54 protein-coding genes (2 of these 54 running past the window's edge) are annotated in these 55,823 nt (G+C 66.8%); 17 read left to right on the top strand and 37 right to left on the bottom strand.

The features are described 5' to 3' along the window. The 6 genes in view from pilB to AC3WOE_RS09540 are tightly spaced (at most 23 nt apart) and all read left to right on the top strand, a layout consistent with a single transcriptional unit that may run on beyond the window. Window positions 1-1,222 carry the 3' portion of a type IV-A pilus assembly ATPase PilB gene (gene pilB / locus AC3WOE_RS09515; protein WP_492689996.1) on the top strand. 446 nt of this gene lie to the left of the window's left edge, so only the last 1,222 of its 1,668 coding nucleotides appear in the window; its start codon lies beyond the left edge, outside the window; the stop codon is at window positions 1,220-1,222. Window positions 1,223-1,241: 19 nt separating this feature from the next. After that, a complete protein-coding gene (locus AC3WOE_RS09520) occupies window positions 1,242-2,468 on the top strand; it encodes a type II secretion system F family protein (RefSeq protein ID WP_492689998.1) in 1,227 nt (408 codons plus the stop codon). After that, entirely contained in the window at window positions 2,468-3,397 is a 930-nt protein-coding gene (locus AC3WOE_RS09525) for a prepilin peptidase (protein WP_492690000.1), read from the top strand. The genes AC3WOE_RS09520 and AC3WOE_RS09525 overlap by 1 nt, the downstream gene beginning before the upstream one ends. Window positions 3,398-3,407: 10 nt before the next feature. Further along, a complete protein-coding gene (gene coaE / locus AC3WOE_RS09530) occupies window positions 3,408-4,013 on the top strand; it encodes a dephospho-CoA kinase (protein WP_492690001.1) in 606 nt (201 codons plus the stop codon). Between the two features lie 23 nt (window positions 4,014-4,036). Next, window positions 4,037-4,792, top strand: a complete 756-nt coding sequence (zapD, locus tag AC3WOE_RS09535) for a cell division protein ZapD (RefSeq protein ID WP_492690003.1) — start codon at window positions 4,037-4,039, stop codon at window positions 4,790-4,792. Between the two features lie 18 nt (window positions 4,793-4,810). Continuing rightward, window positions 4,811-5,026 carry a DNA gyrase inhibitor YacG gene (locus AC3WOE_RS09540; protein WP_492690004.1) on the top strand — a complete coding sequence of 72 codons (216 nt, stop codon included), beginning with the start codon at window positions 4,811-4,813 and terminating at the stop codon, window positions 5,024-5,026. Here the strand turns inward: AC3WOE_RS09540 and AC3WOE_RS09545 are convergent, their stop codons facing one another. The 3 genes from AC3WOE_RS09545 to tal are packed head-to-tail and all read right to left on the bottom strand — an operon-like array spanning window position 5,027 to window position 8,210. Then, window positions 5,027-5,647: an HAD family hydrolase gene (locus AC3WOE_RS09545; RefSeq protein WP_492690006.1), complete on the bottom strand. Its 621-nt coding sequence runs from the start codon at window positions 5,645-5,647 to the stop codon at window positions 5,027-5,029. Then, window positions 5,644-7,266, bottom strand: coding sequence for a glucose-6-phosphate isomerase (gene pgi / locus AC3WOE_RS09550; protein WP_492690007.1), 1,623 nt, complete (start codon window positions 7,264-7,266; stop codon window positions 5,644-5,646). Before pgi ends, AC3WOE_RS09545 begins: the two co-directional genes overlap by 4 nt. 2 nt (window positions 7,267-7,268) lie before the next feature. Further along, complete coding sequence (gene tal / locus AC3WOE_RS09555; RefSeq protein ID WP_492690008.1) at window positions 7,269-8,210, bottom strand: transaldolase; 942 nt, start codon at window positions 8,208-8,210, stop codon at window positions 7,269-7,271. A gap of 110 nt (window positions 8,211-8,320) precedes the next feature. Between tal and zwf the strand changes: the two genes are divergently transcribed. Together zwf and AC3WOE_RS09565 are read left to right on the top strand one after the other, a co-directional pair. Then, the gene (gene zwf, locus AC3WOE_RS09560) at window positions 8,321-9,766 is read left to right on the top strand and encodes a glucose-6-phosphate dehydrogenase (RefSeq protein ID WP_492690010.1); all 1,446 of its coding nucleotides are present in this window, start codon (window positions 8,321-8,323) and stop codon (window positions 9,764-9,766) included. 2 nt (window positions 9,767-9,768) lie between these two features. Further along, window positions 9,769-10,629, top strand: coding sequence for a MurR/RpiR family transcriptional regulator (locus tag AC3WOE_RS09565; RefSeq protein ID WP_492690318.1), 861 nt, complete (start codon window positions 9,769-9,771; stop codon window positions 10,627-10,629). Between the two features lie 67 nt (window positions 10,630-10,696). Here AC3WOE_RS09565 and AC3WOE_RS09570 read toward each other — a convergent pair whose 3' ends face one another. From AC3WOE_RS09570 to AC3WOE_RS09690, 25 genes are all read right to left on the bottom strand, one after another. Further along, window positions 10,697-11,011: an STAS domain-containing protein gene (locus AC3WOE_RS09570; protein ID WP_492690012.1), complete on the bottom strand. Its 315-nt coding sequence runs from the start codon at window positions 11,009-11,011 to the stop codon at window positions 10,697-10,699. Between the two features lie 2 nt (window positions 11,012-11,013). Further along, on the bottom strand, window positions 11,014-11,652 hold the full coding sequence (locus AC3WOE_RS09575) for an MlaC/ttg2D family ABC transporter substrate-binding protein (protein ID WP_492690014.1): 639 nt from the start codon (window positions 11,650-11,652) through the stop codon (window positions 11,014-11,016). Window positions 11,653-11,738: 86 nt separating this feature from the next. After that, window positions 11,739-12,608 carry an MlaA family lipoprotein gene (locus AC3WOE_RS09580; RefSeq protein WP_492690016.1) on the bottom strand — a complete coding sequence of 290 codons (870 nt, stop codon included), beginning with the start codon at window positions 12,606-12,608 and terminating at the stop codon, window positions 11,739-11,741. Then, window positions 12,608-13,108, bottom strand: coding sequence for an outer membrane lipid asymmetry maintenance protein MlaD (mlaD, locus tag AC3WOE_RS09585; protein ID WP_492690018.1), 501 nt, complete (start codon window positions 13,106-13,108; stop codon window positions 12,608-12,610). Before mlaD ends, AC3WOE_RS09580 begins: the two co-directional genes overlap by 1 nt. A gap of 12 nt (window positions 13,109-13,120) precedes the next feature. Further along, window positions 13,121-13,900: a lipid asymmetry maintenance ABC transporter permease subunit MlaE gene (gene mlaE / locus AC3WOE_RS09590; RefSeq protein ID WP_492690020.1), complete on the bottom strand. Its 780-nt coding sequence runs from the start codon at window positions 13,898-13,900 to the stop codon at window positions 13,121-13,123. Then, window positions 13,897-14,682 (bottom strand): ABC transporter ATP-binding protein, encoded by a 786-nt coding sequence (locus AC3WOE_RS09595; protein WP_492690320.1) that lies wholly within the window; start codon window positions 14,680-14,682, stop codon window positions 13,897-13,899. Before AC3WOE_RS09595 ends, mlaE begins: the two co-directional genes overlap by 4 nt. A gap of 103 nt (window positions 14,683-14,785) precedes the next feature. Then, window positions 14,786-15,406: an energy transducer TonB gene (locus AC3WOE_RS09600; RefSeq protein WP_492690022.1), complete on the bottom strand. Its 621-nt coding sequence runs from the start codon at window positions 15,404-15,406 to the stop codon at window positions 14,786-14,788. An 11-nt stretch (window positions 15,407-15,417) separates the two neighbouring features. Continuing rightward, window positions 15,418-18,927: a pilus assembly protein gene (locus tag AC3WOE_RS09605; protein ID WP_492690024.1), complete on the bottom strand. Its 3,510-nt coding sequence runs from the start codon at window positions 18,925-18,927 to the stop codon at window positions 15,418-15,420. A gap of 19 nt (window positions 18,928-18,946) precedes the next feature. After that, window positions 18,947-19,609 (bottom strand): pilus assembly PilX family protein, encoded by a 663-nt coding sequence (locus AC3WOE_RS09610; protein ID WP_492690026.1) that lies wholly within the window; start codon window positions 19,607-19,609, stop codon window positions 18,947-18,949. A gap of 1 nt (window position 19,610) precedes the next feature. Then, window positions 19,611-20,717 carry a PilW family protein gene (locus AC3WOE_RS09615; protein ID WP_492690027.1) on the bottom strand — a complete coding sequence of 369 codons (1,107 nt, stop codon included), beginning with the start codon at window positions 20,715-20,717 and terminating at the stop codon, window positions 19,611-19,613. A 14-nt stretch (window positions 20,718-20,731) separates the two neighbouring features. Continuing rightward, on the bottom strand, window positions 20,732-21,139 hold the full coding sequence (pilV, locus tag AC3WOE_RS09620; protein WP_492690029.1) for a type IV pilus modification protein PilV: 408 nt from the start codon (window positions 21,137-21,139) through the stop codon (window positions 20,732-20,734). A 25-nt stretch (window positions 21,140-21,164) separates the two neighbouring features. Further along, window positions 21,165-21,782: a GspH/FimT family pseudopilin gene (locus AC3WOE_RS09625; RefSeq protein WP_492690030.1), complete on the bottom strand. Its 618-nt coding sequence runs from the start codon at window positions 21,780-21,782 to the stop codon at window positions 21,165-21,167. 7 nt (window positions 21,783-21,789) lie between these two features. After that, window positions 21,790-22,251, bottom strand: coding sequence for a type IV pilin protein (locus AC3WOE_RS09630; protein WP_492690032.1), 462 nt, complete (start codon window positions 22,249-22,251; stop codon window positions 21,790-21,792). A 240-nt stretch (window positions 22,252-22,491) separates the two neighbouring features. Further along, a complete protein-coding gene (locus AC3WOE_RS09635) occupies window positions 22,492-23,967 on the bottom strand; it encodes a glutamate synthase subunit beta (protein WP_492690034.1) in 1,476 nt (491 codons plus the stop codon). Between the two features lie 11 nt (window positions 23,968-23,978). Then, window positions 23,979-28,742, bottom strand: coding sequence for a glutamate synthase-related protein (locus AC3WOE_RS09640; protein WP_492690035.1), 4,764 nt, complete (start codon window positions 28,740-28,742; stop codon window positions 23,979-23,981). Window positions 28,743-28,880: 138 nt separating this feature from the next. Further along, a complete protein-coding gene (locus AC3WOE_RS09645) occupies window positions 28,881-29,597 on the bottom strand; it encodes an REP-associated tyrosine transposase (RefSeq protein WP_492690037.1) in 717 nt (238 codons plus the stop codon). 69 nt (window positions 29,598-29,666) lie between these two features. Then, the gene (locus tag AC3WOE_RS09650; RefSeq protein WP_492690038.1) at window positions 29,667-30,803 is read right to left on the bottom strand and encodes a deoxyguanosinetriphosphate triphosphohydrolase; all 1,137 of its coding nucleotides are present in this window, start codon (window positions 30,801-30,803) and stop codon (window positions 29,667-29,669) included. 1 nt (window position 30,804) lies between these two features. Beyond that, window positions 30,805-31,899 (bottom strand): 3-dehydroquinate synthase, encoded by a 1,095-nt coding sequence (gene aroB / locus AC3WOE_RS09655; RefSeq protein WP_492690040.1) that lies wholly within the window; start codon window positions 31,897-31,899, stop codon window positions 30,805-30,807. A gap of 57 nt (window positions 31,900-31,956) precedes the next feature. Continuing rightward, entirely contained in the window at window positions 31,957-32,496 is a 540-nt protein-coding gene (locus tag AC3WOE_RS09660) for a shikimate kinase (protein ID WP_492690322.1), read from the bottom strand. A gap of 19 nt (window positions 32,497-32,515) precedes the next feature. After that, window positions 32,516-34,702, bottom strand: coding sequence for a hypothetical protein (locus tag AC3WOE_RS09665; protein ID WP_492690041.1), 2,187 nt, complete (start codon window positions 34,700-34,702; stop codon window positions 32,516-32,518). A 59-nt stretch (window positions 34,703-34,761) separates the two neighbouring features. After that, window positions 34,762-36,945: a type IV pilus secretin PilQ gene (locus AC3WOE_RS09670; RefSeq protein WP_492690042.1), complete on the bottom strand. Its 2,184-nt coding sequence runs from the start codon at window positions 36,943-36,945 to the stop codon at window positions 34,762-34,764. Further along, on the bottom strand, window positions 36,942-37,466 hold the full coding sequence (locus AC3WOE_RS09675; protein ID WP_492690043.1) for a pilus assembly protein PilP: 525 nt from the start codon (window positions 37,464-37,466) through the stop codon (window positions 36,942-36,944). The genes AC3WOE_RS09670 and AC3WOE_RS09675 overlap by 4 nt, the downstream gene beginning before the upstream one ends. Then, entirely contained in the window at window positions 37,463-38,152 is a 690-nt protein-coding gene (locus tag AC3WOE_RS09680; protein WP_492690044.1) for a type IV pilus inner membrane component PilO, read from the bottom strand. The genes AC3WOE_RS09675 and AC3WOE_RS09680 overlap by 4 nt, the downstream gene beginning before the upstream one ends. A 5-nt stretch (window positions 38,153-38,157) precedes the next feature. Further along, complete coding sequence (locus tag AC3WOE_RS09685; protein ID WP_492690045.1) at window positions 38,158-38,769, bottom strand: PilN domain-containing protein; 612 nt, start codon at window positions 38,767-38,769, stop codon at window positions 38,158-38,160. Then, window positions 38,766-39,845: a pilus assembly protein PilM gene (locus AC3WOE_RS09690; protein ID WP_492690046.1), complete on the bottom strand. Its 1,080-nt coding sequence runs from the start codon at window positions 39,843-39,845 to the stop codon at window positions 38,766-38,768. The genes AC3WOE_RS09685 and AC3WOE_RS09690 overlap by 4 nt, the downstream gene beginning before the upstream one ends. Window positions 39,846-40,141: 296 nt before the next feature. Here AC3WOE_RS09690 and AC3WOE_RS09695 point away from each other — a divergent pair, with 296 nt between their 5' ends. Beyond that, complete coding sequence (locus AC3WOE_RS09695) at window positions 40,142-42,535, top strand: penicillin-binding protein 1A (protein ID WP_492690047.1); 2,394 nt, start codon at window positions 40,142-40,144, stop codon at window positions 42,533-42,535. A 6-nt stretch (window positions 42,536-42,541) separates the two neighbouring features. Here the strand turns inward: AC3WOE_RS09695 and cyaY are convergent, their stop codons facing one another. Next, the gene (gene cyaY / locus AC3WOE_RS09700) at window positions 42,542-42,874 is read right to left on the bottom strand and encodes an iron donor protein CyaY (protein WP_492690048.1); all 333 of its coding nucleotides are present in this window, start codon (window positions 42,872-42,874) and stop codon (window positions 42,542-42,544) included. An 11-nt stretch (window positions 42,875-42,885) separates the two neighbouring features. Between cyaY and lptM the strand changes: the two genes are divergently transcribed. Continuing rightward, the gene (gene lptM, locus AC3WOE_RS09705) at window positions 42,886-43,035 is read left to right on the top strand and encodes an LPS translocon maturation chaperone LptM (protein WP_492690050.1); all 150 of its coding nucleotides are present in this window, start codon (window positions 42,886-42,888) and stop codon (window positions 43,033-43,035) included. On the opposite strand, the gene AC3WOE_RS09710 is transcribed toward lptM, so the two are convergent. From AC3WOE_RS09710 to AC3WOE_RS09735, 6 genes are all read right to left on the bottom strand, one after another. After that, the gene (locus AC3WOE_RS09710; RefSeq protein ID WP_492690052.1) at window positions 43,032-44,030 is read right to left on the bottom strand and encodes an ABC transporter ATP-binding protein; all 999 of its coding nucleotides are present in this window, start codon (window positions 44,028-44,030) and stop codon (window positions 43,032-43,034) included. The genes lptM and AC3WOE_RS09710 overlap by 4 nt on opposite strands. Then, complete coding sequence (locus AC3WOE_RS09715) at window positions 44,027-45,007, bottom strand: ABC transporter ATP-binding protein (protein ID WP_492690054.1); 981 nt, start codon at window positions 45,005-45,007, stop codon at window positions 44,027-44,029. The genes AC3WOE_RS09710 and AC3WOE_RS09715 overlap by 4 nt, the downstream gene beginning before the upstream one ends. Before the next feature lie 5 nt (window positions 45,008-45,012). Then, the gene (locus AC3WOE_RS09720; protein ID WP_492690056.1) at window positions 45,013-45,957 is read right to left on the bottom strand and encodes an ABC transporter permease; all 945 of its coding nucleotides are present in this window, start codon (window positions 45,955-45,957) and stop codon (window positions 45,013-45,015) included. Window positions 45,958-46,039: 82 nt separating this feature from the next. Beyond that, window positions 46,040-47,017, bottom strand: a complete 978-nt coding sequence (locus tag AC3WOE_RS09725) for an ABC transporter permease (protein ID WP_492690057.1) — start codon at window positions 47,015-47,017, stop codon at window positions 46,040-46,042. 176 nt (window positions 47,018-47,193) lie between these two features. Beyond that, window positions 47,194-48,399 (bottom strand): porin, encoded by a 1,206-nt coding sequence (locus AC3WOE_RS09730; RefSeq protein ID WP_492690059.1) that lies wholly within the window; start codon window positions 48,397-48,399, stop codon window positions 47,194-47,196. Window positions 48,400-48,587: 188 nt separating this feature from the next. Then, entirely contained in the window at window positions 48,588-49,610 is a 1,023-nt protein-coding gene (locus tag AC3WOE_RS09735; RefSeq protein ID WP_492690060.1) for a porin, read from the bottom strand. Between the two features lie 196 nt (window positions 49,611-49,806). Between AC3WOE_RS09735 and coq7 the strand changes: the two genes are divergently transcribed. Continuing rightward, window positions 49,807-50,469, top strand: coding sequence for a 2-polyprenyl-3-methyl-6-methoxy-1,4-benzoquinone monooxygenase (coq7, locus tag AC3WOE_RS09740; protein WP_492690062.1), 663 nt, complete (start codon window positions 49,807-49,809; stop codon window positions 50,467-50,469). An 11-nt stretch (window positions 50,470-50,480) separates the two neighbouring features. Here coq7 and AC3WOE_RS09745 read toward each other — a convergent pair whose 3' ends face one another. After that, window positions 50,481-50,912, bottom strand: coding sequence for an OsmC family protein (locus AC3WOE_RS09745; protein ID WP_492690324.1), 432 nt, complete (start codon window positions 50,910-50,912; stop codon window positions 50,481-50,483). Window positions 50,913-51,217: 305 nt separating this feature from the next. On the opposite strand from AC3WOE_RS09745, the gene ilvA reads away from it, so the two are divergent. Continuing rightward, window positions 51,218-52,738 (top strand): threonine ammonia-lyase, biosynthetic, encoded by a 1,521-nt coding sequence (gene ilvA, locus AC3WOE_RS09750; RefSeq protein ID WP_492690326.1) that lies wholly within the window; start codon window positions 51,218-51,220, stop codon window positions 52,736-52,738. Between the two features lie 32 nt (window positions 52,739-52,770). Then, window positions 52,771-53,847, top strand: a complete 1,077-nt coding sequence (locus AC3WOE_RS09755) for a nicotinate-nucleotide--dimethylbenzimidazole phosphoribosyltransferase (protein WP_492690063.1) — start codon at window positions 52,771-52,773, stop codon at window positions 53,845-53,847. A 19-nt stretch (window positions 53,848-53,866) separates the two neighbouring features. On the opposite strand, the gene AC3WOE_RS09760 is transcribed toward AC3WOE_RS09755, so the two are convergent. After that, window positions 53,867-54,463, bottom strand: a complete 597-nt coding sequence (locus AC3WOE_RS09760; protein ID WP_492690065.1) for a hypothetical protein — start codon at window positions 54,461-54,463, stop codon at window positions 53,867-53,869. Window positions 54,464-54,517: 54 nt separating this feature from the next. On the opposite strand from AC3WOE_RS09760, the gene gspG reads away from it, so the two are divergent. The 4 genes in view from gspG to AC3WOE_RS09780 are tightly spaced (each overlapping or abutting the next) and all read left to right on the top strand, a layout consistent with a single transcriptional unit that may run on beyond the window. Further along, window positions 54,518-54,940: a type II secretion system major pseudopilin GspG gene (gene gspG, locus AC3WOE_RS09765; RefSeq protein ID WP_492690067.1), complete on the top strand. Its 423-nt coding sequence runs from the start codon at window positions 54,518-54,520 to the stop codon at window positions 54,938-54,940. Beyond that, entirely contained in the window at window positions 54,912-55,391 is a 480-nt protein-coding gene (locus AC3WOE_RS09770) for a pilus assembly FimT family protein (RefSeq protein ID WP_492690069.1), read from the top strand. Before gspG ends, AC3WOE_RS09770 begins: the two co-directional genes overlap by 29 nt. Next, window positions 55,388-55,753 carry a type II secretion system minor pseudopilin GspI gene (gene gspI / locus AC3WOE_RS09775; RefSeq protein WP_492690071.1) on the top strand — a complete coding sequence of 122 codons (366 nt, stop codon included), beginning with the start codon at window positions 55,388-55,390 and terminating at the stop codon, window positions 55,751-55,753. Before AC3WOE_RS09770 ends, gspI begins: the two co-directional genes overlap by 4 nt. Further along, window positions 55,750-55,823: the beginning of a PulJ/GspJ family protein gene (locus tag AC3WOE_RS09780; RefSeq protein WP_492690073.1), read on the top strand. 553 nt of this gene lie beyond the right edge of the window; the window shows 74 of its 627 coding nt (coding positions 1-74); the start codon lies at window positions 55,750-55,752; the stop codon falls past the right edge of the window. The genes gspI and AC3WOE_RS09780 overlap by 4 nt, the downstream gene beginning before the upstream one ends.

The raw sequence follows: 55,823 nt of genomic DNA on the forward strand, positions 1-55,823 counted from the left end.
CGACATCGCCGAGGAAGACGCGACGCCGCAGCAGGAGGCGGCCGAGCTGGCCGACGTCGAGGACGCGCCCGTCGTGCGCTTCCTGCAGAAGATGCTGGTCGACGCCATCAATCTGCGCGCGTCCGACCTGCACTTCGAGCCCTACGAATATCACTACCGTGTGCGCTTCCGCGTCGACGGCGAATTGCGCGAGATCACGCAGCCGCCCATCGCCATCAAGGACAAGCTGGCCTCGCGCATCAAGGTGATCTCGCGGCTGGACATCGCCGAGAAGCGCATTCCGCAAGACGGGCGCATGAAGCTGAAGTTCGGTGCCAAGTCCATCGACTTCCGCGTCAGCACCCTGCCCACGCTGTTCGGCGAAAAGATCGTCATCCGTATCCTGGATTCGTCGTCGGCCAAGCTGGGCATCGATGCCCTGGGCTACGAGAAGATCGAGAAGGAACGCCTGCTCGCCTGCATCTATCGCCCTTACGGCATGGTGCTGGTGACCGGCCCGACGGGTTCCGGCAAGACGGTGTCGCTCTACACCTGCCTGAACATCCTGAACCAGCCGGGCGTCAACATCTCGACCGTCGAGGACCCGGCTGAAATCAACCTGCCCGGCATCAACCAGGTCAACGTCAACGACAAGGCGGGCCTGAACTTCTCGGCCGCACTGAAGTCCTTCCTGCGCCAGGATCCCGACATCATCATGGTCGGCGAGATCCGCGACCTGGAAACGGCCGACATCGCCATCAAGGCCGCGCAGACGGGCCATATGGTCATGTCGACGCTGCACACCAATGACGCCCCCAAGACGCTGACCCGCCTGCTCAACATGGGTGTGGCGCCGTTCAACATCGCGTCCAGCGTGCTGCTCATCACCGCCCAGCGCCTGGTGCGGCGCCTCTGCGAGAACTGCAAGGCGCCGGCCGACTACCCGCGCGACGCACTGCTGAAGGCGGGCTTCGCCGAAGACGACTTCGACGGCAGCTGGAAGCCCTACCGTGCCGTGGGCTGCAGCAGTTGCACAAATGGTTACCGCGGCCGTGTTGGCGTTTACCAAGTCATGCCGATCACCGAGGCAATCCAACGCATCATCCTGGCTGAGGGAACGGCGATGGACATCGCCGAGCAGGCCAAGAAGGACGGCGTGCGGGACCTGCGCCAGTTCGGTCTGGTGAAGGTGCGCATCGGCGTGACGACGCTGGAAGAAGTCCTGTCGGCCACCAACGAATAAACAGACTCGAGGGAAACGCATGGCCACTGCCACCGCTGCTGCAGCAAAAGGCGTCAAGGACTTCGTCTTTGAGTGGGAGGGCAAGGACCGCAACGGCAAGATCGTCCGGGGCGAGTTGCGCGCCGGCGGCGAGGCCATGGTCAGCGCGACCCTGCGCCGCCAGGGCATCCTGGTCAGCAAGGTCAAGAAGCGCCGCGCCAGCGGTGGCAGCGCGATCAAGCAGAAGGACATCGCCGTCTTCACGCGTCAATTGGCGACGATGATGCGCGCCGGCGTGCCGCTGCTGCAGGCCTTCGACATCGTCGCCCGCGGCGCCACCAATCCGCGTCTCACGCGACTGCTGAACGACATCCGCCAGGACGTGGAAACGGGTACCAGCCTGTCGTCGGCCTTCCGCAAGCACCCGATGTACTTCGACGCCCTGTATTGCAACCTCGTCGAGGCGGGCGAGGCCGGCGGTATCCTGGAAGCCCTGCTGGACCGTCTGGCGGTCTACCAGGAAAAAACGGTCGCCATCAAGAACAAGATCAAGTCGGCGCTGACCTACCCCATCGCCGTCATGGTGGTGGCCTTCGTCGTCGTCGCCGTCATCATGATCTTCGTCGTGCCGGCCTTCGAGGACGTCTTCAAGTCCTTCGGCGCCGACCTGCCCGCGCCGACGCTCTTCATCATCGCGATGTCGAAGTTCTTCGTCTCCTACTGGTGGCTTATCTTCGGCAGCATCGGCGGCGGCATCTATTTCTTCCTGCAGACCTGGAAGCGCTCCGTGCCCATGCAAAAGCGCATGGACCGGTTGCTGCTGAAGGTGCCGGTGTTCGGCGATCTCATGTACAAGTCCGCCATCGCACGCTGGACCCGCACGCTGTCGACCATGTTCGCGGCCGGCGTGCCGCTGGTCGAGGCCCTGGACTCCGTCGGCGGCGCCTCCGGCAATGCCGTGTTCCAGGAAGCGACCGAGCAGATCCAGCGCGACGTCTCCACCGGCTCGGCGCTGACCACGTCGATGCAGACGACGGCCATCTTCCCGACCATGGTGCTGCAGATGGCCGCCATCGGCGAGGAATCCGGTTCCCTGGACCATATGCTGGCCAAGGCGGCCGAGTTCTATGAAGACGAGGTGGACGAAGCGGTCAAGGCCCTGTCCAGCCTGATGGAGCCCTTCATCATCGTCATCCTGGGCACCATCATCGGTGGCATCGTCGTGTCCATGTACCTGCCGATCTTCAAGCTCGGCCAGGTGGTCTGATGACGGTGGACTACAGCCAGCTGCTGTCGCCCTGGGCCCTCGGCATCTTCGGTCTGTGCATCGGCAGCTTCCTGAACGTCGTCATCTATCGCCTGCCGGCGATGCTGGAGCGGCAGTGGCTGCATGAGTCGGCCGCGCAGCTGACCGATGCGCCGGTCATGGCGCGCGTCGCCGGCGTGCCCGCGGCCGAAGCGGAAAAGCTGGCCAAGGCGGTCGACGCCTACGGCACGAAAATCGAGGCCCTGCCGCCCTTCACCCTCGCGGCGCCGCGCTCGCGCTGCCCGCACTGCGGCCATCAATTGCGCTGGCACGAAAACCTGCCCGTCATCGGCTGGCTGCGCCTGGGCGGCAAATGCGCCAACTGCAAGGCGCCGATCTCCAAGCGCTATCCCCTCATCGAGCTGGTCACCGGCATCGCCTTCGCGGCCCTCTCCTGGCGCTTCGGTGCCCAACCGACGACGCTGCTGTGGTGCGGCTTCGTCGCGGCCCTGATCGCGCTGGCCATGATCGACTGGGACACCACCCTGCTGCCAGACGCCATCAACCAGCCCCTGCTGTGGGCCGGCCTCGCCGCCGCGCTGATGGGCTGGACGATTCCGCTGGACAAGGCCCTGGTCGGCGCGCTGGCCGGTTATCTGTCGCTGTGGTCGGTCTATTGGGTGTTCAAGCTCCTCACCAAGAAGGAGGGCATGGGCTACGGCGACTTCAAGCTGCTGGCCGCGCTGGGCGCCTGGCTGGGCTGGCAGATGATCCTGCCCATCGTGCTCGGCGCCTCGGCCATCGGCGCCGTCATCGGCATCATCATGAAGATGAACGCCGGCCTGCGCGAAGGCCGCTACGTGCCCTTCGGCCCCTTCCTGGCCGGCGGCGGCCTGGTCGTGCTGTTCGCAGGCCAGAGCACGGTGATGGGCTGGCTCGGCTGGGCCTGACGCAGGCGCGATGAGGGTCGGCCTGACCGGCGGCATCGGCAGCGGCAAGAGCACCGTCTCAGGCTTTCTGCGCGAGGCCGGTGCGGCCATCGTCGACACGGACGCCATCTCCCGCGCGCTGACCGCAGTCGGCGGCGCTGCCATGCCGGCTGTTCGCCAGCAGTTCGGCGCCGACTTCGTCAGCGCGGACGGCGCCCTGGACCGCGACCGCATGCGCGCCCTCGCCTTCTCCGACACGAGTGCCAAGCGCCGCCTCGAGGCCATCCTGCACCCGCTGATCACCGCCGAAGCCCTCGCCCAGGCCGACGCCGCCAAGGCAGCCCTCATCGTCTTCGACGTGCCCCTGCTCGTCGAGTCCGGGCGCTGGCGGCCGCGCCTGGCGCGCGTGATCGTCGTCGACTGCTCGACGGAGACCCAGATCGAGCGCGTGCTGCAACGCCCGGGCTGGACTCAGGAACGCGTCGCGGGCGCCCTCGCCGCCCAGGCCACGCGCGAGGCCCGACGCGCCGCCGCTGACGTGGTGCTGCTGAACGACGGCCTGCCCCTTGTTGCGCTCAGAAACGAGGTTGTCGACCTGGCCGCGCGCTGGGGCTGTGGAACAATCGCCCGGCCCTGATAGCAGTCCATCCCGAGGCCCCCTTGGTCCTGTACGAGTACCCGTTCAACGAAAGCATCCGCACGATGCTTCGCCTCGAACATCTGTTCGACCGTCTCGGTACGTTGATGTCGCGCGAACCCGCGCTGGACCATCACTTCGCCCTGGTCACGCTGTTCGAGATCATGGACGTCGCCTCGCGCGCCGACCTCAAGAGCGACCTGCTGAAGGAGCTCGAGAAGCACAAGGCCCAGTTCGTCAGCTACCGCGGCAGCCCCGGTGTCGACGAAGCGCGCCTGGACGAGGTGGTCGCCCGCATCGACGGCGCCTTCGGTCGCCTGAACGCACTGGCCGGCAAGGCCGGCGCGGCCCTCACCGGCAACGAGTGGCTGATGAGCATCCGCAGCCGCATCAGCATTCCCGGCGGCACGTGTGAATTCGACCTGCCGGCCTACTACAACTGGCAGCAACTGCTGCCGGTGCGCCGCCGAAAGGACCTGATGACCTGGGCCCAGACGCTGATGCCGCTGGCCGAGGCCCTGCAGGTGCTGCTTGGCCTGCTGCGCGACTCCGGCACGCCGCACAAGGTGGCGGCCACGGCCGGCCAGTTCCAGCAAAGCCTGCCCGCCGGCCGCGTCTACCAGCTGCTGCGCATGCGCATCGACCCCAGCCTGGGGCTGATTCCCGAGATCTCCGGCCACCGGCTGATGGTCTCCATTCGCCTGATGCGCCAGGACGAGGAGGGCCGGCTCAAGCTGGCCGCCGAAGACAGCGGCTTCGAGCTCGCCTTGTGCCAGTGACGAGCCAGTGAAGCACTCATGAAGACGAACGATCAGGGCGAGCGCCTGGTGCGCTGCCCGCAATGTGGGGGCGACAGCGTGTTCGCGCCCAGCAACAAATGGCGGCCCTTCTGCAGCGAACGCTGCCGGCAGATCGACCTCGGCGCCTGGGCCAGCGAGTCCTTCCGCGTGCCGGCCACGCCGCCCCAGGATCCCGATGAATTCGGGCCGGACGGCGAGCCGCTGATTCATTGATCAGGCGCTGAGCAGCCTTCGCGACACCAGCTCACGCCGCGCGCTGGCGGTGTCGGTGAACAAAAAGGCCTGCCAGTCGCGCGACAGCGCGGCGTCGACATTGGCCGGATGGTCGTCCAGGAACAGCAGCTCCTGAGGCGGCACGCCGAAGCGCCGCTCGGCGATGGCGAAGATCTCGGCGCTGGGCTTGATCTGCTTCACATGGCTGGAGAACACGCCCGACTCGAACCACTCGGCGAGCGGATGCGCCTTGGCCAGATGGGCCGCGTAGGGCTCGGGCATGTTGGACAGGAAGTGCAGGGTGTGCCCCGCGGCGCGCAGGTCGCGGATCAGCACCGCCGTGGCCGGGATCAGCATCAGCTCATCCGGCACGCCTCGCACGACCGCCGCGACGTCGCTGCGCGGCCAGCCGGTGCGCGCCGAGATGCGGCGCACCACCTCGTCGGCACCGATCAGTCCCTGGTCGAACAGGCCCCAGTCGCCGCCGTAGTTCTGGAAGAAGGTCGCCGCCGCGGCCGCGCCCTGCTCCAGCGTCTCGATGCGATGCGGCCACATGCGCGCGAGGAAGCTGGCCGGATGCCAGCGGAACACCACGCCGCCGAAGTCGAAGACGATCTTCATGCCGCCACCAGGCGCTTCAGCAGGCCAGCCGTCGAGCCGTCCAGGCCCGACGTGTCGCCGGAGTCCAGGCGCGGCAGCAGCTGGTTGCACAGGGCCTTGCCCAGCTCCACGCCCCATTGGTCGAAGCTGTTGATGCCCCACAGCGCGCCGGTCACGAAGACACGATGCTCGTAGAGGGCGATCAACGCGCCCAGCGAACGCGGCGTCAGTGCGTCCAGCACCAGCGTCGTGCTGGGCCGGTTGCCGGGGAAACTGCGATGGCGGGCCAGCACATCGCGGTCGAGCGTGGCCGAGGCGGTGGGCGCCTTCTCGGTCAGCGCCTCGGCGGCCGTCTTGCCCTGCATCAGGGCCTGGCTCTGCGCCAGGCAGTTGGCCAGCAGCTTGCGGTGCTGGTCGGCGAGCTTCTCGGCCAGTTCGCCCGAGGCGCCATGGTTGGGGCGCTTCACGGCGATGAACTCGACCGGGATGACGTCCGTGCCCTGGTGCAGCATCTGGAAGTAGGCGTGCTGGCCGTTGGTGCCGGCCTCGCCCCAGACGACGGGCGAGGTGCCCAGCGACAGCGCATTGCCGTCCAAGTCCACGCCCTTGCCATTGCTCTCCATCTCGAGCTGCTGCAGATAGGCCGGCAGGCGGCGCAGGCCCTGGTGGTAGGGCGCGACGCTGCGGCTCGTGAAGCCATGGAAGTTCCGATACCAGATGTCGATCAAACCGAGCAACACCGGCAAGTTGCGCTCCATCGACGCCGTCTCGAAGTGCCGGTCCATCGCGTGCGCACCGGCCAGCATCGCGCGGAGATTGTCGGCTCCCACGGCGATGGCGATCGGCAGCCCGATGACCGACCACAGCGAATAGCGGCCACCCACCCAGTCCCAGAAACCGAAGGCCGTGTCGATGCCGAAGGCTGCTGCGGCCGCGGTGTTGCTGCTGGTGGCGACGAAGTGGCGCGCCACATTCGTGCCGCCATTGGCGAGGAACCAGGCCTTCGCGGCCTGGGCGTTGGCCAGCGTTTCCTGCGTTGTGAACGTCTTGGACGCGATGACGAACAGCGTGTGTCGGGCGTCAAGGCCGCGCAGCACCGGCGCCAGGTCATGGCCGTCGACGTTGGAGACGAAATGCAGCTTGATGCCGGGCGCGCGGAAGGCCTCCAGCGCCTGCACGACCATGGCCGGGCCGAGGTCGCTGCCACCGATGCCGATGTGCACGACGTCGGTGATCTGGCCGCGCTCGCCTCGGCGTACGCTTTCGGCGAAAGCCAGCATCACATCCAGCGAGGCCTGCACTTCGGCGTTGAAGGGCGTATCGCTGCCAGCCGGCGCGCGCAGCGCCGTGTGCAGCACCGCGCGTCCCTCGGTGTGGTTGACCGGGTCGCCGCGCAGCAACGCGTCCCGACGCTCCTCCAGCCCGCAGTCGCGTGCCAGCTTGACCAGCAAGGCCAGCGTGGGCACATCGATGCGGTTCTTGGAGAGGTCGGCAAAGACCTCGGGCGCCTCGAAGGACAGCGCATCGAAGCGGCCCGCGTCGGCCTTGAAGGCATCGCGGATGTCGAAGCCGCGACCACTCGCGGCGTAATGGGCCTGCAGTTCGGCCCAGACGGGAGAGAGGTCGCAGCGTGTCGTCATGATCAGGCGGCCTGGATGAGCTTGTCGAGCTTGCCGGCGTCGACGGCGAACAGGCGAATGCCTTCGGCCAGCTTCTCGGTCGCCATCGCGTCCTCGTTCAGGGCGAAGCGGAAGGCGGCTTCGTCGAGATGGATGGCGGGAATGACCGCCGACTTGGCCGGATCGAGAGCCCGCTCCAGCTTGGCCTCGGTGGCCTGCAACTGGGCCAGCAGATCGGGACTGATGGTCAGCAGGTCGCAACCGGCCAGGGCCTGGATCTGGCCGATGTTGCGGAAGCTCGCGCCCATGACCTCGGTCTTGATGCCGTGCTGCTTGAAGTAGGCGTAGATCTGGCTCACCGACTTCACGCCCGGGTCATTGACGCCAGCCTGCGCGGCTTCATCCCAGCTCGCGCCGGCCGACTTCTTGTACCAGTCGTAGATGCGGCCCACGAAAGGCGAGATCAGCTGCACCTTGGCCTCGCCGCAGGCCACCGCTTGCGCGAACGCGAACAGCAGGGTCAGGTTGCAGTGGATGCCTTCGCGCTCCAGTTCGGCGGCGGCCTGGATGCCTTCCCACGTCGAGGCCAGCTTGATCAGCACGCGCTCGCGCTTGATGCCGGCGGCCTCGTACAGGCTGATGATGCGGCGCGCACGAGCCAGCGATGCAGCCTTGTCGAAGCTCAGGCGGGCATCGACTTCGGTCGACACGCGGCCCGGCACGACCTTCAGGATCTCGAGACCGAAGCGCACCAGCACGTGGTCGACGATCTCGTCCAGCGGCTGGCCACGGTGGGCCTCGACCGTTTCCTTCAGCAGCGGCGCGTAATCCGGCGACTGCACGGCCTTCAGGATCAGTGAAGGATTGGTCGTCGCGTCGCGCGGGGCGAACTGGGCGAGCTGCAGGAAGTTGCCGGTGTCGGCGACGACGGTGGTGAGGGCTTTGAGCTGGTCGAGCTGGTTCATGACTGGCATGCCGGATTGACCCGGCGAAGAAACTGCTGCATAGTATTTCACGAAACTTAGTTACACAACGGTTAGCGCCCCTGTGCGGCGCTGGCCTGGAGACCCCGCAGATGTCTTTCGATCTCGTGTTCTTTGGCGGTACCGGCGACCTGACGTGGCGCAAGCTGATGCCCGCGCTGTTCCAGGCCTTCCGCCATGGCAAATTGCCCGAAGGCGGTCGCATTCTCGCCGTCGCGCGTGACGACCAGACCGACGAGCGTTACAGGGAGTGGCTGAAGGAGCGCTTCCGCGAAGTGGACGGCGCCAAGCGCCCGACGGACGAAGAGTTCGAGAAGTTCGGCTCGCTGATCCACTACCGCCGCATGGACCTGTCACAGCCCGAGCACTACCAAGGGCTCAAGGACTGGCTGGACGCTCGCAATGCCGACACCGTCGTGCTGTATCTCGCCACCAGCCCGCACCTGTTCACCGGCATCTGCCAGCAGCTCGGCGCCGTCGGCCTGAACCACGGCAAGGTGCGCGTGGTGCTGGAAAAGCCGCTGGGCCACGACCTGGCCAGCGCGCAGGAGATCAACCGCGCGGTACGCGGCGTCTTCGCCGAAAGCCAGGCCTTCCGCATCGACCACTACCTCGGCAAGCCCTCGGTGCAGAACCTGATGGCCCTGCGCTTCGGCAACGCACTGTTCGAGCCGCTGTGGCGCCGCGAGAGCATCGCCAACATCCAGATCACGCTGGCCGAGCGCCTGGGCGTGGGCACGCGTGGCGCCTTCTACGACGGCACCGGCGCGCTGCGCGACATGATCCAGAACCATGCGCTGCAGCTGCTGACCATGATCGCCATGGAGCCGCCGAGCAGCAACGACGCCGATGCCATCCGCGACGAAAAGCTCAAGGTGCTGCGGTCGCTCAAGCCCTTCACGCCCGACAGCGTGGCCCGCGACGTCGTGCGCGGCCAGTACCGCGCCGGCAGCATCGAAGGCAAGGCGGTGCCGGGCTATCTGGAAGAGGTCAAGGTGCCGCCCGACAGCGCCTGCGAAACCTTCGTCGCCCTGCGCACCGAGATCAACAACTGGCGCTGGGCCGGCGTGCCCTTCTACCTGCGCACCGGCAAGCGTCTGGCCGAGCGCGACGCCCAGATCGTCGTCAACTTCCGGCCGGTACCGCACAAGATCTTCGCCGGCGGCAGCCAACCCAACCGACTCGTCATCAAGCTACAGCCCGAGGACGGCCTGGAGCTGCAACTGCTGGCCCAGAAGGGTGCAGGCGCCGGCGAGCAGCTGACGCCGGTGTCGCTGGACCTGGACTTCGACAAGGCCTTTGCGACGCAGCGCGTCGGCGCCTACGAGCGCCTGCTGCTGGACGCGATTGCTGGCCGCCTCAACCTGTTCGTGCGCAGCGACGAGCAGGAACAGGCCTGGCGCTGGGTCGAGCCCATCCTCGACGCCTGGACGGCCGACACCAGCGGTCCGCGCCCCTATTCCGCCGGTTCCTGGGGCCCGGCCGCCGCGAGCGCGCTGGTCGCCAGAGACGGCTTCTCATGGGCTGAAGAACAATGAGCATCCTCGAGCGCGTCAAGGCGGCCCTGCCCGCCCTCCCTCCGGCAGAACAGCGGGTCGCCAAGCTGTTGCTGGCCGACGCGCGCAGCTTTGCCAGCCTGCCGGTCAGCGAGCTGGCCGACCGGTCGCACGTGTCCAAGCCGACCGTGGTGCGTTTCTGCCGCAGCGTCGGCTATGACGGCCTGGCCGACTTCAAGCTGAAGCTGGCCGGCAGCGTCAACGAGGGTGTCCCCTTCGTGCACCGCGCGGTGGACGAGGACGACAAGCCGGGCGACATCATCGTCAAGGTCGTCGACAACGCCGTCGCCGCCCTGCTGCACTACCGCAACGACGCGGCCAGCCATGCCTTCGAACGCGCCATCGAGGCGCTCGCCGATTCGGCCCGCCACAACAAGCGCATCGAGTTCTATGGCGTCGGCAACTCCGGCATCGTCGCCCAGGACGCCCAGCACAAGTTCTTCCGCCTCGGCGTGAACACCGTCGCCACCAGCGACGGCCATGTGCAGCTGATGAGCGCCACCATGCTGCAGCCGGGCGACTGCGCCGTCATCATCAGCAATTCGGGCCGCAGCCGCGACCTGCTGGACGCGGCCGAGATCGCACGCAAGAAGGGCGCGACCATCATCATCATCACGGCCAGCGCCTCGCCTTTGGCGCAGCTGGCCCTGGGGCCGAGCCAGATCCTGCTGGCGGTGGACCACCCCGAGGACTTCGACCGCTACAGCCCCATGGTGTCGCGGCTGTTGCACTTGATCGCGGTGGACATCCTGACCACGGGCGTGGCGCTCAAGCTGGGCCAGCAGCTGCGGCCGATGCTGCAGGAGATCAAGAAGAACCTGCGCGCCAAGCGCTACGCAGGCTGACCCCCGCCCGCTGACGCCGCCGGAGGGAACAAAGCCCGCTGTTCAGGCGGGCTTTGTCTTTTCTGGATCAGGCCTGTGCGGCTGGACTTGGTCCCCAGAACAATTCGGACACGCCGTAAACGCGGGCCAGTTCGCGCAGCTTCTCCGGCGCGTCGTCGAGCTTGAGGGTGGCGCCCTGCTCGCTGCACTGGCGAGCCGCGGACAGCAGCAGGCTAAGTGCCGATGAATCGAAATCCGTCAGGCCGGCGGCGGACAGCCGCACCTCGCGGCCGGCGGCAGCGAGCACCTGCGCGGCTTCGGCGCGCAGGGCCGGCGACATCTGCGCCCAGGCGCCACGGGCACCCTCCATGCGCAGCCGCGGGGGCAGCTTCAACCCGCTCAAGATCAGCTCTTGGCGGCCGGCGCGCTGGCCTTGGCGTTCTTGTCGGCCAGGCTCTTGATCAGGCCGTCGATGCCATTGGCGCCGATCTCCTGGGCAAAGCTGTTGCGGTACTGGTCCGCCAGCCAGATGCCCAGCACATTGACGTCGTAGATCTTCCATTCGGCCCCGGCCTTCTCCAGGCGGTAGTCGAGCTGGATGGCGTCACCCTTGCCGCGGATCTCGGTCTTGACGACGACCTCGGTGTCGGTCGGCTGGGCGCGCAGCGGCTTCAGGCCGATGGTCTGGTCCTTCACCTGGGTCAGGGCGCCGGCATAGGTGCGCACCAGCAGGGTCTTGAACTCGGCCTGCAGCTTGCCTTGCTGCTCGGGCGTGGCCTGGCGCCAGAAGCGGCCGACCGCAGAGGCGGTCATGCGCTGGAAGTTGACATGGGGCATCACCTTGGCATCCACCAGGGCAATGACCTTGCTGACGTTGCCGCCCTGGATGTCCTTGTCGGCCTTGACGGCCTCGATGGTTTCCAGGGACAGCTGGCGGATCAGCTGGTCGGGTGCGCCGGCATCGGCCGCATGGGCGGCGTGCACGCCAACGAGGCCAAGGGTGGCCACGGCGAGCAGGCGGCGCAGGGAAGTCAGCAGGGTCATGGTGTCGCTTTCACAGAACGGGACGGGCGCTCAACGCGCCAGTCCGGGGTTTGGTTGGCTATCGGCTGGTAACCATTGGCACGCGCTCAGCGCGCCGCCGCCGAGGCCGGCTCGGCGGGCCGTTTCACGCTGGGCTCGGAGGCCGCGGCCTCGGGTGCCGAAGCCGCAGCAGCCGACACGGAAGGCGCCGGCGCCGAAGCGCCGCTGCCCGGCACCAGCACCTCGATCTCGTCGTCATCATCGAAGCTGCCGCGCCTTTGCAGATAGGCATCGCGGTAAAAGGTGTATTTGTCCAGCGCGATGCCTTCCAGCATCTCGCCGGCGCGCAGGAAGTTGGCCCGCGTGTTGACCAGGTTCAGCGCCGTGATGACCACCTTCTTGCGGCCGTCGTCGAAGACCACGGCCGGCGACGCCTGCCAGTCCACCGGCAGGGCCAGCGAATCGCGCACCGACGACGGGCCGAACAGCGGCCAGACGATGTAGGCGCCCGTGCCCATGCCCCATTTGCCCAGGGTCTTGCCGAAGTCCTGGCTGTTCTTCTCCAGGCCCGCTTCGGTCGCCACGTCCAGCACGCCCGCGAGGCCGAGGGTGGAGTTGACGGCAAAGCGCATGCCCTGCTCGACACCGGCCTTGAAACGACCTTGCAGGAAGAGGTTGACCGCCGACCAGGCGTCGCCGATGTTGCCGAAGAAGTTGTCGATGCCGGTACGGATGGGCGAAGGCACGAGCTCGGAATAGGCCGTGGCCACCGGCTTGAGGACGTTCTCGTCCAGCTTCTCGTTGAAGGCGAAGACCTTGCGGTTCCACGACTCCCACGGGTCGAGCTTCTGTCCCTTGGAACCCATGACCTTGTCGACGGCCCGCTCGATGCGCGAACCGACGCCCTTGACCGTCTGGCAGCCCGCCAGGCCCAGCGCCAGCGTCAGCAGGGCCACGAAACGGAACAGGGCCCGCATCACGGCTTGCTCCCCGAGGCCGCCGGCTGGGCCGGGGCGCTGCCCATGTCGGAAGCCTTGCTGTTGATGAACTGGCCGATGAGGTTTTCCAGCACGACGGCGCTCTGGGTCTGCTTGATGACGTCGCCGCCGGTGAGGTTCTTCTCGTCGGCGCCGGGCTCCAGGCCAATGTACTGCTCCCCGAGCAGGCCGGAGGTCAGGATCTTGGCCGAGCTGTCCTTGGGGAACTGCGTGGCCTTGTACAGATTGATCAGCACCTTGGCCTGGAAGGTCTTGTCGTCGAAGTTGATGGACTCGACGCGACCGACCACGACGCCGGCGCTCTTGACCGCCGCATTGGGCTTGAGGCCACCGATATTGTCGAAACGCGCCGACACCTGGTAGGTGGCATCGAAATTCAGGCTCAGCAGATTGCCGGCCTTCAGCGCCAGGAACAACAGGGCCGCGCCACCGATCAGCACGAACAAGCCCACCCAGGCGTCATAACGAGAGGATTGCATCCTTCCTTCTCCCTAAATCGAAAACATCATGGCGGTCAACATGAAGTCCAGCGCCAGCACGGCCAGCGACGACACCACGACAGTGCGCGTGGTCGCGGCCGACACGCCCTCCGGCGTCGGCCGGCAACCATATCCTTGCAGCAGCGCGATGAAGGTCACCGTCACGCCGAACACCAGGCTCTTGACGACGCCGTTGCCGACATCCTTGAACACGTCGACGCCGCCCTGCATCTGCGACCAGAAAGCGCCGGCATCGATGCCCAGCAATGGCACGTCGACCAGCCATCCGCCCATGATGCCAAGCGCCGAGAAGACCGCGGCCAGCAAGGGCATCGCGATCAGCCCCCCCCAGAAGCGCGGCGCCAGCACGCGCTGCACCGGATCGACGGCCATCATCTCCATGGCGGTGAGCTGCTCGCCGGCCTTCATCAGGCCGATTTCGGCGGTCAGCGACGTGCCGGCGCGACCGGCGAACAGCAGCGCCGTGACGACCGGCCCCAGCTCGCGCACCAGGCTGAGCGCGGTCAGCAGGCCGACCGCCTCACGGGAGCCATAGCGCTGCAATGCGTAGTCGCCCTGCAGGGCCAGCACGGAGCCGACAAAGAGGCCCGACACGCCAATGATCAGCAGCGAGCGGTTGCCCAGATAGAAAAGCTGTTCGCGCACCAGCACGAAACGCATCAGGGCCCGCGGCGAATTGGCCAGCAGCGCCCAGAACAACCGGGCGGCAGCGCCCCAGTCGGCAAGCAGCCGGCGCACGCCGAGTCCCACATGGGCGGCCAGGCTCATCATCGCGTCACCCCGAAATCCTCGGCCACCGGCTGGGCCGGCTGATGGAAGCGCACCGGGCCGTCGGCCTGGGCACCCACGAACTGGCGCACCAGCGGGTCGTCGCTGTGGCGCAGCTCGTCCGGCGTGCCCTGGGCCACGACGCGGCCGTTGGCCACCATGGCCACCTCGTCGGCGATCTCGAAGGTCTCGTGCAGGTCGTGCGAGACGATGATGCTGGTCAGGCCCAGCGCGTCGTTCAGGTCGCGGATCAGCCGGGCGGCCACGCCGAGGGAAATCGGGTCCAGGCCGGCGAAGGGCTCGTCGTACAGGACCAGGTCGGGGTCCAGCGCAATGGCACGGGCCAGGGCCACGCGCCGCGCCATGCCGCCCGAGATCTCGCTGGGCAGCAGGTCGCGCGCGCCGCGCAGGCCGACGGCATTGAGCTTCATCAGCACCAGGTCGCGGATCATGGCCTCGGGCAGGTCGGTGTGCTCGCGCAGCGGGAAAGCGACGTTCTCGAAGACGCTGAGATCGGTGAACAGGGCGCCGAACTGGAACAGCATGCCCATGCGCCGGCGCACGGCGTATAGGGCGTCCAGGCTCAGCGGCGCCAGATCCCGGCCGTCGAACAAGACCTGGCCATGCATGGGGCGCAGCTGGCGGCCGAGCAGGCGCAGCACGGTGGTCTTGCCGCCGCCCGAGGTGCCGATCAGCGCCAGCACCTTGCCGCGCTGCAGCTTCAGGTTGACGCCGTCCAGGATCACGCGGTCGCCGTAGCCAACGCTGACGTTGCGCAATTCAATCAGGGGAGCAGATGCCGAGGAATTCACGCGATCAGGCCAAAGCCGGGCGGGAGAAAGGGCGCCATGATAGGGGAAACACCAAGCCTTCCCGCGCGCCCGGTCTTCAGGGGGGAGGGCCGGCCTTCCCGGACTCGAAGTTCACCTCGATGCGGACCCAGGAGCGGACCGCCTGGCCATTCAGCTGCCCGGGGCTGAAGTCGGTCGCCATGAAGGCTTGCCGCGCCGTCTCGAACAGCGCTTCGGGCAACGCGGCATCGCCGTCGGGCTCGACCCGCTCGACCTTGCCCTGCTCATCCAGGTAGAGCCTCAGGATGGCCGTGTAGGACCGCCGCACGGGCCAATTGGGCGGCCACTGCAGCAGCACCGGTGTGCGCGCCACCGGCCCCACGCTGAGCAGCGCCCGCGGCACATAGACGGGCGGCTCGACGACCGGCACCTGGGGTGGCGGCGAAGGGGCAAGCGCAGGCTCGGGTGGCACCGGCGCCGGAGCCGGAACGGAGTTGGCATCCGCCAGCGACGGCGGCTCTTCGACCGGTACCGCCGTCACGGCGGCGGGCTCGGCCACGACCCGGACCTTCAGCGCCGCCGGCGCGTCGGCGGGCCTGGCCTGCAGCAGCTCGCGCTTCCAGTCGTCCAGCGCCTGCGCCCCGGAGGCGAGCAGCGCGAGGTGTGCCAGCGCCGCCCCGGCCAGGCACCACCAAGGCGCCCGGGCCGGACGGATCACACGTGCACGCCTCAGTTCATCAGCTCGCGCCATGAGGTGCGCCGCAGGGTGCCGGGGGGCACATTGACCGGGTCTGCACCTGCGCGGGAGATGTTCTTGCCGTCGACCTGCTGCACCAGGGTCAGCAGCTTGCCGGTGGAGCTGACGATGGTCGTGATACCCGCCACCAGCGTCGTGCTGGAATAGGTCAGCAGCGGCTTGCCGGAGCCGACGTCCAGGTAGTAGAGCCAGGACGTGCCGCCCGGCGAGCAGACGGTCGGCTGCGGGATGTTGCTGGCGACGATGAGCTGGTTGAGCTGCTGGTCGAAGTCGACGTTGACCCGCTCACCGGCGGTGAGGCTGAGATCGACGTACCAGCCCTTTTGCGTGCCCCAGTTGATCGTGGCGCCGGCCACCAAGCCGCTGCGGTCGGGCTTCAGCGTCTGCTGGACCATGCCGGCATTGCTGCGCAGGGCTCCCAGGCCGGTCACGGTCAGGTCATCCTTGAAGGTGTAGATGGACTGCAGCGACGTGTCGCCGACGTCCGTGGTACCCAGGTAGCGCCCCGTGGCCACCGAGACGATCGGGTATTTGTAGTTGCCATAGATGACCTCGGTCAGCACGGGCTTGGTCGTGATGGGCTGGTTGCTGCCGGTCTGGCCCAGCAGCATGCTTTCCTTGCCGGGCAGGCCGTAGTTGTCATCGAAGTCGAAGCGCCAGACATTGCCGAGCATGTCGCCGCCATAGACGCGCGACGCGACGGCAAGCGTGTCGTCATCCACCCAGGCGTTGATCTTGCCCAGGTTGCTGGGCGTGCCGGGGGTGCCGCCCACCGTCGCGATCTTGCTGCTGGCGTCCACCAGCGCGCCCGTCACGGCATTCACCACGTACAGATAGCCGACGCCCGAGGCGTTGTTGTAGCCCGAGGTGAACATGACGACCCAGCGGCCGGCCTTGTTCTTGGTGATGATGGGATTGCCATAGCTGTAGCCCAGGTCGGAGTCGGTGGAGAACTCCCACAGGGCCTTGGGGGAAGCCGGGTCGGTGATGTCGAGGGCGTAGTAGCCCTTGCCGCCCTTGCCCAGGCCGCCCACCAGGATGGTGCGCCAGTTCGTGCCGTCATACACGTCGCCCACGACCGGCGCGCCGTCGACGAAGAAACGGTGCTTGGATTCATAGGCGGCGTCGGCCAGCAGGTACATGTTGGACATGACCATGGAAGGCACATAGGCCCACAGTTCCGTACCGCCGGTGGCGTCGTTCGGGTCGTTCGCGACCTTGAGGGCATGCAGCATGCCGTCGTTGGCGCCGACGTAGAGCACGCCCTGGCGGCTCGCCGTGCTCGTGACGAAGGCGCTGTAGCCCGCGTCGGCCAGGCTCATGGGCGACTTCTTCACGTAGACGGGGGCGCCATTGACGATGTCGCCCATCGGCCCCGTGCGGGTGCGGAAGACCTTGTCGGCATCGGCATTGGCGGACTGCTCGTAGGTGGTGGTGCCACGCAGATAGTCGATGAGATTGGCGGCCGTCGCCTTGGTCTTGGCGGTCGGGTCCATCGTCGTGCACTGGCTCAGCTTCTCCGCGCCCACGGTGCACAGGTTCTGGAAGCTGGCCACCTTGCCGGCCGTGGTCAGGTTGGCCTCGGTGAAACTCACGAGGGTGTTGCTGCCGTTGTTGAACAGGATGGTGCGCGTGGCCTGGGTCTTGATGCGATCCGAGGCCGACCAGATCGGCGTGCCGGGGTTGATGATGGCGCCGGTGCCGGTGTCGATCTTGAACGCGTTGACGGTGCCGTCCCAGGTCTTGGTGGTGTACAGCGGAATGAACAGCCAGTCATCGCCCGCCGACGGCGTCAGCGAGCTGGTGGCCGCCGCGGCCGAACTGCCGGTGGCCGCGTCGATGCGGGTCAGCGCATCCACCAGGCTGGCAGCCATTTCCGACGAGTTGCCGGCGCTGTAATAGGTGCCCCGGCCGTTCACGGCGGCGTGCCAGAGGTCATCGACGGCCGTCACCGTGTTGGATATCGGCTGGGGCCAGACCTTGGTGCCCTGCTTGATGTCGTAGAAGTCGCCGCTGCGCTGGGTTTCGTAGTTCTTGTCGTAGGTCAAGGTCCCGCTCAGACCCAGACCCATCGTGAACGTGGTCATGTGCTGGGCCGAGTTGTTGTCCTTGGTGTCGACCGGCACGATGTTGGCGCAGACGTCCTGGTTGGCCACCGAGCCCGTGCAATTGCCCAGGGCCGTGGTGCGGAGGTCGGTCGTGTAGTAGTACTGGGCCACGTCGGCCAGCGTGTCAGCGTAGCCGACACCGCCGTTGGCCTCGTCGCGCATCGGCCGCGCCACCGACGCGCCAGCATCGACGTTGCCGACACCCACGTTGCCGTTCAGGTCCAGGTGCTTGATGCTGCTCTCGTTCCAGTAGCCGTCGGTCGCGAGAATGGTGTAGTTGCGCTGGCAGGCGTACTGCATCGGGTCCGTCTGCCCGCTCAGCTTGTTCGCAAAGTAGCGGCCCGCCCGCGCCAGCGCCGGTCGCAGCGGCGTGGTGCTGCTGCCGGACGTGCCGTAAAGGCGGGTGAAGAAGTCGGTCTTCTGCGTGCCGCCGTCGAAGTCGCGGATGTTGAGGAAGCCCGTTCCGTCCGCGCCGCCATTGTTGTACTCGCTGATCTTGGAGAAGCCGACGCGGAAGCGCGAGGCGTCGATGCGTGCGAAGGCAAAGCCGGCACCGGCCCGGATGGCCAGCATGCGGGTGCGGTAGTAGGTGAACCAGTTGGCGTAGTTCTGCTTCTGCGCGGCGGTCGCGTTCTGGGCGCGCACGACGTCGAAATCGGCGCCCGCGCAGCTGCTGCCGTCCTTGCCGGCCTTGGGCGTCGCCCACAGGAAGGGGCCGTAGTCGCCCTGGGTCTTGGTCGTGGTGACGGTGGTCTGAATGGAACAGCTGTTCGCCACGCCGTTCTTGCAGGTCTTGCCGGGCGCGCTGATGCGCGCGTAGACCGTATCGACGGTGGTCGTCGTGTTGCTGGCGCTGTCGTAGTTCGCGTTGGAGGTGCTGGCGGGGATGGCGCAGGCCCCGCTATCCTTGGCGCCGCAAACCGCGGAGGTGACCGACGTGGTGGGCACGCCGACGGTGGCCCCGACGACACTGGGCGTTTCCGGGTTGTCGTTGCTCAGGTCGGTGGTGCCCGAGCCGCTCCGGTAGCCGTCGCCGGGTGCGGCCGTGAAGCTGGAATCCGGCTTCGACGTGCCATCGGGATTCAACGGCGGCGGATAGTTGCGGTTGGGGTCGAAGAAGATCAGGTTGGACCCGACCCACCCGAAGCACACGTTGCTGGTGGGCGCGGTGTCGGGCAAGAAGTTGTCGCCCATCGAACCCGAGTCGTCGAGCACGAACATCAGGTTGGAACGCACCAGCGTGCCATTGGCCATGCTGCTCAGCGGGCGGTCGGCCAGGTCGGCCGTGCCTGCGCTGGCCGTCACCGCGGCCAGCAGCAAGGGCAAGCCCGCAACCAAGCGCCGCAACCCAGGGAAAAAAGAGGTCGTTTTCATGCTTGATCTCCTGCTTGGCTTACAGCTGGACCATGGTTTCTGTGAACGAGACCGTGCCGCGCGCGCTGGTGCTGCGCACGACGATGCGGTAATACTGGGAATTCGTGACGAGGGCCTGCGCCTTGCCGGCCTTGTAGTCCTGCACGCCCTTGTTGCCGCCGCCCGTGAGCGCCGAGCCGGTCGGCACTGCGCAGTCGACCGCCGACGGCGCGCCTTCGGCCGAACACAGCCGCGTGATGACATAGCGCGCCTTGTTCGCGCCGCCGTTGAGGCTGATCTCGGCGGACGGGGCCACGCAGGTGCCGAAACTGGACGCCGGGTAGAGCGCGCAGTTGCCGGAACCGGTCCAGTCCACCACCGCCCGCGTGTTGCTGGTGGAGCCCTGGCCCGTCACGTCCAGCGAGTCGCGGCTGCTGGCGTAGTAGCCGGAGGCGGACTGGTCGGTCTGCAGGGTGACGCCGACATTGGCGTTCAGGTAGGCGACGGCCGACTCGGCGGCCTGGCTGGCTGCCGACGTCGCGTCCTGCTTGAAGCCGAGGTTGCCGATGACCAGCGAGGTGGTGTCCACCGATCGCACCAGCGCCACCGCCGCCAGGGAGATGACCACGAGGGCAATCAGCGCAAAGATCAGCGAAACCCCGCGCTGCCAGCGGGTCGGCGTTGTTGCGTGGCAGTTCATCATTTCATCGTCCCCAGATCACGTTGCGCAGGGGTGCCGTCACCTCGAACACCGAGTAGCGGTAATGCTTCCAGTCCGGCACGCCGCTGACCGTCAGGTCCAGGCACTTGCTGCTGCCGCAGGCGGTCGCACCGGTGACGGTGGCCACATTGCCGACGTCCCACTTCGGCGTGGTCACGGTCACTTCGTCCTTCTGATAGCTGCTGCTGCGCGCGACGATGGCAATGCGCACGGCCTGCACCTGCCGCCAGCCGGCGTTGGTGGTGGGCGTCACGTTGTCGTAGGTGTCCACGACGTTGTCGGCGTCGGTGTCCTTGCCGTACAGGGCGCGCAGGGTGACGATCTGCGGGAACAACTCCTGCGACACCATCGCACCCGTGCTCAGGTCCAGGGTCCGCTGCACCAGGCTGTAGTTGGCGTCCAGCGCGAAGGTGCGCCGCACCAGTTGACCCGCATTGATCAGCCGGTCGCCCGCGAAATAGCCCGCCGCCGGTGCCACCTGGGCACCGCTGTTCCAGGGCGACGCGACGCCATGCACGGCCTGGTTGCTGTTGGCCAGCGCCGTCACCTGGTAGGCGCCGCACCAGTTGGTGGCGGTGTAGCTGGCGGGCACGGCGATCACGATGTCGTTCGCGGAGACGCCCACTGCCGACCGCAGCGTGAATCGATCCGCGGTGATCGGGTGGTCGACGCTCACCAGGGCCGGCACGGAATAGCTGCGACCGGAATACATGACCGTGACGGTGTCGGGGGCGCCATTGGCGCCGGCGGCAATCACCACGGGCACCAGCGTCCAGTTGGCGGGGCCGGCGGTGGCATGGTTGGCGGAGATCGGGCAGCCCAGCGCGGACAGATCGTTGATGAGGCCGTAGCCGGACATCTGGATCTCGCGCTGCAGGGTGTACAGCCCGAGGGAACCGTTGACCTGGGCGTCGGCGCCACCGGTCGTCACGCGCTTCTGCCCTTCGGCGAAAGACAGCACCTGGGCGGTGACCAGCACGACGACCAGGCCCAGCAGCAGCCCGATCATCAGTTCGATGAGCGTCACGCCACGCACGGCCGCCCGGCCAAGCGCGGTGCGGTGGGGGGTCAGCTTGGAATGCAGGAGCATCACGGCAGCGGCCTTCAGTTGATGGACGAGGCCATGGTGAATCGATTCTGCGATTCACCGGCCGCCGTCCAGCGGATCTCGATGGACACGACCCCGGTGTTCGTCACGGTCACGGTGGACTGGCCGCTCGGAAGTCGCGCCGCCACACGCGCCCGCCAGTCGGCACAGCGTGCGCCGCAGCTGGCCGTGGCGTACGTGGCGAGGTTGGCGCGGTCGGTCCACATCTCGCTGAGCAGTTGCTGCGCGAGGAAGGCCGCCTCGGCCCGGAAGGTGGCGGAGGTCTGGGCACGCGTCATGGCGCCTTGCAGCCCCACGACGCCGAGCACGCCCATCGCGCAGATCAGCAGCGCGACCAGGGCTTCGAGCATCGCAAAGCCGGTGTGCCGGCCGCGGCCGGGCTTGAGTTTCGAGCTTGCTTTCATGCCTTGAACTCCAGGGTGCAGCGGGTCAGCACTTGCGTGGATCACTGCTGGCGGTGATCTTGGGTTCACACATCCGGACGGTGCCGCCCGTCCCGATGACGACACGCAAGGCCCGGAAGTCATTGCCCGAGACGATGTTGTCGACGTCGATGGTGGCCATGGGGGGGGCGCCGGGGGTGACCACGACGCGGCCGAAGCCGTCGAAGATGACGACCGCGGCGTCGCCATTGGCGGCGTCGTTGCCGGCCACAATGACCTGAGTCGTGCTGCTGCCCGTGCCGGTGGCCTGCTTGTCCAGGATGCGGGGCGTCGTCGTGTCGCTGACCGCCGTCGCGCATTTGCCGGCCGGGTCGTCCAGGCTGACCACCCACGACAGACCGCCCTCGACAACCGCGCAGCTGTTGTCCATCACCGCCGAGTTGCTCAGGCTCACGAGCGAGAAGCGCACATTGGTGTTGCGCCGCATGGCCTCGGCCCGGGCGCGCTGCAGGCCGGTCTGCATGGACGTGGCCACGTTGCGGATCTGGGTGTTGCGTATCCAGGCGCTGGCGCTGGGAATCACGGCCATGAGCAGCATGGCCAGCAGGGCGACCACCACCACCAGCTCGATCAATGTGACACCCCGCAGGGCCGGCCGCTTCATGTCCATCTCAGCACTCGGTGCCCTTGGCCAGCCAGCAGTTCTTGCCGCTCACGGACACGCCCTTGAAGGTGGTCGTGGCCTGCCCGTTGGACTGGTTGAGGGTGTACACATGCCCCACCGACACCGTGCCCGTCTTGCCGGTGGCGGTGATGGTGTAGGCCTGCCCGGTCGTGGCGCAGGCATAGGTGAAGTTCTTGGCGCCGCTGGGAACGAAGTTGTTCCAGCTCGGGGCAGCGCCACCATCGGCGCAGGACGTGGTCCCGTAGTTGCGGTTGTCCTGGTAGTACTGCTCCATCTTGATGCGGTAGTCCGCCATCTGCGAGAAGCTTTCGGGCAGGCTGCCGCGGCGCACATAGTCCTTGTATTGCGGCACGGCCACCGCGGCCAGGATGCCCACGATGGCCACGGCGATCATGAGTTCGATCAGCGTGAAGCCACGTTGGGCCGGAGGAGGCGCGAATTGGGACATGGGCTTTCCTGTGGTGCGAAGACGAAGCGTTTTGCGCTCGCCAGATGGGCCGTCAAGGGGTCGTTTCGGGGCATTCTGCGGCAGCGGCGGCGTGAATGTCGTGCAAAACTGCGCACCGCGGCACCGCTTCTCGACGGGCGTTCGCGCCGCCGCGACGAACGGCAGGCCCCGGTAAGCAATTGCTACGGCACCATGAAAAACGCGACCCGGAGGTCGCGTTGCAGGGGTGAGGCGGCTGGCTCAGCGCGGCAGCGTCGTCGAACCCATCAGGTATTCATCCACCGCGCGGGCGGCCTGGCGGCCCTCGCGGATGGCCCAGACCACCAGGCTCTGCCCACGACGCATGTCGCCGGCGGCAAAGACCTTGTCGACATTGGTCTTGTAGGCGCTGGCGCCTTCGGTCGAGGCCTTGCCGTTGCCGCGCGCATCCTTGTCGACGCCGAAGGCCTCGAGGATGGTGGCGACCGGCGACACGAAGCCCATGGCCAGGAATGCGATGTCGGCCTTCAGGACCTGCTCGCTGCCCTCGACCTCGGTCATCTTGCCGCCCTGCCATTGCAGGCGCACGGTCTTGACGCCGGTCAGCTTGCCCTTCTCGCCGATGAACTCCTTGGTGGCGATGGCGAACTCGCGCTCGCAGCCCTCTTCATGGCTGGACGAGGTGCGCAGCTTGATCGGCCAGTAGGGCCAGGTCATCGGGCGGTCTTCCACTTCGGGCGGCTGGGGCAGCAGCTCGAACTGGGTCACGCTCTTGGCGCCATGGCGGTTGCTTGTTCCCACGCAGTCGGAACCGGTATCGCCGCCGCCGATGACGATGACGTGCTTGCCGGCCGCCGTGATCTGGCCCTTGAGCTTGTCGCCGGCGTTGACCTTGTTCTGCTGGGGCAGGAACTCCATCGCGAAATGCACGCCGGCCAGGTCGCGGCCGGGCACCGGCAGGTCGCGAGACTGTTCGGCGCCGCCGGTCAGCACGATGGCGTCGAACTGGCTCTTCAGCTCGTCGGCTGAGATGGTTTCCTTGGCCCAGTTGGTGACCTTGCTGCCTTCGGGCAGGGTCGCGACCATCACGCCGGTGCGGAACTCCACGCCCTCGGCCTTCATCTGCTCGACGCGGCGGTCGATCTGGGACTTCTCCATCTTGAAGTCCGGGATGCCGTAGCGCAGCAGGCCGCCGACGCGGTCGTTCTTCTCGAAGACGGTCACGCTGTGGCCGACGCGCGCCAGCTGCTGGGCGGCGGCGAGGCCCGCCGGGCCGGCACCGACGACGGCGACCTTCTTGCCCGTCTTGACCTTGGGCGGCTGGGCGTGCACCCAGCCCTCGGCCCAGGCGCGGTCGATGATGGCGTGCTCGATGGACTTGATGCCCACCGCGTCGTCATTGACGTTCAGCGTGCAGGCCGCCTCGCAGGGCGCGGGGCAAATGCGGCCGGTGAACTCGGGGAAGTTGTTGGTGCTGTGCAGCACGTGAATGGCGTTCTTCCAGTCTTCCGCGCGGCCCTTGTAGACCAGGTCGTTGAAGTCGGGAATGACGTTGTTGACCGGGCAGCCGCTGTTGCAGAACGGTGTGCCGCAGTCCATGCAGCGGGCGCCCTGCTGCTTGGCCTGGTCAACGTTCAGCGCGATGACGAATTCCTTGTAGTTCTTGACGCGAGCGACGACGGGCTCGTAGCCCTCCTCGAGGCGCTCGTACTCCATGAAGCCGGTGACTTTTCCCATGCTCCCTCTCCTCAGGCCTTGGCGGTGACGGCTTCAGGCGCCTTGGCCTGAGCGATGGTTTGTGCGGCTTCCTTGGCGGCGTTGATCTCGCCCAGGGCCCGGCGGTATTCGTTCGGGAACACCTTGACGAACTTGGCGCGCGACTCGGCCCAGTGGTCGAGGATGTCGCGGGCGCGCTGGCTGCCGGTCCAGCGGTGGTGGTCCTCCAGCAGCTTCTTCAGGATGGCCTCGTCGGTCTGGGCCTCACGGTCCACGCCGTCGACACCCTTGGTGCGGTGCCAGATGGCCTTGTCGACGCCGGCTTCCTGCTCGGCCGAGGTCATCAGCTTCTCCAGCGACACCATGCTGGTGTTGCAGCGCTTGGCGAAATGGCCGTCCTCGTCATAGACATAGGCGATGCCACCGCTCATGCCGGCGGCGAAGTTGCGGCCGGTCTTGCCCAGCACGGCGACGGTGCCGCCGGTCATGTACTCGCAGCCATGGTCGCCCGTGCCTTCGACGACGGCGGTGGCACCCGACAGGCGCACCGCGAAACGCTCGCCCGCCACGCCGCGGAAGAAGGCCTCGCCGCGCGTCGCACCGTACAGCGCGGTGTTGCCGACGATGATGTTCTTGGTCGCGTCACCGCGGAAGTCGATGCTGGGGCGCACGACGACGCGGCCGCCGGACATGCCCTTGCCGGTGTAGTCGTTGGCGTCACCGATCAGGTAGAAGCTGATGCCCTGGGCCAGGAAGGCGCCGAAGCTCTGGCCGCCGGTGCCTTCCATCTGGATGAAGATGGTGTGGTCGGGCAGGCCCTCGGGCTTGCGGCGGATCAGCTCGCCGGACAGGCGCGCACCGACGGAGCGGCGCACGTTGGTCACTTCCTGCATGAACTGCACCTTCTCGCCCTTCTCGAAGGCGGGCAGGCACTTCTCGATCAGCTTGACGTCCAGCGCGCGCTCCAGGCCATGGTCCTGCACATCGTTGTGGATGCGCGCGACGTCGGCCGGGACGTTGGGACGGTGGAAGATGCGGGCGAAGTCCAGGCCCTTGGCCTTCCAGTGCGAGATGGCCTTCTTGGTGTCCAGCCAGTCCGAGCGACCGATCAGCTCGTCGAACTTGCGCACGCCGAGCTGGGCGATGATCTGGCGCGCTTCCTCGGCGACGAAGAAGAAGTAGTTGACGACGTGCTCGGGGCGGCCGGTGAACTTCTTGCGCAGCACCGGGTCTTGCGTGGCCACGCCCACCGGGCAGGTGTTGAGGTGGCATTTGCGCATCATGATGCAGCCCTCGGCCACCAGCGGCGCGGTGGCGAAGCCGAACTCGTCGGCGCCCAGCAGCGCGCCAATGACGACGTCGCGGCCGGTCTTCATCTGGCCGTCGGCCTGCACGCGCACGCGGCCGCGCAGGCGGTTCAGCACCAGGGTCTGCTGGGCTTCGGCCAGGCCCAGCTCCCACGGCGTGCCGCAGTGCTTGATGGAGCTCCAGGGCGAAGCGCCGGTGCCGCCGTCGTGGCCGGCGATGACGATGTGGTCGGCCTTGCACTTGGCCACGCCCGTGGCGACGGTACCGACGCCAACTTCCGACACCAGCTTGACCGACACATCCGCCTTGGGGTTGACGTTCTTCAGGTCGTGGATGAGCTGGGCCAGGTCCTCGATCGAGTAGATGTCGTGGTGGGGCGGCGGGCTGATGAGGCCGACGCCCGGCACCGAGTGGCGCAGCATGCCGATGTACTCGGACACCTTGCCGCCGGGCAGCTGGCCGCCTTCGCCGGGCTTGGCGCCCTGGGCCATCTTGATCTGGATCTGGTCGGCGCTGACCAGGTACTCGGTCGTGACACCGAAGCGGCCCGAGGCCACCTGCTTGATCTTGGAGCGCAGGCTGTCGCCTTCCTTGAGCTCGTAGTCGGCCTCCATGATCTTGTGGCCGAGCACGTCGCCGACCTTGCTGCCGCCGGTGATCTTGATGCCCTTGAGCTCGTTGCGGTAGCGGGCCGGGTCTTCGCCGCCCTCACCCGTGTTGCTCTTGCCGCCGATGCGGTTCATGGCGACGGCCAGCGTGGCATGGGCCTCGGTGGAGATGGAGCCCAGCGACATGGCACCGGTGGCGAAGCGCTTGACGATGTCGGCCGCCGACTCGACTTCCTCCAGCGCCACGGCCTTGGCGGGGTCGAACTTGAACTCGAACAGACCGCGCAGCGTCATGTGGCGCTTGCTCTGGTCGTTGATGATCTGGGCGTATTCCTTGTAGGTCTCGAACTTGCCGCTGCGCGAGCTGTGCTGCAGCTTGGCGATGGCGTCCGGCGTCCACATATGTTCTTCGCCGCGGGTGCGCCAGGCGTACTCACCACCGGTCTCCAGCATGCTGTCCAGCAGCGGGTCGTCGCCGAAGGCGGCCTCGTGCATGCGGATGGCTTCCTCGGCCACCTCGAACACGCCGATGCCGCCGACCTGGGTGGCCGTGCCGCGGAAGTACTTCTCGACGAAGTCCGCCTTCAGGCCGATGGCCTCGAAGATCTGCGCGCCGCAGTAGGACATATAGGTCGAGATGCCCATCTTGGACATGATCTTGGACAGACCCTTGCCCACTGCCTTGATGTAGTTGTAGCGGGCCTGCTCGGCACTCAGCTTGGCCGGCAGCTCGTCACCCATGGCTTCCAGCGTCTCGAGGGCCAGATAGGGGTGGACGGCTTCGGCGCCATAGCCGGCCAGCACGGCGAAGTGGTGCACCTCGCGGGCGGTGCCGGTCTCGACGACCAGGCCGGCCGTCGTGCGCAGGCCTTCACGCACCAGGTGGTGGTGGACGGCGGACAGGGCCAGCAGCGCGGGGATGGCGATGCGGTCGGCACTGAGGTGGCGGTCCGTGATGATGAGGATGTTGTGGCCGGTCTTGATGGCGTCCACGGCCGAGGCGCACAGCGAAGCCAGCTGAGCTTCCACGCCGGCACGACCCCAGTCGCGCGGGTAGGTGATGTCCAGCTCGCTGGGCTTGAACTTGCCGTGGGTGGGCGCCTCGATGCCGCGCAGGCGGGCCATGTCGTCGAAGTCCAGGATGGGCTGGCTGACTTCGAGACGCATCGGCGGGTTGATGGCGTTGATGTCCAGCAGGTTCGGCTTGGGGCCGATGAAGCTGTTCAGCGACATCACGATGTTCTCGCGGATCGGGTCGATCGGCGGGTTCGTGACCTGGGCGAAGAGCTGCTTGAAGTAGTTGTAGAGCGGCTTGTTCTTGCCCGACAGCACCGCCAGCGGCGAGTCGTTGCCCATGGAGCCGATGCCCTCTTCGCCATTGGCGGCCATGGGGGCGAGCAGGAACTTGATGTCTTCCTGCGTGGTGCCGAAGGCCTGCTGGCGGTCCAGCAGCGTCGTCGTGAAACCGGGGCGGCCGGCTTCGGGCACTTCGATGTCGTCCAGCTTGACGCGGACGTTCTCGATCCACTGGCGGTAGGGACGGGCGTTGGCGAACTGGTTCTTCAGTTCCTCGTCGTCGACGATGCGGCCCTGCTCGAGGTCGATGAGGAACATCTTGCCGGGCTGCAGGCGCCACTTCTTGACGATCTTGGCCTCGGGAATCGGCAGCACGCCGGACTCGGAAGCCATGACGACGAGGTCGTCGTCGGTGATGCAGTAGCGGGCCGGGCGCAGGCCGTTGCGGTCGAGTGCGGCGCAGACCTGGCGGCCGTCGGTGAAGGCCATGGCGGCGGGGCCGTCCCACGGCTCCATCATGGCGGCGTGGTACTCGTAGAAGGCGCGGCGGCGCTCGTCCATGCCTTCGTGCTGCTCCCAGGCTTCCGGGATCATCATCATGGCGGCATGGGCGAGCGGGTAGCCGCTCATGGTCAGCAGTTCGATGGCGTTGTCGAAGGTGGCCGTGTCGGACTGGTGCTCGAAGCTGATGGGGTAGAGCTTCTTCAGGTCGTCGCCCAGCACCGGCGACTTCATGACGCCTTCGCGGGCGCGCATCCAGTTGAAGTTGCCCTTGACCGTGTTGATCTCGCCGTTGTGGCAGACCATGCGGTAGGGGTGGGCCAGCGGCCACTCGGGGAAGGTGTTGGTGGAGAAACGCTGGTGCACCAGGGCGATGGCCGAGGTGACGCGCCGGTCGGCCAGGTCCAGGTAGTACTTGCCGACCTGGTCGGCCAGCAGCAGGCCCTTGTAGATGACGGTGCGGCAGCTCATCGACGGCACGTAGTACTCGCGGCTGTGCGTGAGCTTCAAGGCCTGGATGGCGCTGGAGGCCGTCTTGCGGATGACGTAGAGCTTTCGCTCCAAGGCGTCGGGCACGATGATGTCCGGGCCGCGGCCGATGAAGATCTGGCGGATCACCGGCTCCTTTTCGCGCACCGTGGGCGACATCGGCATGTCGCGGTCCACCGGCACATCGCGCCAGCCGATCAGCACCTGGCCTTCGGCCTTGATGGCGCGGGCCAGTTCCTGTTCGCAGGCGAGGCGGGAGGCGTGCTCCTTGGGCAGGAAGATCATGCCGACGCCGTACTCGCCGGGCGGCGGCAGGTTGATGCCCTGCTGGGCCATTTCGGCGCGGTAGTACTCGTCCGGGATCTGGATCAGGATGCCGGCGCCGTCGCCCATCAGCTTGTCGGCACCGACCGCGCCGCGGTGGTCCAGGTTCTCGAGGATCTTCAGACCCTGCTGGACGATGTGGTGCGCCTTCTGGCCCTTGATATGAGCCACGAAGCCCAGGCCGCAGGCGTCCTTCTCATTGGTTGCGCGGTAGAGCCCATGTTCGGCAAGGTCTTGGATCTCGGCTTGAATCTGCGCGGCGTGGCTCATGGCGCCCTCCTGGAACACAACAGGGCGCGAGATTAATGCAGTGCAGCAAATGCGGCAACTTGATTAAATTGGGGTCGGAGTCGAATATTTATTTTCCATGGCGTCACCAAGATTTAATTGGGGCCAGAGTGTCGTCATTCACGGCGATTCGCCAGGTGCCGTCGGAAGCAGCGCTTTCCGAGGGCGGCCGCGCGGCCGTTTGACGGCGACCTTCGGACAGACGTCGGCCAGGGCGTCGAGGAAGGTCGCGCTGCCGACCGGCCGCCCACGCAGCACCGCTTCGGTGAACTGCTGTTGCTCCAGCGCCGTGGTGCCCTGCCCCATCAGTTCGGCATAGCCATGCTCGCGTTCGAAGGGTGTGTTGCCAAGCGACCAATACAGCTCGTGCTCCGTCACTAGCGGGCTGCGCGTCCGCCCCAAATGGTGGGCAGCGCTGGACCACGGCCATTGCGCAGCTTCCTGGCACAGCCCGGCGCGGACCGGATTCAGCTCGATATAGCGCATGCAGGCCAGCAGATGACGCTCGCCCTCGATCAGCCCCGCCCGGAACCGCCCTTCCCAGAGCGTGCCGCTGCGCTGGTGGCGGGTGTTGAACCAGGCCACATAGCGCCGGCCGAGGGCTTGCATCATGCGGCTGAGAGCGTCGGCCTCGGGCGGTGTCAGCAGCAGGTGCAGGTGGTTGTCCATCAGCACATAGGCGTGGATGGCAACCCGGTACAGGGCCGCAACCTCACCCAGCGTCGCCAGCATGTGCTGGCGGTCGTGATCGCTGAAGAAGATGGCTTGGCGGTTGTTGCCGCGCAGGATGACGTGGTGGGGCTGACCCGGCAGGATCAGGCGAGGGAGACGAGCCATGAATGCATTCCTTGCGGCACAGCAGCCGGATTGGAAGCGTTCAGGATAATCGACTCCGACCCCAATTTCTCAGAACAGACTCTTCCCCGTCAGCCTCAGGTGCTCGCGAATCGCAAAGCGGTCGGTCATGCCGGCGATGTAGTCGGCGCAGGCGCGCTCACGGTCGGGGCGATCGGCGAAATCGGCGGGCATCTGGCTCGCGTCGGACGAGTAGGCTGCAAACAGGTCGCGCAGCACTTGCTCGGCACGAGCCCGGGTGGACTGCACCTGAGGGTGGCGGTAGAGGTTGGCGAACAGGAAGCGCTTCAGCGCCGTGCTCTTGGTGCGCATGTCCGGGCTGAAGCGCAACAGCGGCTTGTCGGAACGGCGCACGGCCTCGACGTCGGCAGGAGCGGCTTCGGCCAGGGCGGCACGCGTGGCGTCGATGATGTCGTAGACCTGGGCCGACAGCATGCGGCGTATGGTCTCGAACAACAGGCGCTTGCCCGCCAGTGCCGGATGAGCATCCCGCGAGGCCTGCCAGTGCTCGCGCACCAGCTCGACTTCCAGCAGCTGCTCCAGCTCGATCAGACCCGAGCGCACGCCGTCGTCGACGTCATGGGCGTTGTAGGCGACCTCGTCGGCGAGATTGCAGAGCTGGGCTTCCAGGCTGGTCTGGCCACCCTTCAAGAAGCGGGTTGCGATGCCGTCCGGCTCGACCACCTCGATCAGCTCGGCATTGCGACGCGAGCAATGCTTGAGGATGCCCTCGCGCGTCTCGAAGCAGAGGTTGAGACCGTCGAACTCGGGGTAGCGCTGCTCGAGGTGATCGACGACCCGCAACGACTGCAGGTTGTGCTCGAAGCCCCCGTGGCCCTTCATGCAGTCGTCCAGCACGTCCTGCCCGGCGTGGCCGAAGGGCGTGTGGCCGAGGTCATGGGCCAGGGCGACGGCTTCGACGAGGTCCTCGTCCAGGCCCAGGCTGCGGGCGATGGAGCGGCCGAGCTGGGCCACCTCCAGCGAGTGCGTCAGCCGCGTACGGAACAGGTCGCCCTCGTGGTTGAGGAAGACCTGGGTCTTGTAGACCAGGCGACGAAAAGCCGTGCTGTGGATGATGCGGTCGCGATCGCGCTGGAAGTCACTGCGAGTCGGTGCGGCTGGTTCAGCCAAGCGGCGGCCACGGCTGCGCGCCGGGTCGGCGGCGTAGGCCGGGCGCGTTGGCGACATCTCAAGCCGCTCCGTGGGCCACCAGCGTCTCGACGATGCGCGAGTCCGGCACCGAGTGCAGGCCGGCCCGGCCCAGCGCCTCGATGAGGACGAAACGGATCTCGCCCGCCTCGGCCTTCTTGTCCACGCGCATCAGCGACAGATAGCGCTCGGCACCGAGCTTGGGCGGCTGCACCGGCAGCCCTGCCCTTTCGACAAGCCGCTTCAGGCGGGCGACGAAATCCGCCGGCATCAGGCCCATGCGCTGCGACAGGTCGGCCGCCAGCACCATGCCGCAAGCGACGGCCTCGCCGTGCAGCCAGGCACCGTAACCCATGCCGGCCTCGATGGCATGGCCGATGGTGTGACCGAAGTTCAGGATGGCGCGCAGGCCCTGCTCGCGCTCGTCCTGACCCACGACGTCGGCCTTGATCTCGCAGCTGCGCCGCACCGCATAGCCCAGCACCGCCTTGTCACGGGCCAGCAGGGCATCGAGGTTGTCCTCGATCCAGCACAGGAAGGCCGCATCGGCGATGGGCCCGTATTTGATGACCTCGGCCAAGCCGGCGCGCAGTTCGCGGTCGGGCAGGCTGTCCAGCGTGTCGAGGTCGGCGATGACACGCTCGGGCTGGTAGAAGGCCCCGATCATGTTCTTGCCCAGCGGATGGTTGATGGCCGTCTTGCCACCCACCGAGGAGTCGACCTGGGCCAGCAGCGTCGTGGGCACCTGCACAAAGGGCACGCCGCGCATATAGATGGCGGCCGCAAAGCCCGTCATGTCGCCGATGACGCCGCCACCGAGCGCGAACAGCACGGTCTTGCGGTCCAGGGCCTCGCCGAGCAGGTGGTCGCAGATGCGATTCAAGCTGGCCCAGTCCTTGTGCTGCTCACCGTCGGGCAGCACGACGAGGTCGACGCGCTTGTAGACGGCCAGCAGGCGCCCGCGCAGACGAGCGGCATACAGCGGCGCCACGGTCTCGTTGCTGACGATGACGGCTGCAGCCGCCCTGGGCAATTGCTGCCAGCTGGCGGGCTCGTCCAGCAGGCCCGAACCGATGCGGATTTCGTAGTCGCGGTCGTCGGGAAGCTGGATGCGGACGGTATCGGTGGCGGGCATGCGGCCGAGTGTAAGAGGCGCCTCGGCCGCGGCCCTCCGCTTCCCGTCAAGCCGGCATCAAAGCGGCTCGGCGCCGACGGTGGCGGCGACGCGTGCGGGGTCGAGCAGGCCTGCCAGTTCCAGCTGCATCAGCGCCATGTTGACGAGCGCATGCACCGACGGGCGGGCGCTCTCCAGCACGTAGTGGGCGCAGCGGCGGTACAGGGGGTCGCGCTGCTGGTGCAGTTCGCGCAGCTTGGCCAGTGGGTCGCGCACCTGCAGCAGCGGCCGCGTCGTGTCGTGGCGCAGGCGGCGGAACAGGTCCTCGGGCGTGGAGCGCAGATAGAGCACCGTCGCGCCGTTGTGCAGCAGTTCGCGGTTGCGCTCGCGCAGCACCGCTCCGCCACCGGTGGCCAGAACGCACTCGCCGGAGCGGCCGATCAGCTCGGCGATGACTTCGGTTTCGACGTCCCGGAAGGCGTCCTCGCCATGGCGCTCGAAGAACTGCTTGATGGAGCCGCCGATGCGCTGCTCGATTTCATGGTCCGAATCGACAAAAGGCACGCCGATTTGGCGTGCCAGTTGCTTGCCGACGGTGGATTTTCCACCGCCGGGCATGCCCACCAGGGCGATCACATCAGTTGGGTGATTCGCAATCGGTGGACACACGATAAGGGCTGACCTGGAATGCCGGCGGCACGGTCTTGACAGTCATATCCGTCTGTGCGACTGACAGCCATTCATAGGTGGAAAGGTAGTCCTTCGCCTGATCCCGGGCCTTGCTCAAGGCACTCCAAGACAACGACGGCAGAGCCACAGGAACGCCAATGGGATAGTAGGCCGGCGGACTCAAGACACCTGCCGCGGTCACGGTGATCTTGAACTTGACCCAGCTGCCGAGATTCTTCGTGTATTCAAGCTGCAGCACCGCCACGCCATTGGCGTCGGTCTTGGTGGCGCCGACCAGCGTGATGGCCACGTCGGACTTGCGGGGATCAAGCTGCTTGTTGCCGTTGGCGTCTTCGCCGGTGTCGATGACACCATTGCGATTCAGGTCCTCATTCACGCAGAAGGCCGTAACGTATCCCGCTTGGGATAGGGGAAGAGCGGGTGGCGTGGCTTCGCTGCGCACATAGATGCCATTGACATCGTCGAACACATAGCTGCCCTTGCCGTAGCCGCCCAGATCCACCGAGGGCGTGATCTGAACGTCGGGCTTGGGATTGCCGGCGGAGTCGACGACCAGCACGGCGTATTTCTTGACGTAGGTCAGGCCGGAGGGGCCACTCGTGATCGTGTTGTCCGTACCGATGGAAATCGAGACCGGATTCGACACGATGGTCAGCGTGGTGGTCAGCAGATTGGCGGCCGGGCAGGTCGCCACGGTCTCTCCTGCCACGAAATCGCTGGTCTTCCAGCAAGCCCGAATCGTGACCCCGTTCGTGGGGCTGCTGACGCCGCCGGATTTGTAGGTGGTTGTGGCCGTCCCCGAGGGGTCAGACAGCACCGAATTGTTGACCGGGGGCGTCTTGGAGTAGTCCGTCGACCCGATGAAGCCGGTGCCGTTGTCACCCGTCGCATCGAACAGCACGCGCACATTGGTGATGGGCGCATTGCTGCCATCGCGGAAGATGGCGTAAATGGACACTTGGTTACTGGAGTTCGCGGTATTGACCGACACCACGTCTGCCGACAGGTTCAAGGTCTTGGACACGGGCGTCGATCCGGCGGGCGGCACCGTCGTCGCGCCACCCGCGATAGTCACGGTAACCGGGGATTCAATCCCCCCCGCCACGGCCTTGAACTGCAGGATGTCGCCCGGCGCGTTGGGCGCCGTGTAGTTGAAGGTGAAGTCGCCGTTCAGATTGGTGGTGCCCGACTGGGTCGTGACGCCATTGCCCGACACGGTGATGGGAATGTTGCGCATCGGATTGTTGTTCACATCCGACAGGGTGTAGAGCACCTTGCCTGCCTGGCCGGCCGTCACGACCGAGGGCACAGGGCTGGCCTGGGTGAACTGGGTACCGGTCACCTGGAAGGCCGCGGTGGCGGTCAGTCCACCACTTTGTGCCGTCACCGTCACCGTGCGATTGGAATGATTCGAGCCGATGTTGACCGTGCCATTCACCTGCCCGTTGGCACCCGTCTGAGTCGCGTTCGCGATGAGGAATGAACTCGGGGCATTGGCCACCAGTGGCGCGCCATCGGCCACCGACAGCTGGATCGGGACGCCAGCCACGGCATTCTGGTTGGAATCGATGGCGGCTGCCGTGGCGGTCACCTCCGTGCTGCCCGAATTGGTGACGCTGAACGCGCTCAGGCTCAGCGTCAGGCGCGCCGCTTGCGGCGTGGTCGGCGCCGAGTTCTGGACGATGTCGAAGGTCACCGTACGCGTGACTGAACCCGATTTGACGGTGAGCGTCACCGGTCGAACGGACGAGTCCGAACCTTGGGTGATGGTCGCCGTCAGTACGCCCTTGGCATCGGTCGCCGTGCCGTTGGCCGTCACCACGGCATTCGCATTCGCGCCCACGGTGACGGGGACAACGCCTATGGCAGCGCGGTTGCCGTCAATCGACGTGACCGTTGCGGTGATCGAGTCCGTTCCGGAGTTGACCATCGCGGACTTGTTCAACACCACGACCAAGTCTGCCGCCACGGCACTCGCCGCGGTCGGGCTGGACGCCGGGCTGGACGCCGAGCCGTCAAAAACAGGCGTTCCCGCGCTGCCGCCACCACCACCGCAAGCCGTGATGGCTGCGGCGATGAAACCGCCGCCCAAGGCCAGCAAAGCAGACCGGCTCCAAATATCAAACTTCAACATCTCTTTTCACTCCCGTGCGCAGCCAGCGAGGCCGACACATCGTCAATTCAGTGAATCCTTCAGCGCACCGTCTGACGCTCGCTGACGACCTTGGGCGTCAGGAAGATCAGCAACTCGGTCTTCGCCGTCGTGCGGGTCTTGTTCTTGAACAGGTTGCCAAGGATGGGCACATCGCCCAGCAGCGGCACCTTGTTGATGGTCTCACCCTCGTCCTGGGTGTAGATGCCGCCGATGACGACGGTACCGCCGTTCTCGACCAGCACCTGTGTCTGGACGTGCTTGGTGTTGATCGCGTAGCCCTGGGGCGTCAGCGTGCCGCGGCTGTCCTTGTTGACGTCCACGCTCAGGATGACGCCACCTTCGGGCGTGATCTGCGGCGTGACCTCGAGCTTGAGGTTGGCCTTGCGGAACTGCACCGAGGTCGCCCCGCTGGCGGTGGCCACCTGGTAGGGCAGTTCTTCACCCTGCTCGATCAGTGCCTTGACCTGGTCGGCCGTGATGACCCGCGGGCTGGACACGACCTTGCCCTTGCCGTCGGATTCGAGGGCGGAGAGCTCCAGGTTCAGGAAACGATTCGCCGTCGCGCTGAACAGCGACAGGGCCACCTGGGCCGCCGTGCCGCCGCTGAAGGCGTCGGACGAGGTGTTGGCCGGCAGGTTGATGAACTGCGTGTTGTTGTAGTTGGTCGCGGCGCCCTGGTTGGTCTGCGAGCCGACGGCGCTGTAGTTGCCGCCAAGGGTCACGTAGTTGCCGCCCCCGACGCTGTAGCCGGGAATGCCCCCCTGCTGGCCGCGCAGGTCGTTGGCGCCGAGCTTGATGCCCAGCGCGCGACCGAACTTGTCGTTGGCCTCGACGATGCGCGCCTCGATCAGCACCTGGCGAACCGGGATGTCGATCTTGACGATCATGGCCTGGATTTCCTCGAGCTTGCTCGGGATGTCGGACACGAAGAGCTGGTTGGTGCGCGGCTCGAAGATGACGCTGCCGCGCAGGGACAGGATGCGGGTGCCCGTACCTGTGCCGCTGCTGCTGCTCCCGCCGCTACCGCCGCTGGAACTGATGCCCTGGCCCGTCAGGCCCTTGGCGATGTCCTCGGCTCTCACGTAGTTGAGCTGGAAGGACTGGGTGCGCAGCGGCTCGAGCTGGGCGATGGCGGCCTTGGACTCGAGGTCGAGCTTTTCCTTGGCGGCCAGTTCGTCCTTGGGCGCGATCCACAGCACATTGCCGGACTTCTTCAGGCCCAGGCCCTTGGCCTGCATGATGATGTCCAGCGCCTGGTCCCAGGGCACGTCCTTCAGGCGCAGCGTGACGCTGCCGGTCACCGTGTCGCTGGTGACGACGTTGAAGTTGGTGAAGTCGGCGATCACCTGCAACAGGGCGCGCACTTCGATGTTCTGGAAGTTCAGCGACAGCTTGTCACCCGCGTAGCCGGGGCCTTGGGTGAGCTTGTTCGGGTCGATCTTCATCGGCCGGACTTCCAGCACGAACTGGTTGTCGCTCTGGTAGGCGCTGTGCTCCCAGTTGCCCTTGGGCTCGACCACCATGCGCACGCGGTCGCCAGACTGCGACGTCGTGATGGCCTGAACCGGCGTGCCGAAGTCCACCACGTCGATCTTGCGGCGCAGGTTCTCGGGCAGGCTGGAGCGCAGGAATTCCACGACCAGGGTCTGGCCCTGCTGCTGGATGTCGACACCGACCTGGTTGCTCGGCAGGTTGACGATGATGCGGCCGGCATCGTCCGCACCGCGGCGGAAGTCGATGTCCCGCAGCGCCTGGGGCGCCGCGTTCAGACTCTGCGCGAAATGGACGGGTTCCGTGGCGGCGGCAGGCGCCACCTGCGCTGCCGCATCCAGCACGACGACCAGGGCGTTGCCCTCCAGCTTGGCGCTGTAGTTCGACGCATGGCGCAGGTTCAGCACCACCCGGGAGCGTTCACCCGCCTGGGCCACGGCGGCCGAGCGCAGATTGCCCTGGTTGATGTCGACCTGGTTGCGGCCCATGCCGTTCACGACGCCCGGCAGATCGAGGGCGATGCGCGGTGGCGTCTGGACCGTGAAGCCCGTCGGCACGGCCGCCAGGGGTTCGCTCAGTTCGATGCGCACGATCTCCACGCCAGCCTGCTGGCTGGTGTTGATCGCGCGTATCTGCGTCTGCGCCCAAGCCGCCGGCACAGCCAGCAGCGTGAGCGCGAATCCCAGCAACCAGCCACGGCCCATCGACTTGTTCTCCTGCAGTGTCTTCATCGTCCCTTCTCCTGTAGCTGGAGGGTACTGGTGCGCTCGATCCACTCGCCCGCAGCGTCCTGGACGACTTCTCGCAACGTGATTTCGGTCTCGCTGATCTTGGTGATCCGGCCGAAGTTCTGGCCGAGGTATTCCCCGGCCTTGACCTGATACAGCAGGTTGTCGACGCGCAGCAGCGCATAGCGCTTGCCCTCACGCGTCAGGCTGCCCACCATGCTCATGCCGTCCAGCGGATACGCCTCAAGAGGCTCCTTGCGCCGGCTGATCTCGGCCGTCAGCAACGAGTTCGGCTGCGCCGCCTCCTGCTTGATCGCGACGCTGAGCTTCTGCGGGCTGAAGGGGTCCACGCCGGCAGCCGACTCATAGGGCTGCGGCAGGAACTTCTTCGGCGGCAGCAGCGGCGTGACCGTCGTCTTGGCTTCTTTCTGTTCTTGCGCCATCCATTGGCGCAACTCGTCCATGTCGCTGCCGCAACCGGCCAGCGGCAGCAGCACGACGAGGGGCATCAGCAGGCGCTTCATTTCTTGGCTCCCGCCGTCTTGGCCGCGGCCTTCCTCTGCTCGGCGACTTCGCCGGCATCGAGGTAGCGATAGGTGCGCGCCGTGGCTTCCATGCTGAGGGCACCGTTCGCGTCGCGCGGGCCCTGCGGCGCGACGACGACGAGGTTGTGCAGGGTGACGATGCGCGACAGATTGGACACGTCCGCGGCGAAGGCGCCGATGTCGTGATAACGACCCGACACCTTGACCGCGATCGGCAGCTCGGCGTAGTAGTCCTTGACCACGACCTGGCCGGGGCGGAACAGCTCGAATTGCAGGCCGCGACCGACGCCGGCGCTGCTGATGTCGGACAGCAGCGAGTCGATCTCGGCCTTGCCGGGCAGCTGCTTCTCGAGCTGGGTCACGTATTCCTCGACCTGACTCTTCTGCTTGCGCAGCTCGGGCAGGTTGACGGCCTGGCCCAGCTTGTTGTGATAGTCCTGGCGCAGCTGCGGCTCGCGGTCGCGCTCGGCATCCAGGCCGGCTTGCACGTCGGACAGCACGAAGACATAGCCCGCGATGGCCACGGCCAGCATCACGACCAGCGAGGCCGCGAGCTTGGGCAGCAGCGGCCACTGGCCGGGCTCTTTGGGATTGAGGCCCTGGAACTGGCTTGCGAGATCTGCAAACCAGGCGTTCAGGTCGAACTTGGATGTGGAGGTCGCCATGGCGGTCAGCTCTTCTTCGGCGCGGAAGCCGCAGCAGCACCCGGCGCTGCCTCGCGCACCGGCGTCTTGATCGAGACCTTCATCGAGAACTCCAGCAGGCGGCGCTGGTCACGCGTGTTGGTCGTGACGCTGGCCAGCTTGACTTCGATGAGGTCCGGCTTCTCCAGCCATTCCGAGCTGCGCGACACATTGCGCAGAAACTCGGACACGCGCTCGTTCGTCTGGGCGATGCCGCTGATCGTGACGACCTTGGCTTCCTGCCGGATCGCCGTCAGGTAGATGCCCTCGGGTGCGAGGCGCGCGATGTCGTTGAGCAACTGCACCGGCGTGTTGCGGTCGGTCTGCAGGTCCTCGACGGCGCGCTGGCGGGCCTTCAGGGACTCGATCTCGGCCTTCAGGTCGGCGATGTCCTTGATCTGGGCTTCGAGCTTGGTGATCTCGCCCTGGATGTACTGGTTGTGCGACTGCTGTTCCGCGGTCAGGAACTGCAGCATCAGATAGGCCGCCACGACGAGGCCCGCACCTACCAGGCCGGCGAGACCCAGGCCCGCGAAAAAGGCCGCCTTGCGCCGCTTGCGCCGCTCTTCGCGGTAGGGCAGCAGGTTGATCAGGATCACTGGAAGAACCTCCGCATCGCGAGGCCGCAGGCGGTCAGATAGGACGGTGCCTCACGCTGCAGCCTGGACTCCCGCACGGCCGTGCCCATGCCCATGTTCTCGAAGGGATTGACCACCATGCAGGCAAAGCCCGTCAGGTCGGTCACACGCTCCTTCAGGCCCGGCAGCGTTGCCGTGCCGCCGGCCAGCATCACGTAGTGCACCTTGTGATGCGGGGTGCTGGTGAAGAAGTACTGCAGGGCCCGGCCGATTTCCTGAGACAGGCTGTCGACGAAGGGATTCAGCACGCTGGTCTCGTAGTCTTCGGGCAACTCGTTGGCCAGCTTCTTCTGTTCGGCCTCCTCGAAGGAGAAGCCGTACTGGCGTGAAATGAGTTGCGTCAACTGGGATCCCCCGAAGGACTGGTCCCGGTCGTAGAGCAGTTCGTCGTCGCGCAGCACCTTGAGGCTGGTGGTGTCGGCCCCAATCTCGAACAGCGCGACGAGGGCGTCCTTGCCTTCATTGGGCAGGGCCGCGATGAGGCGGCCCATGGCCATGCGCGAGGCGTGGGACTCGATGTCCAGCACGACGGGGCGCAGGCCGGCGGCCTCTGCCAGGCCCTGGCGGTCCTGCACGCGGTCCTTGCGCGACGCGGCGATCAGCACCTCGACGTCACCCACCGAAGTCGGGCTGGGGCCGATGACGCAAAAGTCCAGGCTGACCTCGTCCAGCGAGAACGGGATGTATTGATTGGCCTCGGCCTCGACCTGCAGTTCGAGCTCTTCCTCGCGCAGGCCGGCGGGCAACATGATCTTCTTGGTGATGACGGCCGACTGCGGCATCGCCAGGGCCGCATCTCGCGTCCTGCTGCCGCTGCGCGCCACGACACGACGCACCGCGTCCGCCACCTCGTCGAATTTCTCGATCTGGCCGTCAGCGATCCAGCCCTTCTCGAAGGGCTCGCTCGCGAAACGCTCCAGAACGAATTCGCCGCTCTTGGTCTGGCTCAATTCCACCAGCTTGACGCTGGAAGAACTGATATCCAGGCCAATCAGGGGGGCGTGCTTGCGACCCAAAAGTGCGTCAAGTATTCCCATGCCCTTTATCTCCGAGACGCTCCCCGACACGCGAGTTACGTTCTGGACTATTAATAAGTTACTTGAATGCTAGCAGCAAAGCCGTTGACGCCGAACGGAAATTCGGCGCGAGCTGGTAACGCCACGTTGCTAAACATACACGATTCAACCGACTTGCAAGCTCCTGAAAAACACATGGGAAGCGGTCGTTTGACACGCCGGTCGGTCCCCCTGTCGGTATACAAGGAGGCGTCAACCGCCCTTCCTATAATCCGCCGCCTCCTTCCAACGCGCCCTTGGGCGCGCCCCGCCGGCTCATGAATGACAAGCCCCGCTCCGCTGCATCCAGTCCTTCGCCCGCCGGCACGCCCCCATCTCGCTCCCCCACCCGCCTGAGCTCCCGCCTCGGGCGCTGGGCCTTGTGGGGCCTGGGCCTCATCGGCGGCGGGGCCGTCGCCGTCGTGCTGCTGCTGGCCCTGGGCCTGGCCCTGGCCTACCCCAACCTGCCCGACATCAGCGGCCTGACCGACTACCGGCCGAAGTTGCCCATGCGCGTGCTGTCCAGCGACGGCGTGCTGCTGGGCGAGTTTGGCGAGGAGCGCCGCAACTACCTGCCGATCAAGGAAATCCCCAAGGTCATGCAGGAAGCGGTGTTGGCAATTGAAGACGCGCGCTTCTATCAGCATGGCGGGGTCGACTACCTGGGCGTCATCCGCGCCGGCCTCGCCAACGTCGGCGAATCGCGCAGCCAGGGCGCCTCCACCATCACCATGCAGGTGGCGCGCAATTTCTACCTGTCCACGGAGAAGACCTTCACTCGCAAGATCTACGAGATCCTGCTGGCGCTGAAGATCGAATCGGCCCTCTCCAAGGAAAAGATCCTCGAGATCTATATGAACCAGATCTTCCTGGGCCACCGCGCGCACGGTTTCGCGGCGGCCAGCGAGATCTATTTCGGCAAGCCCCTCGACAAGCTCAGCGTCGCCGAGGCCGCCATGCTGGCCGGCCTGCCCAAGGCGCCGTCGGCCTACAACCCCATCAACAACCCCAAGCGGGCCACCATCCGCCAGCAATACATCATCGAGCGGATGTACGAGACGGGCTACATCACCGAGGAACAGCGCGACGAGGCCAAGGCCGAAAAACTGCGCATCCGCCCGGTGCAGGAATCGGCGTCGCACGCCGAGTTCGTCGCCGAGGCGGCGCGCCAGCTGATCTTCAGCCAGTACGGCGACGAGGCCTATTCGCGCGGCCTGAATGTCTATCTGACGCTGAACAGCGGTGAGCAGAACACCGCCTACCGCGCCCTGCGCCGCGGCATCCTCGACTACGAGAAGCGCCAGGTCTACCGCGGCCCCGAGGCCTATGCCGACCTGCCGAACGACGCCAAGGAAGTCGACGCCCGCGTCGCCCTGGTGCTGGCCGACCACCCGGCCAACGACGAACTGCTGGCCGCTGTCGTGCTCGACGCCGACCCCAAGAAGGTAACGGCAGTGTTGCAAAGCGGCGACGCCATCGCCATCACGGGCGACGGCCTCAAGCCCGCCACCTCCGGCCTGTCGGACAAGGGCAACCCCAAGACCCGCATCCGCCGCGGTGCCGTCATCCGTGTCGTCAAGGGCGTCAAGCAGAAGGACGGCAACGAATGGACCATCACCCAGCTGCCCGAGGTCGAAGGCGCCTTCGTCTCCATGGACCCCAAGACCGGCCAGGTGCACGCCATGGTCGGCGGCTTCGACTACAACAAGAACAAGTTCAACCACGTGACCCAGGCCTGGCGCCAGCCGGGCTCCAGCTTCAAGCCCTTCATCTACTCGGCCGCGCTGGAAAAGGGCTTCACGCCCGCCACCATCGTCAATGACGCGCCGCTGTTCTTCGACGCCGGCACGACGGGCAGCCAGCCCTGGGAACCCAAGAACTACGACGGCAAGTTCGAGGGGCCCATGCCGTTGCGCACCGCCCTGGCCAAGTCCAAGAACATGGTGTCCATCCGCGTGCTGCACTCCATCGGCGTGAAGTACGCGCAGGACTGGATCACCCGCTTCGGCTTCGAGGCCGAGAAGCACCCGGCCTATCTGACCATGGCCCTGGGCGCGGGCTCGGTGACGCCCATGCAGATGGCCCAGGGCTATGCCGTCTTCGCCAACGGCGGCTACCGCGTCAGTCCCCAGCTCATCGCCAAGATCACCGACAACAAGGGCCGCCTGCTCTACGAAGCCTTGCCCGTCACGCTGGCCGACGACGCCCGCGCCATCGAGCCGCGCAATGCCTTCCTGATGAGCAGCCTGCTGCAGGAGGTCACGCGCAGCGGCACGGCGGCGCGCGCCCAGGCCACGCTGAAACGCCCCGACATCTACGGCAAGACCGGCACGACCAACGACTCCATGGACGCCTGGTTCGCCGGCTACCAGAAGGACCTGGTCGCCATCGTCTGGATCGGCTATGACCAGCCGCGCAAGCTCGGCGACCGCGAGACCGGCGGCGGCCTGAGCCTGCCCGTCTGGATCGAGTACATGGGCTTCGCGCTGAAGGGCAAGCCCGTCGACGAGATGACGCCGCCGGAAGGCATCGTCAACGTCAATGGCGAGTGGTTCTACGAGGAGTACACGACCGGCACCGGCGTGCGCGAACTGTCAAACGAACCGGCGGCGGTGCCGGGCGCGGCGACCGAGGACGAGAAGAAGTCCATCCTGGACCTCTTCAAGCGGTAGCGAGGCTCAGGCGCTGAACTTCAGTGCCTGGCCCGACTGCTCGCTGGCGCAGCGCGACAGGCGCGCGCAGAACTCCTGGCCCTCGCGGTCCACCCACTGCGAGCCGTCCCACTTGAAGTGGAAACCGCCCGAGCGCGCGGCCATCCAGAGCTCCTGCAGCGGCGGCTGGGTGTTGAGCACGATCTTGCTGCCCCCCGGCATGCTGAGCTCCAGCAGGCCGCCGGTGCGGTGGGTGTCGATGTCCACCACGTCGTCCTCGAGCCAGGCGTCGATCTGCGCCTCGATGCGGGCGAGCAGGGCATGGGCCTTGGCGTGGTAATCGGCGTCGGACAGGGACATAAACTGGGCGGATGAAGAAGACCGCCGTCAGTGTAGGTGGGCGCCTGATCGCCCTGCTGATCACCCTTACCGCGATTGCGGGTTGTGGGCAGAAGGGGCCATTGATGCTGCCCAAGCCGGCGGGCGCCGCCTCGGCGCCGGCCTCGGCACCGGCGCGCTAGACGGCGCGGCCCTCTTCCACTGCGTGGCAGGCCACGCGCACGCCCTTGATCTCCAGCAGCGCCGGCCGCTCGGCCTTGCAGCGTGCGTTGGCGAGCGGGCAGCGCGGATGAAAGCTGCAGCCGCTCGGCGGATTCAGCGGATTCGGCACCTCGCCCTGCACCGGCGTGCGGGCGCGGCCGGTCATGCGGATGTCGGGAATCGCGTCCAGCAGCATGCGCGTGTAGGGATGCCGCGGCCGCGCGAACAGCTCCGCCTTGTCTGCCACCTCGACCAGGCGGCCGAGATACATGACGCCGACCTGGTCGGCCACGTGGCGCACGACGGCCAGGTTGTGCGAGATGAAGAGATAGGTCAGGCCCTGCTGGCGCTGCAGGTCCTTCATGATGTTGAGGACCTGGGCCTGCACCGACACGTCCAGGGCCGAGGTTGGCTCGTCGCAGACGAGGAACTCGGGCTGGGTGGCGAGGGCTCGCGCGATCGAGATGCGCTGGCGCTGGCCGCCGGAGAACTGGTGCGGGAACTTCTCGGCATCGGCCGGGTTCAGGCCGACCGAGCTGAGCAACTCGGCGACGCGCACGCGGGCCGCGGCTGCATCCTTCACCAGGCCATGCTCGCGCAGCGGCTCGGCGACGATGTCCAGCACCTTCCAGCGCGGGTTCAGCGACGCATAGGGATCCTGGAAGATCATCTGCATGCGCCGGCGCAGCTTCTGCGCGCCGGGGCCGCTCAGGGTCTTGGCGATGTCTTCGCCGTCGAAGCGCACCGCGCCGCGTGTCGCGCCGTAGAGGCCCACCAGCAGGCGCGCCACCGTGCTCTTGCCGCAGCCGCTCTCACCGACCAGGGCCAGGGTCTTGCCGCGCTCGATGCCGAAGGACACACCATCGACGGCATGCACGAAGGCCTTGGGCTTGCGCTCGACAACGCGGTTCAGCCAGGACGGCGACACGTCGAAGATCTTGGCGAGGTCCTGGACCTCGACGAGGGGGGCGCTCATTGCGGAGCCTCCACGGTGACGGGTCGCCAGCAGGCCGCGCTGGTGGCGCCGACCTCGGCCAGTTCAGGCCGCTCGCTGCGGCAGCGGTCGAAGACACGCGGGCAGCGCGGGTTGAAGGCGCAGCCGGGCGGGATGGCCGTCAGCCGCGGCATGGCGCCGTCGATCTGCAGCAGGCGCTCGCGATCCTCGTCCATGGCCGGGATGGAGCCCATCAGGCCGACGGTGTAGGGATGGGCCGGGCGGTGGATGACATCGGCCACGGGGCCGATCTCGGCGATGCGACCGGCGTACATGACGGCCACGCGGTCGCAGGTCTCGGCGATGACGCCCATGTCGTGGGTGACAAGCATGACGGCTGCACCCTGCTCGCGGCAGACCTTCTTCAAGAGCGCAATGATCTGCGCCTGGATGGAGACGTCGAGCGCCGTGGTCGGCTCGTCGGCGACGATGAGCCTGGGATTGGCCGCCAGGGCCAGCGCAATGACGACGCGCTGTCGCATGCCGCCCGAGAACTGATGCGGGAAATGGTCGATGCGGGCCTCGGGCGCCGGGATGCCGGTAGACGCCAGTAGTTCGATGGCGCGGGCACGGGCCTGCGATGCGCTCAGATCCAGATGCGTCGTGATGGTCTCGACGAGCTGGCGGCCGACCGTGTAGAGCGGGTTCAGCGAGGTCAGCGGGTCCTGGAAGACGGCACCGATCTCCTTGCCGCGGATGCGGCGCATTTGCTGATAGGGCAGGTTGTCGATGCGCCGGCCGGCCAGCTTGATCTCGCCGGCAGCAATGCGGCCCGGCGGATCGAGCAGGCCGATGATGGCCGCGCCGGTCAGCGACTTGCCGGCGCCGGACTCACCGACGACGCCGAGAATCTCGCCCGGCGCGATCGAGAAGGAGATGTCGTCCAGCGCCAGCAGCGTGCCGCGGCGCGTCGGGAACTCCACCCGCAGGTGGCTGACTTCGAGCAATGAGGCCGTCATCGCAATCAACGCAGCCTGGGGTTGAGCGCGTCGCGCAGCCAGTCGCCGAGCAGGTTCACGCTGAGCGTGATCAGCACCAGGGTCAGGCTGGGCCAGGCGGTGATCCACCACTCGCCCGAGAACAGATAGTCGTTGCCGTTGCGGATCAGCGTGCCGAGGGACGGACTGGTGGCCGGCACGCCGACACCGAGGAAGGACAGCGTCGCCTCGGTGATGATGGCCGAGGCGATCTGGATGGTGGCCAGCACCAGCACGGGCCCGAGCACGTTCGGCAGCACATGGCGGCGCATGATGCGCAGCGAACCGACGCCGATGACGCGAGCGGCCTGCACGTATTCCTTGTTGCGCTCCACCAGCGTCGAGCCGCGCACGGTGCGCGCGTACTGCACCCAACCCGTCAGCGCGATGGCCAGCACGAGGACAACGAAGGCCAGCATGTCGGGCGCGTGCGGGAAGAGGCTGCGGCCGACGCCGCTGATCATCAGCGCGACCAGGATGGACGGGAAGGACAGCATCACGTCGCAGATGCGCATGATGAAGGCATCGGTCCGGCCGCCGACAAAGCCGGCCAAGAGGCCGAGGCTGACGCCGATCAGGATGGACAGCAGCACCGAGGCGATGCCGACCAGCAGCGAGATGCGCGCGCCGTACATCAGCGCCGACAGGATGTCGCGACCCTGGCCGTCAGTGCCCAGGCTGTAGCGGGCCTCGCCGCCTTCGACCCAGGCCGGCGGCTTCAGCGAATCCAGCAGCTCCAGCGTCGCCAGATCGAAGGGGTTGTGAGGCGCGACGACTTCGGCAAACAGCGCGCAGACGAAGCAGACCAGCGCAATGATGGCTGCCAGCATCGCCACCGGCGAGCTCCGGAAGGAATGCCAGACGTCGCCGTCGAAAAAGCCGCGCAGCGCGGACGCCGAGGGCGTGGGATTGGGGTTGGCGTCAACGGCCATGGTCAGTGACGCCCGGCCGCCCGAAGGCACTGACGCGTCCCCTCGGGGGGCAGAGAGCGAAGCGAGCGTGGGGGCTGCATATTCAGTGGGCCTTGCCTTCGACGCGCAGGCGCGGGTCGACGGTGAAATAAAGCAGATCGACGCCGAGGTTGATGACGACGAAGATCAGCGAGATCAGGCAGAGATAGGCCGCCATGACGGGGATGTCGGCGAACTGCACGGCCTGGATGAAGAGCAGGCCCATGCCGGGCCACTGGAAGACCTGCTCGGTGATGATGGCGAAGGCGATCAGCGAGCCGAGCTGCAGGCCGGTGATGGTGATGACGGGCACCAGCGTGTTCTTCAGCGCATGCCCGAAGTAGACGCTGCGGTTGGTCAGGCCGCGGGCGCGGGCGAAGCGGATGTAGTCGGTGCGCAGCACTTCCAGCATCTCGGCACGCACCAGCCGCATGATCAAGGTCAGCTGGAAAGCCGACAGCGTGAAGGCCGGCAGGATCAGGTGCAGCAGCCCGTCGCGGGTCAGGAGCCCCGAAGTCCACGAACCGAAGGCCACGACCTCGCCGCGGCCGAAGCTGGGCAGCCACTTCAACTCCACCGCGAAGACCCAGATCAGCACGATGCCGATGACGAAATTGGGCAGACTGACGCCGAACAGCGTGCCCGTCATCAGCAGCTGTGCGCTGGCCTTGCCGCGCCGCAGCGCCGCAAACACGCCGAGCGGGATGCCAAGGCCGAGGGCGATCAGGCCGGCCACCAGGGCCAGTTCCAGCGTCGCCGGAAAGCGCTCGGCAATCAGCGCCGAGACCTTGCGCCCTTGCCTCAGGCTGATGCCGAACTCACCCTGGACCGCGTTGCCGGCGAAGCGGGCGAACTGCACCGGGAAGGGCTGGTCCAGGCCCAGGTCCTTGCGCAATGCGACGCGCTGCTCCTCGGTCGCATCCTGACCCAGCAGATTGGTGACGGGATCGCCGACGAACTGGAACAGCATGAAGGCGATGAAGGCCACCGACAGCATGACAACCAGGGCCTGGACCAGGCGGCGAAGAATGAAGACCAGCATGAAGACAGATGAGCGGGCGCGTCACTGCGCCGCGCGAAGGCGGGATCATGGCGAAGTGCAGGGGCTGGAGCTTCCCGGGAAAGCCCTAGCGTGCACGCGGGCGCAACCACCAATGAAAACGGGCCGCTTTCGCGGCCCGTCGAGACGTCTGGCGAGGCCTGGGCCCCGCAAGGACATCAGAAGCGGTGACGCAGGCCCACCATCGCGCCGCCACGACGGCCGGCGTTGTTCAGGAAGAGCACCTCGCCCTTCAGCTTGGTGTAGTCCATTTCCAGGTAGGCGTCGGTGCGCTTGGAGAACGCGTAGTCCAGCACGACAGCCATGAAGGTCGCCTTGGACTTGGTGTTGGCGTCCGTCGAGAAGCCCAGGGCATTGCGGAACGGAACCGCCAGGTTCTGCACCGTGCCGAAGTGGGTCTGCTCCGTCAGCCACACGTTGCCGCCGACGTTCAGCTGAGGGGTCAGCTGATACGTCGCGCCAAACATCAGCATGGTGCGCTTGTTGATGTCGGCCGAGTCCGTGTTGAACACGTTGGCGCCCAGGATGCCGCTGGTGTAGGCACCGCGGGTCGTCAGGGCGATGTTGGCCAGGGAACCCGGGGCGGCCGAGGCAGCGAAGGCCCCGGCGCTGGTCTGGTTCAGCAGCGTGAAGGGGTTCTCGAACTTGTTCTCGCCCCACGAAGCGTGCACGTACAGCGGGCCTTCGGTGTAGGAGGCGCCCAGGACCATGGCCTTGATCTTCTTGCCGGTCTGCTCGGTGGCCTGCAGGTAGGCACCACCGGCGCCGAACTTGCCGTCGCTGTAGCGGACCAGGCCGCCGATGGTCTTGTTGGGCTGGGCAGCAGCAGCGCCCGACTGGCCTTCGCCAGCGCTCACCTGGACTTCGGCGTAGAAGTTGCCGACCTGGGCCAGGTACTTGACCATATTGTCCTGGCGGGCCGTGAAGGACATGCCGATTTCGGGCTTGTAAGCCTCGATATAGGGCGAGTAGCGGAAGGAAGCGAAGGTCGACGTGTAGAGGTCGAACAGGATGTTGTACTGACGACCCAGGCGGATCTGGCCGAGGTCATTGGACTGCAGGCCAACCCAGGCCTGACGCCAAAAATCGGTGGCGGAGGAGGCAGCGCCGGTATCCGAATTCAGGCGGTGCTCCATGTTCACCAGGGCCTTGAGGCCGCCGCCCATATCTTCGGTGACGTTCACGCCCAAACGGCTTTGAGACATGCCGCCGGGGACCAATTGCTTCTGTGCGACGCCCGGATTGGCGTTGGTGGTGTAACGCGCAGCAGCGTCCACGATGCCATACAGGGTCACGCTGGACTGGGCCCAAGCGGAAGAAGTGCAAGCGGCCAGAGCGGCGACTGCCAGAGCGGCTTTTTTCATCAAGGTTGTCTCCTGCGAAGAAAAGTGAACCTTTTCATTCTCAGGGATGCGCCCTGCCATAACGCCGGGTCTGTTGTTGATTACCCACAGCGATTCCCCTGTCTCTTGCGGGACAACAACCGGACAAAAGAAAAGCCGCCCGAAGGCGGCTTTGGCTGAGTCGGCAGCGGCCCGCAGGCCGCGCGTCATCAGAAGCTGTGGCGGACGCCGACGTCGTAGCCGGTCGACTTCTGACCATTCGCCGTGGCGGCAGGTGCGCCACCCAGAGCGAAGCGCGTCGTGCCGTCGTTCTTGAGCTGGGCGAACGTCGTGTACAGCGCAGTGCGCTTGGACAGGTTGTAGACGTAGCCGACAGCGAACAGCTTGGGCGTGCCGACCGTGGCAAAGCCGGTCTCGCCGCTGGTCTTGGCTTCGCTGTAGGAACCCCACAGTTGGCCTTGGCCCAGAGGAGCCGTCAGCGAGGCCGTCAGGACTTGCTGCTTGCGCGACAGGTACTTGGTTTCCGTGTAGGACAGCGACGGGCGGATCACGCCGAAGTCGTAGGCCGCGCCAATCGAGGCCAGCTTGAACTTGCTGGTGTCAGCGGCGTTGGACGTGCTGGCATAGGCGCCCGACACGTGCAGGGGACCCTGCTTGTAGCCCAGACGGACCGACTGGCCCTTGTTGGTGCCCACGCCTTCACCGGCGGAGACATCCACGCCGCCGTAGAAGCCGCCGAGGTTGTTCGGCAGCGAGTACGACACGAGGTTGTCGGCGCGGCCGAAGGAGGTGCCATTGCCGCTGCCCAGGTTGCTGTACAGCACGCTGACGCTGCCCAGACCGGTGAATGCGGACGGATCGAAGTCTTCGACGTGCAGGCGCGAAACGGTCTTGTTGCGGCCCAGACGGACTTCACCGAAATCACCAGCCAGGCTCACCGTGGCACGGCGACCCCAGAAGGCGCTGCCGCCACCGGCCACGCCCGTGTCGGTGTCGACTTGGGATTCCAGCCAGAAGCCAGCCTTCAGGCCGCCACCCAGATCTTCAGTGCCGCGCACGCCGAAACGGCTGGTGTTCAGGCCGCTGGAATCCAGCTTCTTGACCGTCAGGCCGCCGGTCTTGACGTACTTCATGTCGGCATCGATGACGCCAAACAGGGTGACGGAGGATTGCGCAACGGCAGCGCCGCCGGTAAGACCGAGGACGGCCAGGGCAATCAGAGCTTTCTTCATTCGATACTCCTAGGTATTCATCCGAGACGCCGGCCGAAAAGGGACTGGGCGCCCACCTCCTGTGAGGAAGTGCGCGTATTCCACCAGAGCTTGGGGGCCCTCGGGAATTCACGGATATGAAATTGTGTGTTGCCGTTGCTGAACGACAACGTCATCCCTAGTTCATGATTTCTTCATGGCAACACTGCTTAACTGAATGCATCCGCCTGCAAGCAACATTGATTCCCGGCGCCTGAATTTGAAGGACCGTTGGCTCAGCGCTCTGGATTCCGGCTTGCGCACGGTATTTGCGCCGACCCGGGCAAGTCGCCCGTCGCCGGCGGCAGGTGAGGAGGCGGCGGAGATGACGCCACAGCAAAGGCAGGAGGCCGGCGCGCTGATGCGCGTCAACCATGTCGGCGAGATCTGCGCGCAGGCCCTGTATCAGTCGCAGGCCCTGTTCAGTCGCAGCGCGGAGTTGCGCCAGCATTTCGAAGCCGCCGCCGAGGAAGAGCTTGACCATCTCGCGTGGACGGCCCAGCGCATTGCCGAATTGGGCACCCACACCAGCCATCTCGCACCGCTTTGGTGGGCCGGCGCCTTCGCCTGGGGCAGCCTCGCCGGCCTGGCAGGCGACAAATGGAGCCTGGGCTTTGTCGTGGAAACCGAACGTCAGGTCGAGGCCCACCTCGCCTCGCACCTGGACCGACTGCCCGACGAGGACCGCCCCTCACGCGCCATCGTCGACCAGATGAAGCGCGAGGAGGCCGAGCATGCCGACGCAGCCGTCGCGGCGGGCGCCCAGCCGCTGCCCGCCCCTGTCCAGGAGCTGATGCGTGCGGCGGCCAAGGTCATGACGACCGTGGCCCACCGCGTCTGATCAAACCTGGCTCAGACCTCAGCGACCTCGAAGGACGTGCTGATGGCCGAGGTCTTGGCCAGCATGGCCGTCGCCGAGCAGTATTTCTCGTGCGACAACGCCACGGCGCGCTCGACGATCTCGGGCTTGAGCCCCTTGCCGCTGACGATGAAGTGGAAATGGATGGCCGTGAAGACCTTGGGATCGCTGGTGGCGCGCTCGGCCTTCAGCGTGACCCTGCAACCGCGCACATCGTGGCGGCCGCGCTTGAGGATGAGGACCACGTCATAGGCCGTGCAGCCGCCGGTGCCGGCCAGCACGGTTTCCATGGGCCGCGGCGCCAGGTTGCGGCCGCCGCCGTCGGGCGCACCGTCCATGGACAGCACATGACCGCTGCCGGTCTCGGCGACGAAGCTCATGCCACTCGGGCCTTCAGGACCCAGCCAGCTGACGGTGCATTCCATGGTCATCTAGAGTCAAAGCTCCAATTCGTTCACGAAAAATATTGCAGCGCAGCATAACTCGGCGCTAAACTGCCACCCAAGCGAAAACGTTTTCGCACCGATTGTCTCCTCCACCGCCTCCATGGTGGATTCAACCCGAGCTTGCAAGAGCTCGGGTTTTTTTTCGCCGAAGGCAGACAGCGGCGCCGCGTGAAGGGTTCCCCCTATCATGCGGCGCCGCAACAAGACTGTTTGGAGACCCGATGAGCTCGCCCTCGCGACGCCGCCCGTCCGCCGCCAAGGCGACGACGCCCCAGGTGCCCGCGATGCTGCCGCCCGGCAGCAGCTATCTGCAGCGAATTCTGAACGCCCGGGTCTACGACGTCGCCCGCGAAACCACGCTCAGCCCGGCCCCCAAGCTCTCCAAGCGCCTGTCCAACAAAGTCTGGCTCAAGCGCGAGGACGAGCAGGACGTCTTCAGCTTCAAGCTGCGCGGCGCCTACAACAAGATGGCCCATCTGTCGGCCGAGCAGCGCGCCGCCGGCGTCATCTGCGCCTCGGCCGGCAACCATGCCCAAGGCGTGGCCCTGTCAGCCAAGAAGCTGGGCTGCCGCGCCGTCATCGTGATGCCGGTGACCACCCCCCAGGTCAAGGTCGACGCGGTGCGCAGCCACGGCGGCGAGGTGGTGCTGTTCGGCGAAAGCTTCACCGATGCCTACGGGCATGCGAAGGAACTGGAAGACCAGCAGGGCCTGACCTTCGTCCACCCCTTCGACGATCCCGACGTCATCGCCGGCCAGGGCACCATCGCCATGGAGCTGCTGCGCCAGCATCCCGGTCCCATCGACGCCATCTTCGTCGCCATCGGCGGTGGCGGCCTCATCTCGGGCGTCGCTGCCTACGTCAAGGCGCTGCGTCCCGAGATCAAGATCATCGGTGTGCAGACGACCGACTCCGACGCCATGCTGCGCTCGGTCAAGGCCGGCAAGCGCGTCACCCTCACCGACGTCGGCCTGTTCGCCGACGGCACCGCCGTCAAGCTGGTCGGCGAGGAGACTTTTCGCATCGCCCGCGAGCTGGTCGACGACTACATCGTCGTCGACACCGATGCCGTCTGCGCCGCCATCAAGGATGTATTCGAGGACACCCGCTCCATCCTCGAGCCCTCGGGCGCGATGAGCGTCGCTGCCGCCAAGCAATACGTCGCCAAGACCGGCGCGAAGGGCCAGACCCTGGTGGCCATCACCTGCGGCGCCAACATGAACTTCGACCGCCTGCGCTTCGTCGCCGAGCGCGCCGAGGTCGGCGAGCAGCGCGAGGCCCTGTTCGCCGTCACCATCCCCGAGGCGCGCGGCAGCTTCAAGCGCTTCTGCGAGCTGCTCGGCCCGCGCAGCGTCACCGAATTCAACTACCGCATCGCCGACGCCCAGGTCGCCCACATCTTCGTCGGCATCGCCATCTCCAAGCCCGACGAGGCCGCCAAGCTGGCCCGCACCTTCAGCAAGGCCGGCTTCGAGACCCTGGACCTCACCAATGACGAGTTGGCCAAGCAGCACATCCGCCACATGGTGGGAGGCCGCAGCGAACTGGCACGGAACGAGCGCCTGTACCGCTTCATCTTCCCGGAGCGGCCGGGCGCGCTGATGCGCTTCCTGTCCAGCATGCACCCGGACTGGAACATCAGCCTCTTCCACTACCGCAACCAGGGCGCGGACTATGGCCGCATCCTCGTCGGCATCCAGGTTCCCAAGGGCGACGCCGGGGCCTTGCGCGAGTTCCTCGATGGCCTGAACTACCCCTTCGAGGACGAAACCGCCAATCCGGTCTACCGCTTGTTCCTCGGTTGAGTTGAAATGCGGGGTCTGACAACGCCTGCGCCATGACCGTCGCCCAACAGTCGCTGATCTCCCCCACCGCCAACCCCGAGCTGGAAAAGGCTTTGCGTGACCGCGTCGACCGGCGCTCGGCCATCGCTGGCGGCCTCGGCGAACTGGAGCCGCTGGCCGTGCGCCTCGGGCTCGTGCAGAACAGCCTCACGCCGCGCTTCCGCGACCCGGTGCTCGGCCTGTTCGCCTCCGACCATGGCATCGTCGTCGACGGTGTCGGCGCCCAATGGGGCCGCGCCACCAGGGACCAGGTGCAGATGGCCCTGCACGCCCAGCTGCCGGTGTCGGTCTTCGCCCGGCTGCAGGGCCTGCACCTGACCGTCGTCGACTGCGGCGTTGCCGAGAACCTGCCGCCCCATGCCCGCCTGCTGGCGCGCAAGGTCGCCCACGGTACGCGCAACGCGCGCACCGCGCACGCCATGACCGTCGAGCAGGCCCACGCCGGCGTGCGCGTCGGCATGGAGATCGCCGACAACCTGCCCGGCAATGTGCTGGCCTGCGCCGCCATGGGCCAGGGCTCGCCCGAATGCGCCGCGCTGGTGCTGGCCCGGTTGTCCGATCAGTCCGTGCGTGACTTCATCGTCTCCGGCCCGACCATGCGCCAGGACGACCTGGTGCATCTGCTGGACGTGCTGCAGGGCGCGCTGGCCCGCCACCGCGACGCCAAGGAGGCCATGGACATCCTCGCGGCCTTTGGCGGCCACGAGATCGCCGTCATGGTGGGCGCCATGCTGGTCGCGGCCAGCAAGCGCAGCCTCATCATCGTGGACGGCATCGCCGCCTGCGCGGCCCTCAAGCTGGCGTCGCTGATCTGCGCGCCGGTCACCGACTACGCCGTGTTCTGCCGCAGCCATGTGCACCGCGGCCTGGACGAAGCCCTCGCCCTCTTCCACGCCTCGGCGCTATTGGAGCTGGGCATGGACAGTGCCGACGGCACCGGTGCGGCGCTGGCCTGGCCCATGATCCGCGCCGCAGCGGCCCTGCTGACCGACCTGCACGAGGTCGCCGAGGCCCGCGTCGCCCCGTCGCGCCCCGAGCCCGGCGCCCACGTGCCGACGCTGGGCGCCTAGGGTCGGCCCGGCGGCCGCCTCAGCGCTGCTCGTCGTTGCGTGTCGTCGGCACGGCACCCGCCGGCGGCACATTGGCGCGCAGCGGCACGCCCTGGGCATTCTGTGACGGGTTGGGCGGCGGATTCGGATTGCCACCCAGCACGACCGGTGACGGCGCGGCCGGCACCAGAGCACCCGTGGCCGGCGCCGCCGGCGGGCTGATCTGCAGGACCTGGCTGGGCGCCTGGCCGAGTCGACCCAGGCTCGCGCTGCGCACATCCACCCGCAGCAGCGACAGCTCGCCATCGACGACTGCCCCGACGCGCACCGTGCGCGGCACGCCGTCCACCTCGATCAGCGCCACGCCCTCGCCGGCCTCGGCCGCCTTGGCGTTCTTGGGCGCCACGACCCCGAGCAGGCGCAGGCGCGTGGACGCCGCCACCTCGGGTTCGGGCACCGTCTCCGCCACCGTCACGCCAAGCAGCCGCGACAGGTCGACCTGTCCGCCGCGCGCCTCGCCGGCCGGCAGCACCGAAGCCGGCATGGGCAGCGGCCGCGCCATGAGTTGCAGGCTCCAGTAAGCCACCGAGCCGCCCAGCAGCAGCCACACCGTAAACGCCATCGTTCGAGCAAGCATGGCCCATTATGATGGTCCGCTCACCCCAGCTCCGCGCTTCCACGCTTTCCTGACATGCGCCGATCCTCTCTTGCCCGCGGCTTCACGCTGATCGAACTGCTGGTCGTGCTCGTCATCATCGGCGTGCTCGCAGCCCTCGTCGTGCCCAATGTGCTGGACCGTGCCGAGGACGCCCGTGTCACGGCAGCCCGTACCGACGTCAACAACCTGATGCAGGCACTCAAGCTGTACAAGCTCGACAACCAGCGCTATCCGAGCTCGGAGCAAGGCCTGGACGCCCTCGTGCACAAGCCCACCGCCGGCAACCCGCCGCCGAACTGGAAGCCCTATCTCGAGAAACTGCCCAATGACCCCTGGGGCCACCCCTATCAGTTCGCCAATCCGGGCGTGAAGGGCGAGGTCGATGTCTACAGCTTTGGCGCCGACGGCCGCGCCGGCGGCGAGGGTCGTGACGCCGACATTGGCTCCTGGCAGTAAGCCGCGCCGCGCAGCAAGCGGCTTCACGCTGATCGAATTGCTCGTCGTGGTGGCGTTGATCGCCATCACGAGTGCGACCATCACGCTGGCCCTGCGCGACCCCGCCGAACTGCAGCTGCAGCGCGAGGCCCAGCGCCTGGCCGCGCTGCTGGAAACCGCGCGCGCCGAAAGCCGCGCCTCGGGTCTGTCCGTGCACTGGATTCCCAAGGGCCTCAAGAACGAAGACGACTTCCGCTTCGAAGGCCTGCCGCGCACCATCCAGCTGCCGACGCGCTGGCTGGGCGAACCGGTGGCCGTGCTGATCGAGAACGCCACGGCCGCCAACCCCGGCCTGACCCTCGGCCCCGAACCCATCATTCCCGCCCAGCGCCTGCGCCTGCAACTCGGCAGCCAGCGCCTCGTGCTGGCCACCGACGGGCTCGCCGCCTTCGACATCGTGCCCCCGCCATGAAACGCGAAAAAGGCTTCACGCTGATCGAGGTCCTGGTCGCGCTGGTCATCGTCGGCATCGCCCTGGGCGCTGGCATCAAGGCCGCCGGCGCCCTGACCAACAATGCCGAACGCCTGGCCCAGGTCAGCGCCGGCCAGTGGTGCGCCGAGAACCTGCTGACCGAGTTGCGCCTGTCCAAGCAGTTTCCCGACATCGGCGAATCGCCCTTTGGCTGCGAGCAGCTCGGTCGCGCCTACACCGGCAAGCTCAGAGTCAGCCCCACGCCCAACCCGCTGTTCCGCCGCGTCGACGCCGACGTGGTCGACGACCAGGGCCGCCCGGTGCTGACCCTGTCCACCATCATGGGAAGGTTCCAAGGGTGAAGACGCGCGGCTTCACCCTCGTCGAAGTGCTGGTGGCCCTGGTCGTCATGGCGACCATGGCGGCCATGGC

This window comes from Roseateles sp. FW305-36 (genome assembly GCF_058787015.1).

Excerpts from the sequence above, each read along its gene's own strand:
- AC3WOE_RS09520 (WP_492689998.1), top strand. The coding sequence starts at position 1,242 with ATGGCCACTGCCACCGCTGCTGCAGCAAAAGGCGTCAAGGACTTCGTC.
- AC3WOE_RS09525 (WP_492690000.1), top strand. The coding sequence starts at position 2,468 with ATGACGGTGGACTACAGCCAGCTGCTGTCGCCCTGGGCCCTCGGCATC.
- coaE (WP_492690001.1), top strand. The coding sequence starts at position 3,408 with ATGAGGGTCGGCCTGACCGGCGGCATCGGCAGCGGCAAGAGCACCGTC.
- AC3WOE_RS09540 (WP_492690004.1), top strand. The coding sequence starts at position 4,811 with ATGAAGACGAACGATCAGGGCGAGCGCCTGGTGCGCTGCCCGCAATGT.
- AC3WOE_RS09545 (WP_492690006.1), bottom strand. The coding sequence starts at position 5,647 with ATGAAGATCGTCTTCGACTTCGGCGGCGTGGTGTTCCGCTGGCATCCG.
- pgi (WP_492690007.1), bottom strand. The coding sequence starts at position 7,266 with ATGACGACACGCTGCGACCTCTCTCCCGTCTGGGCCGAACTGCAGGCC.
- tal (WP_492690008.1), bottom strand. The coding sequence starts at position 8,210 with ATGAACCAGCTCGACCAGCTCAAAGCCCTCACCACCGTCGTCGCCGAC.
- zwf (WP_492690010.1), top strand. The coding sequence starts at position 8,321 with ATGTCTTTCGATCTCGTGTTCTTTGGCGGTACCGGCGACCTGACGTGG.
- AC3WOE_RS09575 (WP_492690014.1), bottom strand. The coding sequence starts at position 11,652 with ATGACCCTGCTGACTTCCCTGCGCCGCCTGCTCGCCGTGGCCACCCTT.
- AC3WOE_RS09580 (WP_492690016.1), bottom strand. The coding sequence starts at position 12,608 with ATGCGGGCCCTGTTCCGTTTCGTGGCCCTGCTGACGCTGGCGCTGGGC.
- mlaD (WP_492690018.1), bottom strand. The coding sequence starts at position 13,108 with ATGCAATCCTCTCGTTATGACGCCTGGGTGGGCTTGTTCGTGCTGATC.
- mlaE (WP_492690020.1), bottom strand. The coding sequence starts at position 13,900 with ATGATGAGCCTGGCCGCCCATGTGGGACTCGGCGTGCGCCGGCTGCTT.
- AC3WOE_RS09605 (WP_492690024.1), bottom strand. The coding sequence starts at position 18,927 with ATGAAAACGACCTCTTTTTTCCCTGGGTTGCGGCGCTTGGTTGCGGGC.
- AC3WOE_RS09610 (WP_492690026.1), bottom strand. The coding sequence starts at position 19,609 with ATGATGAACTGCCACGCAACAACGCCGACCCGCTGGCAGCGCGGGGTT.
- AC3WOE_RS09615 (WP_492690027.1), bottom strand. The coding sequence starts at position 20,717 with ATGCTCCTGCATTCCAAGCTGACCCCCCACCGCACCGCGCTTGGCCGG.
- pilV (WP_492690029.1), bottom strand. The coding sequence starts at position 21,139 with ATGAAAGCAAGCTCGAAACTCAAGCCCGGCCGCGGCCGGCACACCGGC.
- AC3WOE_RS09625 (WP_492690030.1), bottom strand. The coding sequence starts at position 21,782 with ATGAAGCGGCCGGCCCTGCGGGGTGTCACATTGATCGAGCTGGTGGTG.
- AC3WOE_RS09630 (WP_492690032.1), bottom strand. The coding sequence starts at position 22,251 with ATGTCCCAATTCGCGCCTCCTCCGGCCCAACGTGGCTTCACGCTGATC.
- AC3WOE_RS09635 (WP_492690034.1), bottom strand. The coding sequence starts at position 23,967 with ATGGGAAAAGTCACCGGCTTCATGGAGTACGAGCGCCTCGAGGAGGGC.
- AC3WOE_RS09640 (WP_492690035.1), bottom strand. The coding sequence starts at position 28,742 with ATGAGCCACGCCGCGCAGATTCAAGCCGAGATCCAAGACCTTGCCGAA.
- AC3WOE_RS09645 (WP_492690037.1), bottom strand. The coding sequence starts at position 29,597 with ATGGCTCGTCTCCCTCGCCTGATCCTGCCGGGTCAGCCCCACCACGTC.
- AC3WOE_RS09650 (WP_492690038.1), bottom strand. The coding sequence starts at position 30,803 with ATGTCGCCAACGCGCCCGGCCTACGCCGCCGACCCGGCGCGCAGCCGT.
- aroB (WP_492690040.1), bottom strand. The coding sequence starts at position 31,899 with ATGCCCGCCACCGATACCGTCCGCATCCAGCTTCCCGACGACCGCGAC.
- AC3WOE_RS09660 (WP_492690322.1), bottom strand. The coding sequence starts at position 32,496 with ATGCCCGGCGGTGGAAAATCCACCGTCGGCAAGCAACTGGCACGCCAA.
- AC3WOE_RS09665 (WP_492690041.1), bottom strand. The coding sequence starts at position 34,702 with ATGTTGAAGTTTGATATTTGGAGCCGGTCTGCTTTGCTGGCCTTGGGC.
- AC3WOE_RS09670 (WP_492690042.1), bottom strand. The coding sequence starts at position 36,945 with ATGAAGACACTGCAGGAGAACAAGTCGATGGGCCGTGGCTGGTTGCTG.
- AC3WOE_RS09675 (WP_492690043.1), bottom strand. The coding sequence starts at position 37,466 with ATGAAGCGCCTGCTGATGCCCCTCGTCGTGCTGCTGCCGCTGGCCGGT.
- AC3WOE_RS09680 (WP_492690044.1), bottom strand. The coding sequence starts at position 38,152 with ATGGCGACCTCCACATCCAAGTTCGACCTGAACGCCTGGTTTGCAGAT.
- AC3WOE_RS09690 (WP_492690046.1), bottom strand. The coding sequence starts at position 39,845 with ATGGGAATACTTGACGCACTTTTGGGTCGCAAGCACGCCCCCCTGATT.
- AC3WOE_RS09695 (WP_492690047.1), top strand. The coding sequence starts at position 40,142 with ATGAATGACAAGCCCCGCTCCGCTGCATCCAGTCCTTCGCCCGCCGGC.
- cyaY (WP_492690048.1), bottom strand. The coding sequence starts at position 42,874 with ATGTCCCTGTCCGACGCCGATTACCACGCCAAGGCCCATGCCCTGCTC.
- lptM (WP_492690050.1), top strand. The coding sequence starts at position 42,886 with ATGAAGAAGACCGCCGTCAGTGTAGGTGGGCGCCTGATCGCCCTGCTG.
- AC3WOE_RS09710 (WP_492690052.1), bottom strand. The coding sequence starts at position 44,030 with ATGAGCGCCCCCCTCGTCGAGGTCCAGGACCTCGCCAAGATCTTCGAC.
- AC3WOE_RS09715 (WP_492690054.1), bottom strand. The coding sequence starts at position 45,007 with ATGACGGCCTCATTGCTCGAAGTCAGCCACCTGCGGGTGGAGTTCCCG.
- AC3WOE_RS09720 (WP_492690056.1), bottom strand. The coding sequence starts at position 45,957 with ATGGCCGTTGACGCCAACCCCAATCCCACGCCCTCGGCGTCCGCGCTG.
- AC3WOE_RS09725 (WP_492690057.1), bottom strand. The coding sequence starts at position 47,017 with ATGCTGGTCTTCATTCTTCGCCGCCTGGTCCAGGCCCTGGTTGTCATG.
- AC3WOE_RS09730 (WP_492690059.1), bottom strand. The coding sequence starts at position 48,399 with ATGAAAAAAGCCGCTCTGGCAGTCGCCGCTCTGGCCGCTTGCACTTCT.
- AC3WOE_RS09735 (WP_492690060.1), bottom strand. The coding sequence starts at position 49,610 with ATGAAGAAAGCTCTGATTGCCCTGGCCGTCCTCGGTCTTACCGGCGGC.
- coq7 (WP_492690062.1), top strand. The coding sequence starts at position 49,807 with ATGCATCCGCCTGCAAGCAACATTGATTCCCGGCGCCTGAATTTGAAG.
- AC3WOE_RS09745 (WP_492690324.1), bottom strand. The coding sequence starts at position 50,912 with ATGGAATGCACCGTCAGCTGGCTGGGTCCTGAAGGCCCGAGTGGCATG.
- ilvA (WP_492690326.1), top strand. The coding sequence starts at position 51,218 with ATGCTGCCGCCCGGCAGCAGCTATCTGCAGCGAATTCTGAACGCCCGG.
- AC3WOE_RS09755 (WP_492690063.1), top strand. The coding sequence starts at position 52,771 with ATGACCGTCGCCCAACAGTCGCTGATCTCCCCCACCGCCAACCCCGAG.
- AC3WOE_RS09760 (WP_492690065.1), bottom strand. The coding sequence starts at position 54,463 with ATGCTTGCTCGAACGATGGCGTTTACGGTGTGGCTGCTGCTGGGCGGC.
- gspG (WP_492690067.1), top strand. The coding sequence starts at position 54,518 with ATGCGCCGATCCTCTCTTGCCCGCGGCTTCACGCTGATCGAACTGCTG.
- gspI (WP_492690071.1), top strand. The coding sequence starts at position 55,388 with ATGAAACGCGAAAAAGGCTTCACGCTGATCGAGGTCCTGGTCGCGCTG.